56 protein-coding genes and 1 tRNA gene (2 of these 57 cut by a window edge) are annotated in these 56122 nt (G+C 64.8%); 41 read left to right on the forward strand and 16 right to left on the reverse strand.

From position 1 onward, the window contains the following. Positions 1 to 222: the start of a zinc-dependent alcohol dehydrogenase gene (locus ABEA18_RS18145; protein WP_345451435.1), read on the reverse strand. The gene continues 801 nt to the left of window position 1, outside the view; 222 of the gene's 1023 nt are visible here — the first part of the coding sequence; the start codon lies at positions 220 to 222; its stop codon lies beyond the left edge, outside the window. A 116-nt stretch (positions 223 to 338) separates the two neighbouring features. Here ABEA18_RS18145 and ABEA18_RS18150 point away from each other — a divergent pair. The 5 genes from ABEA18_RS18150 (at position 339) to ABEA18_RS18170 (ending at position 4516) form a co-directional block, all read left to right on the forward strand. Beyond that, a tRNA-Ser gene (locus ABEA18_RS18150) sits at positions 339 to 428 on the forward strand. Positions 429 to 657: 229 nt separating this feature from the next. Beyond that, a complete protein-coding gene (locus ABEA18_RS18155; RefSeq protein WP_345451436.1) occupies positions 658 to 1215 on the forward strand; it encodes a dihydrofolate reductase family protein in 558 nt (185 codons plus the stop codon). Between the two features lie 332 nt (positions 1216 to 1547). Beyond that, positions 1548 to 2675 (forward strand): acyltransferase family protein, encoded by a 1128-nt coding sequence (locus ABEA18_RS18160; RefSeq protein WP_345451437.1) that lies wholly within the window; start codon positions 1548 to 1550, stop codon positions 2673 to 2675. A 144-nt stretch (positions 2676 to 2819) separates the two neighbouring features. Then, positions 2820 to 3836 carry a hypothetical protein gene (locus tag ABEA18_RS18165; RefSeq protein WP_345451438.1) on the forward strand — a complete coding sequence of 339 codons (1017 nt, stop codon included), beginning with the start codon at positions 2820 to 2822 and terminating at the stop codon, positions 3834 to 3836. Between the two features lie 137 nt (positions 3837 to 3973). Further along, on the forward strand, positions 3974 to 4516 hold the full coding sequence (locus ABEA18_RS18170) for a DUF2087 domain-containing protein (RefSeq protein WP_345451439.1): 543 nt from the start codon (positions 3974 to 3976) through the stop codon (positions 4514 to 4516). A gap of 11 nt (positions 4517 to 4527) precedes the next feature. On the opposite strand, the gene ABEA18_RS18175 is transcribed toward ABEA18_RS18170, so the two are convergent. Then, positions 4528 to 5322, reverse strand: coding sequence for a carbon-nitrogen hydrolase family protein (locus ABEA18_RS18175; RefSeq protein ID WP_345451440.1), 795 nt, complete (start codon positions 5320 to 5322; stop codon positions 4528 to 4530). 32 nt (positions 5323 to 5354) lie between these two features. On the opposite strand from ABEA18_RS18175, the gene ABEA18_RS18180 reads away from it, so the two are divergent. Continuing rightward, positions 5355 to 6011 carry a GntR family transcriptional regulator gene (locus ABEA18_RS18180; RefSeq protein ID WP_345451441.1) on the forward strand — a complete coding sequence of 219 codons (657 nt, stop codon included), beginning with the start codon at positions 5355 to 5357 and terminating at the stop codon, positions 6009 to 6011. A 63-nt stretch (positions 6012 to 6074) separates the two neighbouring features. Here ABEA18_RS18180 and ABEA18_RS18185 read toward each other — a convergent pair whose 3' ends face one another. After that, positions 6075 to 7466, reverse strand: a complete 1392-nt coding sequence (locus ABEA18_RS18185; protein ID WP_345451442.1) for an MFS transporter — start codon at positions 7464 to 7466, stop codon at positions 6075 to 6077. A 147-nt stretch (positions 7467 to 7613) separates the two neighbouring features. Here ABEA18_RS18185 and ABEA18_RS18190 point away from each other — a divergent pair, with 147 nt between their 5' ends. The 10 genes from ABEA18_RS18190 (at position 7614) to ABEA18_RS18235 (ending at position 17802) form a co-directional block, all read left to right on the forward strand. Further along, positions 7614 to 8300, forward strand: a complete 687-nt coding sequence (locus tag ABEA18_RS18190) for a DUF2848 domain-containing protein (protein ID WP_345451444.1) — start codon at positions 7614 to 7616, stop codon at positions 8298 to 8300. A 109-nt stretch (positions 8301 to 8409) separates the two neighbouring features. Then, the gene (gene moaA, locus ABEA18_RS18195; protein WP_345451446.1) at positions 8410 to 9450 is read left to right on the forward strand and encodes a GTP 3',8-cyclase MoaA; all 1041 of its coding nucleotides are present in this window, start codon (positions 8410 to 8412) and stop codon (positions 9448 to 9450) included. A gap of 42 nt (positions 9451 to 9492) precedes the next feature. Further along, entirely contained in the window at positions 9493 to 10389 is an 897-nt protein-coding gene (locus tag ABEA18_RS18200; protein WP_345451448.1) for an AAA family ATPase, read from the forward strand. Between the two features lie 4 nt (positions 10390 to 10393). Beyond that, entirely contained in the window at positions 10394 to 11539 is a 1146-nt protein-coding gene (locus ABEA18_RS18205) for a vWA domain-containing protein (RefSeq protein ID WP_345451450.1), read from the forward strand. Further along, positions 11532 to 12698 carry an XdhC family protein gene (locus ABEA18_RS18210; protein ID WP_345451452.1) on the forward strand — a complete coding sequence of 389 codons (1167 nt, stop codon included), beginning with the start codon at positions 11532 to 11534 and terminating at the stop codon, positions 12696 to 12698. The genes ABEA18_RS18205 and ABEA18_RS18210 overlap by 8 nt, the downstream gene beginning before the upstream one ends. 90 nt (positions 12699 to 12788) lie before the next feature. Continuing rightward, positions 12789 to 13319, forward strand: a complete 531-nt coding sequence (locus ABEA18_RS18215) for a (2Fe-2S)-binding protein (protein ID WP_345451454.1) — start codon at positions 12789 to 12791, stop codon at positions 13317 to 13319. Next, positions 13316 to 15685 carry a xanthine dehydrogenase family protein molybdopterin-binding subunit gene (locus ABEA18_RS18220; RefSeq protein ID WP_345451456.1) on the forward strand — a complete coding sequence of 790 codons (2370 nt, stop codon included), beginning with the start codon at positions 13316 to 13318 and terminating at the stop codon, positions 15683 to 15685. The genes ABEA18_RS18215 and ABEA18_RS18220 overlap by 4 nt, the downstream gene beginning before the upstream one ends. Then, positions 15682 to 16536: an FAD binding domain-containing protein gene (locus ABEA18_RS18225; protein WP_345451458.1), complete on the forward strand. Its 855-nt coding sequence runs from the start codon at positions 15682 to 15684 to the stop codon at positions 16534 to 16536. Before ABEA18_RS18220 ends, ABEA18_RS18225 begins: the two co-directional genes overlap by 4 nt. 22 nt (positions 16537 to 16558) lie before the next feature. Next, on the forward strand, positions 16559 to 17350 hold the full coding sequence (locus ABEA18_RS18230; RefSeq protein WP_345451460.1) for an SRPBCC family protein: 792 nt from the start codon (positions 16559 to 16561) through the stop codon (positions 17348 to 17350). A gap of 197 nt (positions 17351 to 17547) precedes the next feature. Then, positions 17548 to 17802: a hypothetical protein gene (locus tag ABEA18_RS18235; protein ID WP_345451462.1), complete on the forward strand. Its 255-nt coding sequence runs from the start codon at positions 17548 to 17550 to the stop codon at positions 17800 to 17802. On the opposite strand, the gene ABEA18_RS18240 is transcribed toward ABEA18_RS18235, so the two are convergent. Further along, entirely contained in the window at positions 17799 to 18272 is a 474-nt protein-coding gene (locus tag ABEA18_RS18240; protein ID WP_345451464.1) for a MarR family winged helix-turn-helix transcriptional regulator, read from the reverse strand. The genes ABEA18_RS18235 and ABEA18_RS18240 overlap by 4 nt on opposite strands. A gap of 209 nt (positions 18273 to 18481) precedes the next feature. On the opposite strand from ABEA18_RS18240, the gene ABEA18_RS18245 reads away from it, so the two are divergent. Then, positions 18482 to 19369, forward strand: coding sequence for a methyltransferase family protein (locus ABEA18_RS18245; RefSeq protein ID WP_345451618.1), 888 nt, complete (start codon positions 18482 to 18484; stop codon positions 19367 to 19369). Between the two features lie 88 nt (positions 19370 to 19457). Then, a complete protein-coding gene (locus ABEA18_RS18250) occupies positions 19458 to 20099 on the forward strand; it encodes a dihydrofolate reductase family protein (RefSeq protein WP_345451466.1) in 642 nt (213 codons plus the stop codon). 239 nt (positions 20100 to 20338) lie between these two features. Here the strand turns inward: ABEA18_RS18250 and ABEA18_RS18255 are convergent, their stop codons facing one another. The 4 genes from ABEA18_RS18255 to ABEA18_RS18270 form a co-directional block, all read right to left on the reverse strand. Next, positions 20339 to 20992 carry a DUF1254 domain-containing protein gene (locus tag ABEA18_RS18255; protein WP_345451468.1) on the reverse strand — a complete coding sequence of 218 codons (654 nt, stop codon included), beginning with the start codon at positions 20990 to 20992 and terminating at the stop codon, positions 20339 to 20341. Between the two features lies 1 nt (position 20993). Beyond that, entirely contained in the window at positions 20994 to 21596 is a 603-nt protein-coding gene (locus ABEA18_RS18260; protein ID WP_345451470.1) for a DUF1214 domain-containing protein, read from the reverse strand. A 216-nt stretch (positions 21597 to 21812) separates the two neighbouring features. Continuing rightward, positions 21813 to 23744 carry a glycoside hydrolase family 15 protein gene (locus ABEA18_RS18265; protein ID WP_345451472.1) on the reverse strand — a complete coding sequence of 644 codons (1932 nt, stop codon included), beginning with the start codon at positions 23742 to 23744 and terminating at the stop codon, positions 21813 to 21815. 210 nt (positions 23745 to 23954) lie between these two features. After that, positions 23955 to 24521 (reverse strand): TetR/AcrR family transcriptional regulator, encoded by a 567-nt coding sequence (locus tag ABEA18_RS18270; protein WP_345451474.1) that lies wholly within the window; start codon positions 24519 to 24521, stop codon positions 23955 to 23957. A 97-nt stretch (positions 24522 to 24618) separates the two neighbouring features. On the opposite strand from ABEA18_RS18270, the gene ABEA18_RS18275 reads away from it, so the two are divergent. From ABEA18_RS18275 to ABEA18_RS18335, 13 genes are all read left to right on the forward strand, one after another. After that, on the forward strand, positions 24619 to 25236 hold the full coding sequence (locus ABEA18_RS18275) for an NAD(P)-dependent oxidoreductase (RefSeq protein ID WP_345451475.1): 618 nt from the start codon (positions 24619 to 24621) through the stop codon (positions 25234 to 25236). Then, positions 25233 to 26168 (forward strand): SDR family NAD(P)-dependent oxidoreductase, encoded by a 936-nt coding sequence (locus tag ABEA18_RS18280; RefSeq protein ID WP_345451477.1) that lies wholly within the window; start codon positions 25233 to 25235, stop codon positions 26166 to 26168. Before ABEA18_RS18275 ends, ABEA18_RS18280 begins: the two co-directional genes overlap by 4 nt. A 599-nt stretch (positions 26169 to 26767) precedes the next feature. Further along, entirely contained in the window at positions 26768 to 27919 is a 1152-nt protein-coding gene (locus ABEA18_RS18285; RefSeq protein WP_345451479.1) for a sulfite oxidase, read from the forward strand. A gap of 93 nt (positions 27920 to 28012) precedes the next feature. Continuing rightward, entirely contained in the window at positions 28013 to 28585 is a 573-nt protein-coding gene (locus tag ABEA18_RS18290) for an SRPBCC family protein (protein WP_345451620.1), read from the forward strand. After that, a complete protein-coding gene (locus ABEA18_RS18295; RefSeq protein ID WP_345451481.1) occupies positions 28578 to 28973 on the forward strand; it encodes a hypothetical protein in 396 nt (131 codons plus the stop codon). Before ABEA18_RS18290 ends, ABEA18_RS18295 begins: the two co-directional genes overlap by 8 nt. A 39-nt stretch (positions 28974 to 29012) precedes the next feature. Next, positions 29013 to 30254: a cation:proton antiporter gene (locus ABEA18_RS18300; protein WP_345451483.1), complete on the forward strand. Its 1242-nt coding sequence runs from the start codon at positions 29013 to 29015 to the stop codon at positions 30252 to 30254. Between the two features lie 99 nt (positions 30255 to 30353). After that, positions 30354 to 30779, forward strand: coding sequence for a DUF3800 domain-containing protein (locus ABEA18_RS18305; protein WP_345451485.1), 426 nt, complete (start codon positions 30354 to 30356; stop codon positions 30777 to 30779). A 298-nt stretch (positions 30780 to 31077) separates the two neighbouring features. Beyond that, positions 31078 to 32349, forward strand: coding sequence for a hypothetical protein (locus tag ABEA18_RS18310; protein WP_345451487.1), 1272 nt, complete (start codon positions 31078 to 31080; stop codon positions 32347 to 32349). 69 nt (positions 32350 to 32418) lie between these two features. Next, entirely contained in the window at positions 32419 to 33042 is a 624-nt protein-coding gene (locus ABEA18_RS18315; RefSeq protein ID WP_345451489.1) for a hypothetical protein, read from the forward strand. A gap of 85 nt (positions 33043 to 33127) precedes the next feature. Next, positions 33128 to 33856: a YcnI family copper-binding membrane protein gene (locus ABEA18_RS18320; protein ID WP_345451490.1), complete on the forward strand. Its 729-nt coding sequence runs from the start codon at positions 33128 to 33130 to the stop codon at positions 33854 to 33856. 105 nt (positions 33857 to 33961) lie between these two features. Continuing rightward, positions 33962 to 34600 carry a DUF4232 domain-containing protein gene (locus ABEA18_RS18325; protein WP_345451492.1) on the forward strand — a complete coding sequence of 213 codons (639 nt, stop codon included), beginning with the start codon at positions 33962 to 33964 and terminating at the stop codon, positions 34598 to 34600. 86 nt (positions 34601 to 34686) lie between these two features. Continuing rightward, positions 34687 to 39729 carry an ATP-dependent helicase gene (locus ABEA18_RS18330; RefSeq protein WP_345451494.1) on the forward strand — a complete coding sequence of 1681 codons (5043 nt, stop codon included), beginning with the start codon at positions 34687 to 34689 and terminating at the stop codon, positions 39727 to 39729. 11 nt (positions 39730 to 39740) lie between these two features. Then, positions 39741 to 40685: an Fpg/Nei family DNA glycosylase gene (locus ABEA18_RS18335; RefSeq protein WP_345451496.1), complete on the forward strand. Its 945-nt coding sequence runs from the start codon at positions 39741 to 39743 to the stop codon at positions 40683 to 40685. 99 nt (positions 40686 to 40784) lie between these two features. Here ABEA18_RS18335 and yczE read toward each other — a convergent pair whose 3' ends face one another. After that, complete coding sequence (gene yczE / locus ABEA18_RS18340; RefSeq protein WP_345451498.1) at positions 40785 to 41405, reverse strand: membrane protein YczE; 621 nt, start codon at positions 41403 to 41405, stop codon at positions 40785 to 40787. A 60-nt stretch (positions 41406 to 41465) separates the two neighbouring features. On the opposite strand from yczE, the gene yczR reads away from it, so the two are divergent. After that, positions 41466 to 42926: a MocR-like transcription factor YczR gene (yczR, locus tag ABEA18_RS18345; RefSeq protein WP_345451499.1), complete on the forward strand. Its 1461-nt coding sequence runs from the start codon at positions 41466 to 41468 to the stop codon at positions 42924 to 42926. A gap of 73 nt (positions 42927 to 42999) precedes the next feature. Here yczR and ABEA18_RS18350 read toward each other — a convergent pair whose 3' ends face one another. Further along, positions 43000 to 43488: a DUF4188 domain-containing protein gene (locus ABEA18_RS18350; RefSeq protein ID WP_345451501.1), complete on the reverse strand. Its 489-nt coding sequence runs from the start codon at positions 43486 to 43488 to the stop codon at positions 43000 to 43002. 92 nt (positions 43489 to 43580) lie between these two features. Between ABEA18_RS18350 and ABEA18_RS18355 the strand changes: the two genes are divergently transcribed. Then, complete coding sequence (locus ABEA18_RS18355; RefSeq protein WP_345451503.1) at positions 43581 to 44153, forward strand: TetR-like C-terminal domain-containing protein; 573 nt, start codon at positions 43581 to 43583, stop codon at positions 44151 to 44153. Between the two features lie 100 nt (positions 44154 to 44253). Here the strand turns inward: ABEA18_RS18355 and ABEA18_RS18360 are convergent, their stop codons facing one another. Together ABEA18_RS18360 and ABEA18_RS18365 are read right to left on the reverse strand one after the other, a co-directional pair. Next, a complete protein-coding gene (locus ABEA18_RS18360; RefSeq protein ID WP_345451504.1) occupies positions 44254 to 44946 on the reverse strand; it encodes an SRPBCC family protein in 693 nt (230 codons plus the stop codon). Then, positions 44939 to 45580 carry an ArsR/SmtB family transcription factor gene (locus tag ABEA18_RS18365; protein ID WP_345451506.1) on the reverse strand — a complete coding sequence of 214 codons (642 nt, stop codon included), beginning with the start codon at positions 45578 to 45580 and terminating at the stop codon, positions 44939 to 44941. The genes ABEA18_RS18360 and ABEA18_RS18365 overlap by 8 nt, the downstream gene beginning before the upstream one ends. Before the next feature lie 172 nt (positions 45581 to 45752). Between ABEA18_RS18365 and ABEA18_RS18370 the strand changes: the two genes are divergently transcribed. The 3 genes from ABEA18_RS18370 (at position 45753) to ABEA18_RS18380 (ending at position 49230) form a co-directional block, all read left to right on the forward strand. Beyond that, positions 45753 to 47489, forward strand: coding sequence for an alkaline phosphatase family protein (locus tag ABEA18_RS18370; protein ID WP_345451508.1), 1737 nt, complete (start codon positions 45753 to 45755; stop codon positions 47487 to 47489). A 31-nt stretch (positions 47490 to 47520) separates the two neighbouring features. Then, positions 47521 to 48468 carry an RluA family pseudouridine synthase gene (locus ABEA18_RS18375; RefSeq protein WP_345451622.1) on the forward strand — a complete coding sequence of 316 codons (948 nt, stop codon included), beginning with the start codon at positions 47521 to 47523 and terminating at the stop codon, positions 48466 to 48468. 321 nt (positions 48469 to 48789) lie between these two features. Beyond that, positions 48790 to 49230 (forward strand): SRPBCC family protein, encoded by a 441-nt coding sequence (locus ABEA18_RS18380; protein ID WP_345451510.1) that lies wholly within the window; start codon positions 48790 to 48792, stop codon positions 49228 to 49230. Positions 49231 to 49268: 38 nt separating this feature from the next. On the opposite strand, the gene ABEA18_RS18385 is transcribed toward ABEA18_RS18380, so the two are convergent. Both ABEA18_RS18385 and ABEA18_RS18390 read right to left on the reverse strand, forming a co-directional pair. Then, entirely contained in the window at positions 49269 to 49700 is a 432-nt protein-coding gene (locus ABEA18_RS18385; protein WP_345451512.1) for an ester cyclase, read from the reverse strand. Between the two features lie 116 nt (positions 49701 to 49816). After that, positions 49817 to 50338 carry an O-acetyl-ADP-ribose deacetylase gene (locus tag ABEA18_RS18390; RefSeq protein ID WP_345451514.1) on the reverse strand — a complete coding sequence of 174 codons (522 nt, stop codon included), beginning with the start codon at positions 50336 to 50338 and terminating at the stop codon, positions 49817 to 49819. 57 nt (positions 50339 to 50395) lie between these two features. On the opposite strand from ABEA18_RS18390, the gene ABEA18_RS18395 reads away from it, so the two are divergent. Then, positions 50396 to 51019, forward strand: coding sequence for a DedA family protein (locus ABEA18_RS18395; protein ID WP_345451516.1), 624 nt, complete (start codon positions 50396 to 50398; stop codon positions 51017 to 51019). Positions 51020 to 51038: 19 nt separating this feature from the next. On the opposite strand, the gene ABEA18_RS18400 is transcribed toward ABEA18_RS18395, so the two are convergent. Continuing rightward, entirely contained in the window at positions 51039 to 51344 is a 306-nt protein-coding gene (locus ABEA18_RS18400) for a hypothetical protein (protein WP_059388561.1), read from the reverse strand. Between the two features lie 175 nt (positions 51345 to 51519). After that, a complete protein-coding gene (gene nicT, locus ABEA18_RS18405; RefSeq protein WP_345451518.1) occupies positions 51520 to 52629 on the reverse strand; it encodes a Nickel transporter NicT in 1110 nt (369 codons plus the stop codon). Positions 52630 to 52766: 137 nt separating this feature from the next. Between nicT and ABEA18_RS18410 the strand changes: the two genes are divergently transcribed. The 4 genes in view from ABEA18_RS18410 to ABEA18_RS18425 are tightly spaced (at most 47 nt apart) and all read left to right on the forward strand, a layout consistent with a single transcriptional unit that may run on beyond the window. Then, entirely contained in the window at positions 52767 to 53096 is a 330-nt protein-coding gene (locus ABEA18_RS18410) for a hydrogenase maturation nickel metallochaperone HypA/HybF (protein ID WP_345451520.1), read from the forward strand. 3 nt (positions 53097 to 53099) lie between these two features. Then, the gene (gene hypB / locus ABEA18_RS18415; protein ID WP_345451522.1) at positions 53100 to 53936 is read left to right on the forward strand and encodes a hydrogenase nickel incorporation protein HypB; all 837 of its coding nucleotides are present in this window, start codon (positions 53100 to 53102) and stop codon (positions 53934 to 53936) included. Positions 53937 to 53966: 30 nt separating this feature from the next. Further along, positions 53967 to 55025, forward strand: a complete 1059-nt coding sequence (locus tag ABEA18_RS18420) for an NADH-quinone oxidoreductase subunit B family protein (RefSeq protein WP_345451524.1) — start codon at positions 53967 to 53969, stop codon at positions 55023 to 55025. A 47-nt stretch (positions 55026 to 55072) separates the two neighbouring features. Continuing rightward, a protein-coding gene (locus ABEA18_RS18425; protein WP_345451526.1) for a nickel-dependent hydrogenase large subunit crosses the window boundary here: on the forward strand, positions 55073 to 56122 show its 5' portion. Its footprint extends 726 nt past the window's final position; only the first 1050 of its 1776 coding nucleotides appear in the window; the start codon lies at positions 55073 to 55075; its stop codon lies off the right edge, out of view.

Consider the following 56122-nt stretch of genomic DNA (forward strand, 5'->3'; position numbering starts at 1 on the left):
TGCGCGCATCGCGTTCGCGATTCGTGGAGGGACATTGGCTTCGTGGACCACGAGTTCGGTTCCCCGACTGATTCCCGAGTACAAGGCCCGGACCAGAGCCTCCCCCTGGCCCGGGGCCGGAAGTTCCTCGCTGCGGAGCTCACCTTGGCAGGGGCCCACCGTCCAGTAGGCCAGGGCCGATTGGGGGTGCGTGTTCTGCGGTGCGTTTTGTGGAAGAGTCATCGTGCTTGCGAATCTAGTCCTGCGGCCGCGATTGGGGAAGCGAAGGCTACTTACTAAGTGGGCGCCGACCGGCCGTTTTGGGGAACAGGCCTACACTCCGGTACCCTATTTCAGTTGGTGACGTGTCCGAGCGGCCGAAGGTGCAACACTCGAAATGTTGTTTGGTGTCAAAGCCAACGTGGGTTCAAATCCCACCGTCACCGCCAAAGAAAACCCCTGGTCAGCCAGGGGTTTTCTGCTTTCTCGGGGCGTGAGGACCAGCGCCGATCCCGCTCCCACAGCTCGTCGAGCAGGGAGCTGATCTCCTTCGTACATCTCAGGGCGTCAGGGAGACGATGACTACCCCCAGCGAACACTGGCGATTCCGGCGGAATAGCCTCCGCGGCAAGGCGGTGATAGTTGAGGCGTCGGTAAGTGGCGGCCTAGCATCGTCGTATGGGTCTCCTAACGTTCAGCATCAACGTCACCCTGGATGGTTGCGTCGACCACCAGGAAGGCATCGCCGACGACGAGACGCACGCCTACTTCACCCGCCTCATGGACGAGGGGGGCGCAATGCTCTGGGGCCGTACCACCTACGAGATGATGGAGAGCTACTGGCCGGCGGTCGCCCGCAGCGACGAGGACGCACCGCCTGCGATGCGCGAGTGGGCGCTAAAGCTGGAGGCCAAGCCGAAGTACGTTGTGTCGTCGACGCGAAGCGACTTCCCGTGGACCAACAGCCACCACGTCGTCGGCGACCTGCTCACGGCCGTGCAGGATCTCAAGGATGCGACTCCCGGCGGGGTACTCGTCGGCAGCGGCAAACTTGCGACAGAGCTGGATCAACTGGATCTAATCGACGAGTACAAGTTCCTTGTCCATCCCAGGATTGCCGGCCACGGTCCCACCCTTTACCAGGGCGGACTGCGTAGCACCCGACGCCTCGATCTGATCTCGGCAGAGCCGCTCAGCAACGGCGCGGTCGCCTTGCACTATCGACGGGCTGATTGAGTCTGACTGTCCGTCGCGGGTGAGCTTCGTCCGAATCGAGTCTGGTTCGGGCTATTTCGTCTCGTTCGGCTGCCAGCGCTCGGAAATCGCGCCACCTTGCTCGATGACAGGACTGCACAAACCACGCCCAGGCCAAACCTCCGGGCACCCCTCAAGCGAAAGCCTTGATAGTTCCCCCATTTACTCATTGTTTCGCACGAGACCCGGGACGAAGCTAAAGCCGCTTGACCAGATCAAATCTACTCGTGTAGATTCGATCAGAGTGTTATCCGGGTCACACCCAAAGAAGGTCACCCAAACAGCCTTTGAGCCCAAAAAGAGATGACTAGCCCATGAAGACCCCCACGACAGCGGTGGACCGTCCAGGCCTGGCCATACTCGGCGCCCGCACCCTGGGTGACGCCCTGGGCTCTGGACGAAACTCACTGAACGCCCTGCGCCTGGTCTTCGCCGCAGCCGTGATCGTCTCCCACTCCTGGTGGCTGGGCGGCTACGGCCCGGAACCCTCGCTTTACGGGATCAAGCTCGGCACCGCAGGCGTCATGGGCTTCTTCGCCATCTCCGGCTATCTCATCACCGTCAGTGCCGAACGCTCGGACACGGTGCTGGCTTACGCCGCGGCCCGGCTCGCCCGCATCTATCCGGCCCTCGTGGTCGCTGCGCTTGCTATTGCCTTCGTGGCTGCACCGCTTGGCGCTCTCCTGACCCACGGGACGTACGACCTGCGCGGAGCCCTGGCCTTCCTCGGCGCGGCCCTGGCGCTCAGCGTCGGAGTTATGGACACGCCCGCCATAGGGACGTCCCTCTGGGGCAACAACGACCGCTTCGACTGGAACGGCCCCCTTTGGACTCTCACCTGGGAGGGGCTGTGCTACGTCATCATCGCCGTGGTCGTGTTCCTGCTCCGCAGGCTTCCAGAGAACAGGCGAGGCACGGCCACCGCAATCTTCCTGCTCTTTGCCGCATCCACGGGAGCGGTCTTCGGAAAGCTCCTCGCCGGCAGCTTCGGGCCGAACCGCACCGAATTCGTCCTCCCGCTGCTCGCAATCTTCATGGCAGGGTCTCTCCTTGCTACCCAGAGGCACCGGATGCTCATCGGTGCGGTGCCAAGCCTTCTCGCCGCACTGGCCGTCTGGGGCGCCCTCGCCACGGGCTACGGCACAGCCCTCGCCCCACTACCGTTTGCCTACCTCATCCTGTCGATCGGTTCCATCGGCAGCGCGTCCGCCATCGGGTCCCGCTACGACATCTCCTATGGGATCTACATCTACGGATGGCCAATCCAGCAGCTCCTCGCCGGCGCCCACACGCCGGCACACGTTCCCGTGCTCGGCTTTGCTGCGCTCGCTCTCGTTGCGGCTTGGCCCCTTGGTTTCCTGAGCTGCGTGGCCGTCGAGCAGCCAGCCCAGCGGGTCCGGCGCGCCCTCATGAGCCGCTTCGCCGCCCGCGTAGCCACCTAAAACAATCCGCTTAAACGCTTGATCAACGATTCATCACCAGTTATTCTTGCCGTGATTAAGCGTTTAATCAAAAAGTCCTTGATTCCCTACAAGCTCCCCCCACAAGCTCCCCGCCTGCTCAACAACGCCGTGTGCAGAGGCTCGATGCAGAGCTATCGGCGGTCGAGTAGTCCTGACCGAGACCCGGAGATTTTATGGCCCACTCAGCAAGGAGGCTGCCGAAGAGGGCGAGCATGCTCGCCCTCTTCGCCGCGCTCACGATGTTTTTCACGACCACCATGGTGGACGACGGCGGGCGCGGCCTTCGGTTCCGGGCCCGCCAGCGGGGCTCTCCCCAACCAACAGCCCGTCACGGGCTACCTCGGGAACAATCTCGTCAACAGTTTCAACGGCGGCGACTCATCGACCGGAACACTGACCTCGCCGTCGTTCACCATCGGCCACTCGTACGTCAACTTCCTCGCAGGAGGCGGGAACAACCCACGGCCCTCGGACGTCTTCGCCGACTTCGAGGGCTCAACGTGGGGTGCCGGCTGGGCGGCGTCGGGCAGTTACGTCGGCCAAGGCCCGACGGCGGAATCCCTCCCCCACCAGCTCGGCTCCAAGGTCCTCGACACGTACGTCGGAGGAGGTGACGCGGCCACGGGCGCGATCACATCGCCGACGTTCACGATCACGCGGGACTACATCGACTTCCTCATCGCGGGAGGAAACCACCCCTGGGGCCAGTCCGGTGCCGCTGCGGTGAACCTCCTCGTCAACGGGCAGGTAGTCCGCACGGCAACGGGCCAGAACTCATCGACGATGTCGAACGTGAACTGGGACGCCCACACGCTCGTCGGGCAGAAGGCCCAAATCCAGGTCATCGACCACGCAAGCGGATCCTGGGGCCACATCATGGTGGACCAGATCGTGTTCAGCAGCGTGCCGAACTCTGTTGGAGGTGAACCGGACAATCAGACCACGGTGAATCTCGTCGTCAACGGGCAAGTGGTCCGCACCGCAACGGGCCAGAACAGCGAACGCCTCGCCTGGACATCGTGGAACGTCTCCGACCTCATTGGCCAGAGCGCACAGCTCCAAGTGATCGATAACGGCACGGGAAGCTGGGGCCATGTCCTGCTGGACCAAGTCACCTTCGAAGACATCCCGGCCGCCTAGGTCGAACGTGGCCTGTTCGTCCTGACCTTCTTTGCCGGGCGAAAGCCCTGAAATGGCACGACTCGCCGTGTCGCAAGCGCTTTCCGAAACGAAAGAAGGTCAGGACGGCACGCCTAATTTGTGCCTAAGCTAGGCTCATGGTGAGCGACTCATCGACGACGTCGGATGCGCGGCGCGTCCTCGCGGCACTGGCAAACGCCCAAGCCCGGAGGGTCTTCGCTGAGATCAGCGTTGGCGGAACCCCGGCCAGTTCGCTCTCGCCGGCGAAACTCGAACGGGCGCTCACGCTTCTGCACCAGGCGGGGCTGGTCGAGGCGGTCGAGACCGAAGGCAGTGCCCGCTACCGTATCCGCGAGCATGCCTTCCGGGACGCGCTGGCGAGCCTCTCGCCGGCGCCCAGCCCGTCCGGCGTCGAGCGCTTCTTGACCCCGGATGGCCGCATTGATCGTTATCCGGCGAGGGAGGCAGACCGACTCAAGGTTCTCGCCTGGGTGGCGACGCGCGTCCTCGAGACCAGCGAACGGGTGGCGGAACGGGAGCTTAACGAACGCCTCGCCGGGTTCACTGGAGATGTGCCCATGCTCCGGCGTTACCTTGTTGACTCTGGCATCGTGAGCCGCACGCCTGACGGCTCGGCCTACTGGCTGGTCATCAAAGAAGACGCCGACGGCGGCCCCTAGTCTCCGCGCCCCTAAAGGTCCCTGGCATTCGCCAGAACGGGAAGCTTGCCCCGGACTTCTTCCACAACAGACGGATCGATGTCGACGACGGCGAGTTCCGGCATTTCCCCAAGGGCGGCCACGACGGCACCCAGCGGCGAGATCACGGCACTGTGCCCAATACCGGTGGGCGCCGTGCCGGTGGCAGGCAAGCCGACACTGGCGGGATTGCCTTGGCCGCACGCCACGACGAAGGTGGTGCTGTCCACTGCGCGGGCACGCACCAGCAGCTCCCACTGCTCGGCTTTGCCTTCGCCGGCTCCCCATGAGGCGCAGACGATGTTGACCTGCGCTCCTGCCCGGGCGTTGGCAGCGAAGAGGGCGGGGAAGCGCACGTCGTAACACGTGGCAAGGCCAAACACGGTGCCGTTGAGTTCGAAGGTTACGGGTGACGTCCCGGCGTCGACCGAATCGGATTCCGCGAAGCCGAAGGCATCGAAGAGGTGGATCTTGTCGTACGACGTCTCCACCCCGGGGCCGGTGACCAATAGGGTGTTCCGGACCCGACCACCCTCGCCAGGAGTGAACATTCCCACCACGACGGCGATGTCCAACTCCCGCGCAAGGCTGCGGACCGCTGCGGCCCATGGTCCGTCCAACGGTTCGGCGATGTCCGCCAGGCTGTAGCCGAAAGCGCGCATCGCTGCTTCGGGAAAGACCACGAGTTCGGCTCCGACGGCTTTGGCGCGGGTGGCGTATCCTCGGATCAGTTCCAGGTTGGCGGCCAGATCGGCGCCCGTGATGATTTGGGCCACTGCTAAACGCATGAATTTACTCCAGATTGTTGTATACATGATGTATGCGAAAAAGTTCGGGGACTGCGGCGTCCGGCCGCGAGAAGGCGTACGCGTACCTGCGTGAAAATATCCTGATCGACCCCGAAGTCCAGGGGAAGTTCCTGAACGAGCAGGAACTGGCCGCGGAAATCGGCGTATCGCGTACGCCGGTGCGTGAGGCGCTCCTGCTGCTCGTCTCGGACGGTCTGGTGGAACTGATTCCCCAGCGCGGGGCTTACGTTCCCCCGGTGACCGGACGGGAGATGTCCGAACTGATGGAACTGCGAGGAATCCTCGAAAGCCACGCCGCCCGCTTGGTCATCGAGCAGGGCCGGATCCCCGCCGGGACGATGCAGGAAACCCTTGACCAACAGGCAAAGCTTCCCCAGGAACTGAGCCCGGAAGCGGCCCGTGAGTTTATCCGCTTGGACACCCTGTTCCACCAGCAGCTCATCGACGCGGCGGGCAACGAGCTCATTTCCCGGACGTACAGCAAGCTCCACGTCCGGCAAATTTTGGTGGGAGTCTCCGCGCTGTTCCGTACCGGAGGCCGGCGCGAGCAGGTGTGCGCCGAACACCAGGACATTCTCGACGCCCTGATGTCCGGCGACGCGGCGACGGCCCAGAAAGCCATCGACCATCACCTGGCGGTGACGCGGGACATCCTGCTCCGGACCTGACGCGGTTTTCGTCCGCCCTGCGCAGCTCGCCGACATCCTAACGACTCCTCCGGATGGCCAGCGTCAGCGCGTTTCCGCGACGGCGGACCGCTGGCTTGCCGCCGCAGATCCTTCGAGCAGCAGGCGGTAGTCCTCGTCTTCCACGGTGTTGGAGTCCCGGCCGAGCGCCAATCCCACTACGGTGACGACGGCGGCTACGGCCACATAGATGGCAACCGGAATCCAGGTGCCGAACTGGGACAGCAGCAGCGTGAACATCAAGGGTGCGATGGCTCCGCCGATCACGCCGGCGAAGGTGTAGGCCAGCGAGCTTCCGGTGGACCGCAACCTCGGGGAGAACTGTTCAACGATGAAGGCGGCCTGCGGTCCGTACATGAAGGAGTGCGCCATGAGGCCCAGGACGATTCCCGCGATGAGCAGCGGCTCGCTGTGCCCGCCGAGGATTCCGAAGAAGACGAAAGTCCAGACGGCCCCGACCACGGCCGCGATCCCGTAGACGAGGCGCCGGTTGAAGCGGTCGGAGACGGCTCCGGCCAGCGGGATCATGAAAAGCTGGAACGCCGAGCCGATCAATACGGCAGTGAGGACCTGGCTGCGGTCATAGCCAAGCGTCTGGATCCCGTAGCTCAGGGTGAAGACGGTGAACAGCGCGTAGAGCACGTCCGGGCCAACCCTGCACAGGGTGGCGGCGACGAGCGGCCGCAGTTCCTTGGTGAAGACTTCACGGACCGGAGCGTTGGGCTGCTCGCCGTGCGCCTCGATGGCCTTGAAAATCGGGGTATCTTCGAGCTTCAACCGGATCCAGAGACCGAAGCCCACCAGCACGGCCGAGACCAGGAATGCGATGCGCCAGCCAAAGCTGATGAACTGCGCTTCACTGAGGGTAACGGTCAGGACGGCCAGCGTGCCGTTGGCCAGGAGGTTGCCGGCTGGCGGTCCGACTTGGGCCGCGGAAGCCCAGAACCCGCGCCTATGGGGATCGCCGTACTCGCTGGAGAGCAGCACTGCGCCGCCCCATTCGCCACCGACGCCGACGCCCTGGGCGAAGCGCAGCAATACCAAGATGATCGGGGCCGAGATGCCGATGCTGCCGTAACCAGGCAGCACCCCGATCAGTACGGTGGCGACGCCGATGATCATCAGCGTTGTCACCAGCACCTTCTTGCGGCCGATGCGGTCACCGAGCCGTCCGAAAATGATGCCGCCCACAGGCCGGGACACGTAGCCCACAGCATAGGTGGAGAACGCCAGGATGGTCCCGGTCAAGGGATCCGATGACGGGAAAAAGACGATGGGGAATACGACGGCGGCCGCGGCGGAGTAGACAGCAAAGTCGTACCACTCGAGCGCGGTGCCGGTGAGGCTTGCGGCAAAGGCCTTGTACAGGCCCTTGGGATGCAGCGGCTTTCCCGGACGCGGCGCTGGGCCGGAAGCCGGAACTGGAACGTTGGCCATGGGTTTCCTCCACGAGAAGTTTACGGTGACGCCTGCCACACTGGCGTTAAATGTATACATTACGCATACTGGATGTACATTGGCGACTGTTTCCGGTTTCCGATCTGAAAAATTTCTCCAGCAGGACACGCAAAGGATGGACAGAAAATGACGACTCTGAGCTTTGAACTTCCCGATGGCACCACGAGGAACGTCCAGGTCAAGCACCTCCTGAACGCCGGCTACGCGGGGCGCGAGCAGGAAGAAGTGCAGGCCCACATCGCCGAACTGGCCGAACTTGGCGTTCCCGGCCCCGCGAGCACGCCGGCGCTGTACCCCGTGTCGCCATATCTCGCACAGCAGGTCTCGGAAGTCCGCGTCCAGCACGGCAGGACCTCGGGTGAAGCCGAATGGGCCCTGGTGATCACTAATGAGGACGTGCTCCTGACCGTGGCGTGCGACCACACGGATCGCGAGCTCGAGGTCCACGGCGTGGCTTGGAGCAAGAACGCCAGCCCGGACGTGCTGGGCCGCAAAGCCTGGCGCCTGGATGATGTTCGCGACCATTTGGACAACATCACCCTCAAGGGCTGGGTGGGCGACGGCGAAACTCCGGACACCCTCATCCAGGACAGCTCACTGGAGGCGCTCCTCAGCCCTGACTACTGGCTCGAAGTCCTGGCGGAGCGCGGCCTGAACCAGCCGGGCACCGTCCTCATCTCGGGCACGGTAGCAATGAAGCAGGGGGTTGACCAGTTTGCCCGCAGCTGGAAAGTGGAAATGAGCGACCCTGTGACGGGCACGTCGGTGGATGCCCAGTATGTTGTCGAGAAGATGGCAGAGCCCATCGGCTGAGTCCGGCTCCGCCGTCGTTCAGCCGCCTCCATTGTGGGCGCCCGGGCCCGGGCATACGCTGGGAGAGGCACAAGCGGTTGGGACTACTACCGCGTTGAGAGGGCGCTGCATGGACGCCAATTCCATCACCGACACCTTCCACCGGCCCCTGAGGGACCTGCGGATTTCCGTCACGGACCGATGCAATTTCCGTTGCGTCTACTGCATGCCAAAGGAGATCTTCGGGCGGGATTTCGTTTTCATGCCCCGGGATCAGCTGCTGACGTTTGAGGAAATCACCCGGCTGGCGTCGATTGCGGTGGGGCACGGGGTGCGGAAGATCCGGCTGACCGGCGGGGAACCCCTGCTGCGGAAGGATATCGAGGAATTGGTCCGGATGCTGGCCCGTTTGCGCACTCCCGACGGGCTGGCACCGGACCTGGCCATGACCACGAACGGCTCGGTCCTGGCGCAGAAGGCACAGGCCCTCAAGGATGCCGGGCTGAACCGGGTGACGGTCTCGCTCGACTCCCTCCGGGAGGAGACCTTCCAGGCCATGAACGACGTCGGCTATCCCGTGGCGAAGGTCCTTCACGCCGCAGATGTTGCCCAGGCCGCCGGACTGGGGCCGGTGAAAATCAACATGGTGGTCAAGCGCGGCACGAACGACCAGGACATTCTTCCCATGGCGAGCCATTTCAAGGGATCCGGGTTCATTCTGCGGTTCATCGAGTACATGGACGTGGGTGCGTCCAACGGCTGGAAGATGGATGAAGTGGTGCCCTCCGCCGAGATCCTGGCCCGCATCGGCGCGGTGTTCCCGCTGGAGCCCGTGGCGCCCAACTACCCCGGCGAAACCTCGGATCGCTGGCGGTACGCGGACGGCAGCGGCGAAATCGGAGTCATTTCGAGCGTGACCCAGGCCTTTTGCCGCGGCTGCACGCGGGCCCGGCTCTCGGCCGATGGGAAGTTGTTCACGTGCCTCTTCGCCACAACCGGCACTGACCTAAGGGCGCTCCTGAGGGGCGGCGCGTCCGACGTCGAGCTTTCGACGGCGTTGTCCGCCCTGTGGGGCGGCCGTACGGACCGCTACTCGGAACTGCGCAGTTCGCACACGCCTAAAGACCCCGCAGCGGCACACAAGATCGAGATGTCGTACATCGGCGGGTAGCCCACCAGACCGGAGCCCTGCCGGTGACCCTATGCTGGTGCCATGACGCAGACGTCGATCAGCTCCGCCTCAGCGCTGGCCGAAATGCTGGCCGCCACCGGCTACCTCGCCGATGATGGCCTGGCCACCATTGGCTACCTCGCCCTGAGCATGGAACGGCCGCTGCTTCTGGAGGGCGAACCGGGAACCGGCAAGACCTCCCTGGCCGAGGCCCTGGCGGAAGGGTTCGGGCTGCCGCTGATCCGATTGCAGTGCTATGAGGGAATCGACGCGTCGCAGGCACTGTATGACTGGGACTTCACCGCCCAGATCCTGCATCTGCGCAGTGTGGAGGCCAGCAGCGGCGCGGGAATGAGCGCGCGGCTGAGCGTGGCCGAACTGGAAAGTTCGCTTTACGACAAACGGTTCCTGCTGGCCCGGCCCATCCTCAAGGCATTGCAGCAGAGCCCGGCCGTGCTGCTGATCGACGAAATCGACCGGGCCGACGACGAGTTCGAGGCGTTCCTGCTGGAAGTGCTCTCCACTTATCAGGTCTCCATCCCCGAGTTCGGCACCGTCAAGGCCGACACCCCGCCGATTGTGGTGCTCACCTCCAACCGGACGCGCGACCTGCACGATGCGCTCAAACGCCGGTGCCTCTACCACTGGATCGACCACCCCGGGCTGGCCCGCGAAGTGGAGATTGTGCGCACCCGGCTCCCCCAGGTGCCCGCGCTCCTGGCCGAGCAGGTAGTGCGCGCGGTCCAGCAGATCCGGGTCACCGACGACGTACTCAAGCCTCCCGGCGTCGCCGAGACCCTGGACTGGGCTCGTGCCTTGCACCAGCTCGGCCGGGCCGAGCTGGACCTGGCATCGGCTGCGGCCAGCATCGGCGCGCTGTGCAAGTACCGCGAGGACACCGAGCGCGTCTCGGCGGCCCTGGCCCGGATGCTCGGCTGAGCCCATGCCAACGGCAGAACAGAGCGGGCCGGCACGCCAGAGCACAGGCCAGAACACCGGGCACAGCGCCGAAGAAATCCTGCTGGCCTTTGCTGCCGCCGTGCGTGCGGCCGGCGTGAAAGTGACCGCGGACCGCTCGCTCAGCTTCGTCGACGCCGTCGGCAGGCTCGCCCTGGACCGCCGTTCCGACGTGTTCTGGGCTGGACGTGCCACGCTGTGCGCCTCGCCGGAGGACTTGCCCGCCTACCAGCGGACGTTTGAGGCCTGGTTCGCCGTGGAACATTCAACCGCCCAACGCCTGGAAAACTCCGCGACGTCAGTCAGTGCTGCCGCTTTGGACAACGACGACGGCGGCACGGAAGCCGGGCGGGAACAGTTGCGGGCACTCGCCAGCCGCCGGGAGCTGCTGCGGCACCGCGACGTAGCCGTGCTGGACGACGCGGAACGGGCCTTGCTGCACCGGATGTTCGAGGAGCTGCCGGTGCGCTTGCCCACCCGGCAGACCCGGCGCAAGCATTTCGACCGGCATGGCGACGTCGACCGCGTACGGACCCTGCGCGACCAACTTCGCCGCGGCGGGGAACCGGGGCCGCTGCGCCGCGCCCGGGCTCCGCGCAAAACCCGCCGGATGGTCTGGTTGATCGACGTTTCGGGTTCTATGGCTCCTTATGCGGACAGCATGCTGCGTTTGGCCCACCGGGTAGTGGAAGCCGCTCCGCGCCAAGTGGAGGTGTTCACATTGGGCACCCGGCTGACCCGTGTGACGGGCGCGCTCCGGGTTCCCGACCCGGACAATGCCTTGGCCCTCGCCGGCCGCACCGTCCCCGATTGGTCCGGCGGAACCCGGCTTGGAGAGGTGCTGCGAGCGTTCAACGACCGCTGGGGCCAGCGCGTGATGGTGCGCGGCGCCGTCGTCGTGATTGCCAGCGATGGCTGGGAGCGAGGCGACCCCGCACTGCTGGGACGCCAGGCCGAACGTCTGCATCATCTGGCGAGGCGGATCATTTGGTCCAACCCGCACCGCGGTAAAGCGGGGTACGAGCCCCTGCAGCGGGGAATCAGGGCGGTGCTGCCGCACGTTGACTTCTTTATAGGGGGGCACTCAATGCAAAGTTTCGAGGAGTTGTTGGACGTGGTTGCCAATGCGTGAGGTCTTGGACGATCTGGTCGCCGCCATGGCGGCCGGACACACAGTAGGACTCGGAACGGTGGTGCGGACCTTCCGCTCCGCACCGCGCCCGGCAGGGGCCGCCATGATGGTCGACGCCGACGGCAGTGCGGTGGGCTCGGTGTCCGGCGGGTGCGTCGAAGGAGCGCTCTACGAACTGGCCACCAAGGTGGTCGAGTCCGGCCAGCCGGTACTCCAGCGCTACGGCATCAGTGACGACGCCGCGTTCGAGGTCGGCCTGACCTGCGGCGGGATCCTGGACATTTTCGTGGAGCCGGTTTCCACCGCGATCTTCCCGGAATTGGCCCAAGTGGCGGACGACGTCGGCGCAGGCCGCCCGGTTGCCATCGTCACCGTAATCGAACACCCCGATCCGGCCTGGCTGGGCCGCCACCTGGTGGTCCGCCCTGAAGGGTTTGTGGGTTCCCTGGGCAGCGAACGCGCCGACCATGCGGTATCCGACGATGTCCAAGGCCTGCTGGCCGCGGGCCGAAATGCCACCCTCATGTACGGACCGGACGGGCAGCGGCGCGGCGAAGGCATGCGCGTTTTCGCCCTCAGTTTCGCCCCGCAGCCGCGCATGCTGGTGTTCGGCGCGATCGACTTCGCCGCTGCCGTCGCGAAACAAGGCAGCTTCCTGGGCTACCGGGTCACTGTCTGCGACGCACGCGCGGTTTTCGCAACGGCCGCCCGGTTCCCGCAAGCGGACGAGGTGGTGGTGGAGTGGCCGCACCGCTACCTGCAGGCGCAGATCGCAGCCGGCCAAGTGGATGAGCGCACCGTGATCTGCGTGCTCACGCATGATCCGAAATTCGACGTGCCGCTGCTGGAGTTGGCGCTGCGCCACAACGTGGCCTATGTGGGGGCGATGGGATCCCGGCGCACGCACCACGACCGGCTGGAACGGCTGCGCGAAGCGGGCCTGAGCGAGGCCGAATTGGCCAAGCTGTCCAGCCCGATCGGCCTGGATCTCGGATCCCGCACGCCCGAGGAAACAGCCGTTTCCATCGCCGCCGAAATCATTGCCTTGCACTGGGGTGGCGGGGGCGGAAGATTGAGCACCATGGAGGCCCGGATCCACCACGAACCCACTGTTGAAGCAGACCACGAGGATACAGGGTACGAACTCAAGCCAAGCTAAGGCGCTCGCCGCCTCCGTGGAGTAACCTGTGTCACATCAGGACTGGATGACGGCAGTCGTGCCCGTCGTCCAACGCGACAGGAGATCCCAATGGCGAGTTCCAAGACGATCACCGTCGAAGTCGATGATGTGAGCTACACAGACAATGTCGAACCACGATTGCTGCTGGTCCAATACCTGCGCGAACGGCTCGGCAAGACCGGCACATTGATCGGCTGCGACACCACCAACTGCGGCGCCTGCACCGTCCATCTGGACGGAGTCAGCGTCAAATCCTGCACCATGTTCGCGGTTCAGGCAGACGGCCATAACGTCACCACCATCGAAGGCCTGGCCCGGGACGGTAAGCTCGCCCCTCTGCAGCAAGCCTTCCACGAATGCCATGCCCTGCAATGCGGCTTCTGCACGCCGGGCATGATCATGCAATCGGCGTCTCTTCTCGCCGAAAACCCGCACCCCACCGAGCAGGAAATCCGGGACGGCCTTGAGGGAAACCTTTGCCGCTGCACCGGATACCAGAACATTGTTGCCGCGGTGCAGGCCGCCGCTGACGGCACTGTTGCGGCGGCCGGCACGGTGTCCGCGGACAGCGATGAAACGGAAACGGCAGGCGTGGCATGACCATCACCGAAATCGGCAAGGCCCGCCTCCGCAAGGAAGATGCCCACCTCATCACCGGACGCTCCAGGTACACGGACAACATCACCTTGCCCGGCATGCTTCATTTGGCCATGGTCCGCAGTCCGTTCGCCCACGCGAAGATCACTTCGATCGACGCCTCCGCCGCGAAGTCCTCACCCGGCGTCGTCGCCGTGCTCACCGGAGCGGATGTGGCCGCACAGCAGGGAAGCCTGCCCAACGCCTGGCCGATAACGCCTGAACAAAAGGCTCCAGCCCACCCGGCGATCGCCGTCGACACCGTGGCTTTTGCCGGCGAAGTCGTTGCGTGCATCGTTGCCCGCAGCGCCGCCGCAGCCCGCGACGCCGTCGAACTGGTCGATGTCAGCTATGAGGAGTTGCCCGTCGTCCTGGACCTGGAAGAGGCGTTGAAGGACGAGGTGCTGGCCCACCCGGACTTGGGCACCAACAAATCGGCAACCTGGATCTTTGACTCGGGCGAGGCCGGCACAGGCAAAGGGATCAGCGAGGCGCTCGAGGGCGCGGAAGTCCTCATTGAGCGTACGTTCTACCAGCAGAGGCTCATCCCGGCCTTCATGGAACCCCGATCGACACTGGTGGATCCCACAGGTGAGCAGATCACAGTGTGGTCGGCCACGCAGATACCGCACATTCTCCGGCTCATGCTGGCGCTGACCCTGGGCATCCCGGAAAGCAAAGTGCGAGTGATCGCCCCCGACGTCGGCGGCGGCTTCGGCGGAAAACTGCAGGTGACCCCGGAGGAAGCCATCACGGTGCTTGCGGCCCGGCACACCGGCAAACCGTGCAAGTACACCGAGACCCGCAGCGAATCCCTCATGGCCGCCCACCACGGCCGCGCCCAAGTGCAGAAGGTGAAGCTCGCGGCCACCAAGGAAGGGATCGTCACGGGGTTGGACGTGCAGCTGCTGGCGGACATGGGTGCCTATCTGGGCCTCGTCACCTCCGGTGTCCCGATCCTGGGCGCGTTCATGTACAACTCGATCTACAAGTTCCCGGCTTACCGGTTCGAATGCACCAATCTCTTCACCAACAAGGCGTGGACCGATGCCTATCGCGGCGCAGGCCGACCGGAAGCGACGTTTGCGATCGAACGCTTGATGGACGAACTCGCCGTCGAACTGGGCATGGATCCCCTGGAACTGCGGAAGAAGAACTGGATCAAGCACGAGGAATTCCCCTTCACCACTGTCGCCGGGCTCGAATACGACAGCGGCAACTACGAAGCCGCCACTGCGAAGGCCGTTGAGCTCTTTGGCTACGATGAGCTTCGCGCCGAGCAAGCGCGGCGCCGCGAAGCCAACGATCCCGTCCAGCTCGGGATCGGCATCTCCACGTTCACCGAAATGTGCGGTTTGGCTCCGTCCCGGGTGCTTGGCGCGCTGAGTTACGCCGCCGGCGGCTGGGAACACGCCCAGGTACGGGTGCTGCCTACCGGCAACATCGAAGTGGTTACCGGCTCGTCCGCCCACGGCCAGGGCCACGAAACCGCGTGGAGCCAGCTCGTGGCCGACAGGCTGGGCGTACCGTTCGAAAATGTCGAGGTGCTTCATGGGGACACCCAGACCTCCCAGCGGGGCCTGGACACCTACGGCTCCCGGTCACTGACTGTCGGCGGAATGGCTGTCTTGGCCGCTGCGGACAAGGTGATCGAGAAGGCCAAAGTTGTGGCCGCGCACATGATGGAGGCCAGCGAAGAGGACATCGAGTTCACGGACGGCAAGTTCAGTGTCAAGGGCACCGACCAGTCCACGGCGCTCGGTGAAATCGCCTTTGCCGCCTTCTCCGCGCACAACCTGCCGGACGGGTTCGAGCCCAATCTGGACTCCGATGCCACCTTCGACCCGCAGAATTTCTCCTTCCCACACGGTACCCATCTGGCCGCCATGGAAGTGGATACCGAGACCGGGCAGGTCACCATCCGCAAGTATGTTTGCGTGGACGACGTCGGGGTGGTGGTCAATCCGCTGATAGTGGAGGGCCAGGTCCACGGCGGCCTGGCCCAGGGAATCGCGCAGGCCCTCTATGAGGAGGCCGTGCACGACGACGCCGGGACACTGGTCACGGGCTCGTTCGTGGACTACCTCGTGCCGAGCGCGCCGGATTTGCCGCACTTCACGACAGCACGCACCGAGACGCCGTCAACCACCAACCAGTTGGGAGCCAAGGGAGTCGGCGAGGCAGGAACCATCGCCTCGACGCCCGCCATTGTCAACGGCGTACTGGACGCGGTGCGGCATCTGGGCGTGAAGGACATCAAGATGCCCTGTTCGCCGTCGCGCGTGTGGGCCGCCCTTGAAGAAGCCAAGACCACCGGAGGTGTGCAATGATTCCGAGCGCATTCGATTACGCCGCTCCGGCCACGGTCGCGGAGGCGCTGGGCGTGCTGGCCGACGCCGGCGACGACGTGAAGCTGCTGGCCGGGGGTCAAAGCCTGATCCCCGTGATGAAACTGCGCTTGGCCGACCCGGCCATGGTGGTGGACTTGGGCCGGATCGGCGAGTTGTCCGGGGTCCGCGACGACGGCGATGCGCTGCTGATCGGGGCCATGACAACGCACCACCAGATCGCCACCGACGCGCTCATTGCCGAGCACGTGCCGTTGCTGGCCAAGGCCGCGGCCACGGTCGCGGATCCCCAGGTCCGCCACCGCGGCACGTTCGGCGGCGCTCTGGTGCACGCCGACCCGGCGGGGGACATGCCCGCGCCGGTGCTGGCGGCGGACGCGACGTTCATCCTGGCAGGTCCGGACGGGGAACGCCGGCTGGCAGCGGCGGACTTCTTCCAGGGGTACTTCACCACCGCCCTCGACGACGGCGAGATCCTCACCCATATCCGGGTGCCGAAGTACACCGGTTGGGGTTCGCACTATGAGAAGTTCACCCGGGTGGCCCAGCAATGGTCCATCGTGGCGGTGGCCGCGATGGTCCGGGTGGAAGGCGGCACCATCTCCGAGGCCAGGATCGGCCTGACCAACATGGCCAGCACGCCCTTGCGGGCGACCGCCGTCGAACAGGCACTAGTGGGTGGCCCAGCGACCAGGGAAGCGATCGCCGCCGCGAGCGCACACGCCGCCGAGGGGACCGACCCCGCGAGCGACCTCAACGGGGACGCGGCCTACCGCCGCCACCTGGCCGAGGTCCTGACCAAGCGGGCCGTCATCGCGGCCGCCGGGCTTTAGCGGAAAACGGACGGAGGGAGACGTGGAACTCAAACATCACTTCGTGGTTCCCAGTTCGCTGGAGGACACCTGGCATTCCTTCAACCAACTGGAAGACATCGCGCCCTGTTTCCCCGGGGCGACCCTCACATCGGTGAGCGGCGAGCAGTTCACCGGAACGGTCAAGGTCAAGCTCGGCCCCATCGCCATGATCTACACCGGCACCGGCGAATTCCTCGAGCGCGACCAAGAGACGCACACGGTGGTCATTTCGGCCACGGGCAAGGATAAACGCGGCAACGGCACAGCGGGCGCCACCGTGACTGCAGTGCTGACGCCCGAGGGCGACGGCACCTCCGTGGACGTGACCACCGACATGAACGTCACCGGAAAACCGGCCCAATTCGGCCGGGGTGTCATCCAGGACATCTCGGACAAGTTGCTGGAACAGTTTGTCCAGTGCGTGATCGGGAAGGCGGGCGGCGGGGCTCCGAGCGATACCGAGCCCGACGCCGGAGGCTCGGCTGCGTCGGCAGAGTCCGGGATGGCTACCGGCGAGGTAGCGGAGCCCGGGGAGCCCGCGGCTGGAGCAGCCGCCGGGCCCGCCGCCGTCGGGCCCGCTGCGGGTTCTGCAGCGCAGGTGGTTGAACCGCCGGCGACGCGTGTGCCTGCGGCTGCGGCTGCACCTCGGTCCGCGCCGCTCGCGTCGTCGTCGGAATTGGATCTGGGCTCGGCCGTGTGGCCGGTGCTGGTTCGTCGTTTCGGCCCCGTGCTTTGCGCCGCCGCTGCCGTGATTCTGGTGGCTTGGCTTGTCCGGCGACGCGGGCGGGATTGAACGCGCCAATTAGGCGCCGTTGATGCTGGTTTCTGGCCGCGCGGCGCGCTTGCCGCGCGCCTCGGCGTGTCGATATCATCAGGGTGGGTTATGCAGCGGCCCTAGGAACTCTTTCCATGGAGCGACCCCATGACCCGCCGGACACCCCTCCGTTTCAACGCTTCTTGCGTGTCTGCCCACACGCCTGGAGCCGCGCTGTGAACGCGCTACTCACCTCATGCCTGGAAGGCGAACTGGACCCCGTGCGAGGGCTTGCGAAGCTGTCCGTTGCCGAGCTCAACTTTTTGGCCGACGCCCTTTTCAGGCTGCTCGACGTGGGGAAGCCCGAGTTTGGGGTCAAGTCTTGGTACGACGCGGTACTGGATGAGTTGGCTGCGCGCGGCGAGCGGTCCGCGCGCAGTGGGGGTCCTACGCCCGATGAGCGGACCGCCGTCGACGTTTCCTCGGACTAGTCTTCCAGTGCCGCGGAGGCAAGAGGGGCGCCGTCGCTGTCTCCCGCGGGTGCTTGCCGGTCCGCCAGCTCGCGCACGACTGTTTTCAATTCCTGCCTGAACATCGACGTATCGATCGACACCTGGGCAAGAACCTGTTGTTCCGATTCGACCGCCCGCTCAAGCGCTTCCCTGCCTGCGTCGGTGAGCGAAACGACGTGCACCCGGCGGTCCTCGGAACTTCGACGGCGACTTATGTGCCCGTGTGCCTCGAGCCTGCTGAGTGTCTGCCCCATGGTCTGGGCCTGCACGCGCACGATCTGCGCGAGCGCGGTCTGGGTGATGGGGCCTGTGGCTGCAAGAACCTCGAGCGCGATGACGCCGGCGTGGGTGAGGCCGATCGCCCTGAGATTCTCGTCCCAAGCGTGTTCCACCAGCCGGGCCGCTGTAGACAGCAACCTTCCGGTGGGCCAACGCTCGATGTCCGGCATATGTCTCATTGTAGCCGTGAGGGCATTTTGCGGGGGTTTGGGGGATAACTGGTCCTGCGCGAGTCTCCGGTGAACACGGACGCAGCGTTCGATTTCGGTAGGCTGGGCCAAAATTGTCGTCGATTGGGGCTACTGATGTTTGGGCTGAGCGGGTGTCGCCCTTGATTCGGCGGGGCGGAGCCGTTTCGTGGGGCAGGGCATATTTCGCCATGCAGGCGCTTGCCGGCTTCTTGTGGTGGGCCGCGGTTTTCTTGTCTCCAGTGGTGCGCGAGGCGACCCTCGGTAACCTCGACCCGGTTGCGGTTGCTGTCTTCGACATTCCTTTGTTCGTCGTGGCGTCTGCCGTGGCGGCGTTTGGTGTAAAGGCTGCCGCGCTGGTGAGTGCCGGCTGGACGGGCGCCGTCGCCGTCGCACTGGCGATATACGCGACCGTCACAACCGAAGCAGGCTGGGGCGTACTCGGCATGGGCGCTGCGACTGCGGGCTCGCTGATCGCGCTCTGCCTTGTCTTGCTGGGGCGTGTACCTACCGCGTGGATCATCCGCGGTCCGTTCGCATTCCGTCCCGCAATCCCCCGCCCGACCGCCGCAAGCCACGTGGCCTCAACATTCGGGCAAATTGTCCTCTTCTGGGGCTTCTTCCTTGCGGCGATTCCGTTCGCCGTCGCTTTTCTCGAAGGGCGCTGGGCGGTGGTGCTCCTGTTTCCGTCGTTTGCAGCTCCTGTGGGTGTCGCGGTTCTGATACTCGCCAGCGCCCTTGGCATCTCGGCGGCCGTGGCGATGTCGACGTTGGGAAATGGCACCCCGCTGCCGTCGGCAATGCCGAACCATTTGGTCATCGCAGGTCCGTATCGCTGGATCCGTAATCCAATGGCGGCCGCGGGCATTCTCCAGGGCGCGGCAGTTGGCGTCATCCTGCAATCATGGCTGGTGGTGGCCTACGCCGTCGTGGGCTCGCTAGTGTGGAATTACGTTGTCAGGCCGCTCGAGGAAGCTGACCTGGAGGAACGGTTCGGCGAAGAATTCAGACAATACCGCGATGCCGTGCGCTGTTGGGTACCGCGGGGGTCGAAGACTCTGCGCTCCCAGAAACCATGAATTCTTCGGCGAATTCCTCCGTGACGATGATCTCACCACCAGTATGGTGGTTGCATAACGCAACCACTGATCTGAGGGGACCTTCACCATGGCTGTTCGAGTTGACCTGAATATCTCGCTGGATGGTTTCGCCACGACGACGGACGCAACTCCGGAGAATCCGTTCGGTTCGGACTGGGGCCGTCTCGTTGACGCATATACGTCCACCCGCACATTCCGTGAGCGGGTCTTGCATGACACCAGTGGAGAAGGCACGTCCGGTGTCGACGACAAATACGCAGCGGCCTACTTCGAGGGGGTCGGAGCTGAGATTATGGGTGCCGGTATGTTCGGGTTCCATAACTTCCCCGATGACCCCGAGTGGAAGGGCTGGTGGGGTGACGAACCGCCATTCCGCGTCCCGGTGTTCGTCCTCACTCACACGCCTCGCCCTGACATGACGATGGCCGGCGGTACGACCTTCCACTTCGTAAACACCAGCCCCAAAGAAGTGCTTGAACGAGCGCTCAGTGCGGCGGGGGAAAAGGATGTGCGTATCGGAGGCGGCCCTACCGTTGTGCGCGACTACCTCAGGGCCGGACTTGTCGATCAGCTGCACGTCGCGATCACACCCATCCTGCTCGGTAGCGGAATACGGCTTTGGGACGATCTCCGGGGGCTGGAAAGCGACTACACGGTCAAGTCAGAGACCGCCGAAAGCGGCATCATCCACCTCACCTTCCGCCGCTAAGCCCACACGGGATCGGTGGTTGGCGTCTAGTCGCGTTTGAGCGTGAGGGCCAGGCTGGGAACCGCGAAGGACAAGAGGAAGATCGGCAGGGTGCTCTTCCCGCTGCACCGGAATCTGGCGATTTCGCCGTCGGCGACGTCGAAAGACTTGGTCCGGCTTCTCCTGTGCGAAAGGGCCTTTCGGCAGGTCACCGGCGGCGAGCCGTTCGCCGTCGTACATCTGGGCCGGTCACGTCGCCGTTACTGCTTCAGCGGCGCGAGCTGTATTTGCTTCGCAAGCGCATAAGCGGTCGGAAGATCGCTGTCGCTTTCGACGAAGACCCGGCCAATGACGAGCGCGGAGTGGGTTGGCGAGGAAATCTGCGTCATTCCGTTCGGTACGGTGCCCCTCCAGCCAGGCCCGCTGAGAAGATAGAGGCCAGCTTTGGTTCCTGTGGTGCGTTTGCCGACGTAGGCAAAATTTGTGCTCTTCGAAGGGTCGGTGAACTGCACGCTGAAGTAACGGCCGGCCGTGTCCGGTACGTGCAGGATCTGCGGTCCTCTGCTCAAGTCGAGCCAGCCGCCGACGTAGAGCAAATCGTCAGCTCCGGTCGCCATAAGGCTCCCGCGCGACGTCGACGGGGACGAAGTGCCGGGCACGGCGTACAGCGTGTTGACGGGGATGGGGCCGTCACCGAATCCATGCTTGAGGATCGCCCTCTTGTATCCATTGACCGTGAGTCGCGGCCAGAGGTAGATGAACGCGGGCGCGCCGAGCCCCCACACGATGACTGCCGCTATGGCGAGTGGAATGATCCCGTCCCCGTTGGCGATCCGTCGGTAGATGACCCACGCGAAGACCGCCAGTATGACGGCCGTAAGGGGACGTCCGTATTTCAAGATGAGGCGGTTCATCTCAATGCGCCCTGGCAATGGGCGGCAATTGATACGTGCCGTCTAGAATCGCCGCGCCGGGCAGATACACCCGGAACATCAGCTTGAACTTCCCGGAAGGAATGGGCAGCCAGTTCTGCTCGTTCCCGACCGGAGCCTCATGCTGGAGATGGATATCGACAGAACCGTCGGCGTTCTGCGCGAGAGGCGAACGGTCACCAACGCTATAGCGATTAGTTGGATTGTCCACCATATACCCGACGGTATCGGTAGGAGTGAGCGACCAGAAGGCGTCATTAGGCGGGAGTTGCCCGGGAGGAAAATGCAGGACGTATCCATGCCCGCCGCTCAGCGTTTGCCCTGAGCCATCCACAGTGGCGGTCCAGTAGGCGGCCTCGTCAAACACATTGACGACGGGCAGGGCCTTGGCACATGCAGCCCGCACGAGGACACCGTTGCCAGGCTGGCCGCATTTCCGGATGGCGCTCCAACCGTTGACAGTCGTTGTGACCGCCCTGCCCACGGCATTCATCATGAGGATCGCCGTCAAGAACGCCAGCACGGCACCGAGAATGATTCCTTGCACGACGCCGGACTGTGAGAACCACGCGAGGGCATTCGCCATAGCTGCAAACTACCACTGGACTAACTGGCTGAGTACTTTTACGCGTCAACCCGGTGAGCCGAGTCGCAGGGATCTTTCAAGGATCAAAACGAGTGCACGATGTCCCGATTCAGGAACTGTCATCTTGGTGTTCACGTAATCCAGAGAGCAAGGAAGACGCAAGTAATTCACTGTCCTGTCTCAGTTCTGTTGGAGTAAGTCTCACTGAAGCTGCTGTCAGGTGTTGCGGTGTGCCGGGGCGAACTGCGCCGCGCGGTTGGTTTCTTCGGCGCGGATGAGGTGCACGAGCGCGTTGATGAGGGCCAGGTGCGTGAACGCCTGCGGGAAGTTGCCGAGATGACGGCCGCTGACCGGATCCAGCTCCTCAGCGTAGAGGCCCAAGGGACTGGCAAGGGACAGCAGACGTTCGCCCAGTGCCTTGGCGCGTACCACCTCTCCGATCTCAACGAGGGCTGAGACGAGCCAGAACGAACAGGTCGTGAAGGTCCCCTCGACGCCGGTGAGTCCGTCGTCGGTCTGCTCGGGGCGGTAGCGCAGGACGAGCCCGTCCCTAGTGAGTTCATCGGCGATGGCCAGGACGGTGGCGCGCACGCGTGGGTCGTTGGCGGGCAGGAACCGGACGAGGGGGACAAGGAGCAGCGAGGCATCGAGGTTCGTCGTGCCGTAGGACTGGACGAACACACCGCGGTCGTCGACACCATTGCGGCAGATGTCCTCATGGATCTCCTCGGCGATGGTCTCCCACTTCCGGGCGTAATCAGCCTGACCGCGCAGGCGCGCCAGCCGGGAACCACGATCCAGGGCGACCCAGCACATGAGCTTTGAGGAGGTGAAGTGCTTCGGTTCGCCACGGACCTCCCAGATGCCGTGGTCGGGCTCCCCCCAGTGGGCGGCGGCTTGCTCGACCTGGCGGAGCAAGACGGGCCAGAGTGGCTCGGGGAGCTGGTCACGGGACTTGGCGTGCAGGTAGACGGAGTCCAGCATGGTGCCCCAGACGTCGAGCTGGCGCTGGTGGACGGCAGCGTTGCCTATCCGGACGGGGCGGGCGCCGTCGTAGCCGCCGAGCCCCTCGAGAGTGGTCTCGGGAAGGTCCCTTTCGCCGTCGATGCCGTACATGATCTGCAGGTCGTCCTCGGCGGCGACGTCGCGGATGAAGGCGAAGAAGTCGTCGGCTTCCCGGTCCAGGCCGAGGGTGTACAGGGCCCACAGCGCGAACGTGGAATCGCGCACCCACGTATACCGGTAGTCCCAGTTCCGCTCCCCCCCGGGCGTCTCGGGCAGCGACGTGGTGGGCGCCGCGACCAGAGCTCCGGACGGCGCGTAGGTGAGGCCCTTCAACGTCAGCGCGCTGCGCTGCAGCTCCTCCCGCCACGGGTGGTCGGGGAACTCGCCCCCGGTGATCCATTGCCGCCAGAACTCTGTAGTCTGCCATTGCTTGCGGGTGGCTTCCTCCCACGTCCGCGGCGGGGGCAGCGACCCCCAGGAGAGTGCGATAAAAGCCTGCTCGCCCTCGGTCATCCGGCTGCGGATGACCGCGATGGAGTCCTCGATGCCGAGGCGGCGGTCAGTGGTCAGATGCAGCATCGGATCCCCCTCGTCGCCGCCGACGGTCACGACCTCCCCGTATCCGGGACCGGAGAACTCCCACCGTGCCCGGCGTCGGCCGTAGCCGAAGACCGGCTCGCACAGCACGGACAGCTCAACTGCCCCGCTGACGCATCGGACGGTACGCAGCAGGCAATGCTCAGCCTCGTAGTTCGTCGGCGGGCGGCGGTATCGGCCGGCCCTCTCTTCGGTGTGGTGCCACGGTCCCATCACCATGGCATCCCTCACGATTAGCCAGCCCGTCCTGGTCTGCCAGGTGGTCTCCAGGATCAGGCTGCCGGGGAGGTAGCGGCGCGCAGTCGGCTCCCGGACGCCGTACGGCGCCACCTTGAAGCCGCCCGCGGCGCGGTCGAGCATGGTGGAGAACACACTCGGTGAGTCGTGACGCGGCACGCACATCCACTCCACCTGCCCGCTCGGTGCGATCAGGCAGTTGGCCTCACAGTCGGACAAGAACCCATAGTCGGCGATCGGCGGGAACGGGCTCGTGCCCGCCCCGGGCAGCCGCCTGCCCTGAGGCCCCGATCCGGCGTCGATCCTCACTACCCCAGTATGCTCCCCCAGGCTGGAAGCGGGAATCCCGACTCCCGATCCCACCGCAAACTGCGAACCTGATCTCCAGGGCGGCGCGGCCAGAGCCCGGGGACCGGGCGCTTCAGCGAAGGGTGGCCTGGGTGATGCAGCGGCTGCTTACAGGGTTTTGCAATCCAGCAGCGCCTCGGTCACGAATCACCAGCACAGCACGCCTGGTCGTCATGTCCGCCAGGTGCCGACCCTGTCGATCAACCGGTCAATCAGGTCGTCGTCTACGCGGCCGGACTGCATGGCTGTGCGATACAGGACCGGACCTACGAGCAGCGCCGCCGCATCGGTCGCTGACGCCCCGAGCTCGACCTCCCCGGCACGTTCAGCCAGCACGAGGGCGACCCCAATCCGCTCATCGATCGCGGCGATCATGCCGTCCCTGCTCCGTGCGATCCCCGGATCCCACAGGCTCCCCTGAATCACGGTCAGCGCCACGGCCGCGACCGTCGGCAGACGCAGCTCGTCGGCGAGCTGACGCAGCTGCCGGTGCAGCCACGGCCGGACCGGGGACTGCGGCGCCCGGAAGAACGGCAGGTCGGTGCCGGTCATCACGTCGAGCAAGAGCTGCTCGGCCCGAGGCCAGTGCCTGTACACCGTGGCCCGCCCGGTACCGGACACCTGGGCGACGCGCTGATGAGTGACCGCGGCGGGACCTTCGGCGAGAAGGAGCTGACGCGCGGCGGTCAGGATCGCCTCCCGACTCCGGGCGGCGCGAGGGTCGAGGGGGGCTTTCATCATCACAGTCTATGAGACTACTTGACTCACAGAGCGGCGGACGTTACCGTTAATTATGAGACAAAATGTCTCATAATTAGGTGAAGGAAAACCGCCCATGCGTATCATCGTCTTCGGGGCCAGCGGTGGCACCGGGATTCAAGCAGTCCAACAGGCCGCATCAGCCGGTCATCTGGTCACCGCCGTGACTCGCCGGCCGCACGCGTTCGCCGGCGGCGCGCTCGTGCGCAACGTTGTTGTGCCGGACCTGACCCTGCCCGGCGCGATCGATCATCTCGTCCAGGACCAGGACGCTGTGATCAGCGCCCTCGGCACCGACGCCAAGGGTCCGGTGAGCGTCTGCACCGACGGGATCCGCTCCATCCTCGCCGCGATGGAGCACACGGGCACCCGGCGTCTGATCGCGGTGAGCGCGCACGGGGCCGCCGAGACCCACGACCGGTCCCTGTACTCCCTGGCGCTGTGGGCCACGCTCGCCGATAAGATGCGGGACAAAGAGGCCATGGAACGCCTGATCCAGGACTCCGGCGTCGACTGGACGATCGTGCGTCCCCCTGCCCTCAACGACAAGCCCGGGCAGGGCCGCTATCGCACCGGGACCGACCTGAGGATCCGCCTGACCTCGGCGATCTCCCGCGCCGACCTGGGCGACTTCCTGGTCCGTGAAGCCCAGACACACGCCTACCTGCACCAGTTCCCCCGGATCGCGGCATGACCGCCGCCGCGCCGGTCGACCTGACCGGCAAAGTCGCCCTGGTCACCGGCGCTACCGGCGGGATGGGACAGGTCATCGTCACCAGGCTGGCGGGCCTGGGGGCCACAGTCGTCATCGTGGTCCGCAACCAGGCTGGCGGCGACCGCCTGCGGCGCCAGGTTTCCCTACAGGTCGGTTCCGACCGAGTCGAGGTGTTTGCCGCCGACCTTGCCTCGCGCTCCGACCTGCATCGTCTGGCCGCCGACGTCACCGTCCGGCACCCCACGCTTGATCTGCTGGTCAACAACGCCGGAGCCCACTTCCGCGACCGCACCGTGGACGCCGACGGGGTGGAGATGCACATCGCCGTCAACCACCTGGCAGCGTTCACCCTGACCAACTTGCTGCTCGATCCCTTGCGCGCGGCAGCGCCGGCGCGGATCGTCAACGTCGTGTCCGACGCGTTCTCCGACACCCGGCTGGTAAAAATCCTTCCACGCCCACGCCCCGTACAGTTGGATGTCGGCCACCTCGACGACCTGGCCCACCTTAACGCGGCGGACGGGTTCGACGCGTTCCCCGCATATGCCCGCGCCAAGCTGCTGACATTAATGTGCGGCTACCTGCTCGCCGAACGGCTGCGCGACACCGGCGTAACCCTCAACGCCGTCCACCCCGGACTGGTCGCCACAGGCATCGCCAACGACATCGCCCCTGCCTTCACCCGCCCGTTCCTCGCACCCATCCGCAGGCTGCTGCTCACACCGGCCGAGGGCGCCCAATCCATCTTGCGCCTGGCCACGGCACCCGAGCTGGCCGAGGTCACCGGCCGTTACTTCATACGCCACCGAGAAGGCCGCTCGCCCCGGATCTCCTACGACCTCCAGCTGCAACAGCGAATCTGGGACCTCAGCGAGGCCTACGCCACCCCGCGGCGAATCGACGGCGCCTGACATGCTCGCACCGACACGTCTAATTACCCCCGCTCCCCCAGCCGCGCTTCTCCTACTGGAGCCGCACGCCCTGGCCGATGGCCCAATACAGCTCAATCAACTGAGTATTAACCATCCGCAAGACCTTGATTCGCGCGGTCCGGACAGCCGTCCTTAAGCTATCAAGCAGTTCGGGGTCGTCCGCAGTGTCCAGGAGGGTGCAATCCAAACCGTTCGAGTGCGCTAACGCCCCCGCGTAGAACGGCGCCGGTACCACCCAACAAAACCCCACAGCGCGACGATCAAACACACGGCAGCCACAATCCCCCGCCACCAAATAAAAGGTTGCCAAAGCCCGAAGATCAGGGCCCAAACAAGGAGAACGCCACTCACGTCAAGTCGTGGGGCCCGGATCTTCACGGAGACTCTCTTTCTTCCATCTGTCTTTGTCCAGGAGCGCAAGCGCCAAAGACCAAGAATACTTTCCCAGCAGCCCGACGTCGGACGCCTCCGTCGCCGCGGCCCCCAGCGCACCGTCGCCAAACGCGCCGCGGGACAAGCGCCTCGCTTCCCAGAGCAAATCCAGTGACACCGCAGTCCCGGACGACCATACTGGGAGCATGAGCGTCAACACCCGCCGCACAGCGGAAGGCGCCGCTGTTGCCACCCAGGCCCCCACCGCCCCCGCTGCTCCGACAGAACCAACCACACCGGCCACTCCAACCACCGGACCCATCACCCGCGAAGAACTGCAACTGGCTTCGCGCAACCACGCCATGCCGCTGGAAATGCTCCGATGGCCTGTCACACCGCTGGGCATGCACTATCTCCTGGTCCATTTCGACGTTCCCCAGATCGATCCTGTTTCGTGGCGGCTGAATATTGGCGGGCTCGTCAACCTTCCGCACGAGTACACCCTGCCTGACCTCCAGCACCGCGAGCGCCGCACCTGCGCCGTCACGATGGAGTGCGCCGGCAACGGCCGCTCGCGGCTGGAACCGCGGCCGGTGAGCCAGCCATGGGACCAGGGTGGAGTGGGCACCGCCGAGTGGACCGGTACCCCGCTCGCTCCGTTGCTGCTCGACGCCGGTGTGTCGCCGGACGCCGTCGAGCTCGTCTTCACGGGCACGGACCGCGGGATCCAGGGCGGCGTGGAGCATCAGTACGCGCGCAGCCTGACCCTCGCGGAAGCAATGTCCGACGACGTCCTGCTCGCCTATGAGGTCAACGGCCAAGTCCTGCCACCGCAGCATGGCTACCCCGTCCGCTTGCTCGTCCCGGGCTGGTACGGGATGACGAGCGTCAAATGGTTGCAATCCATCGAGGCAATTGACCACAGCTTCGACGGTTACCAACAGCTCGACTCTTACCGCTATACCCAAGACGCAGACGATCCCGGCGAGCCCGTCCAGTGGATCAAGGTCCGCTCCCTCATGGCTCCGCCCGGCGTTCCCGACTTCTTCACGCGGCAACGCACCGTGGAGGCGGGACCGGTCCAGCTGAGCGGCCGGGCCTGGTCCGGGAAAGGAACCGTGGACAGCGTGGAAGTCTGCGTGGACGGGGTCTGGGAGCAGGCCCAACTTCAAGCTCCCGCCGGGCGGCATGCGTGGCGCGGATGGACATTCACGTGGATCGCAACTCCCGGTTCCCACGAGTTGGCATGCCGTGCGACGGATTCCACCGGGCAGATCCAGCCCGAGACGCCGGAATGGAACTATCAAGGCATGGGCAACAACGACATCCAACGGCTGACGGTGACCGTCCGGGAGTAACCGGCCCGCGGGCACGCCGAAGCCGGGCCGTTGACCGTGTGCAACGGCATGAGTACTGTGAGTCCACTATCCATCCGCGCCCTGGAGGCAGCAATGGGCGGCACTTCCAAGAGCAACGCCGACTACGAGTTCCTCACCGTCTGGCGCGTCGCGGGGACCCCGCGCGAGGTCATGGATATCTTGGGCGACGCCGGAACTCTGCCCCGCTGGTGGCCTTCGGTGTATCTGAGGGTTGTTCCGCTGGATCCTGGGAATGCCGACGGTACGGGAAAAGCCTTCTCGCTGCACTCCAAAGGTTGGCTGCCGTATACGCTGCGCTGGAGGTCCACGGTCACCGAACCCATCACGGAGCGAGGTTTCGCGATCGCGGCGAGCGGCGACCTGCGCGGTACCGGGCGCTGGACTTTCGAACAGGACGGCCCGGAAACGGTGATCACTTATGACTGGCGCGTCAGCACATCGAAACCGCTGCTCCGGCGGCTAGGCTGGCTGCTCAAACCCGCTTTTGCCGCGAATCACCATTGGGCGATGGCACGCGGCCAAGAAAGCCTCGCCCTTGAATTACGACGACGGCGTCCCGGCACGGACCTCTCCAAAATCCCCCGTCCGGCACCGCCGACGTTTGCAAGCCGATACCGCTGGCCAAGGAGTACAACGCATGCCTGACGATAACAAAGGCGAAGTCCGCTGGTTGCTGGAGCCCGAGGACCAGGACTACCCGAGCGCCGCAGACTACCTTTCCTTGCTGGAATCCAACCACGTGGTGGCCTCGGTTGTCGCCGCCCTCAAGGAGGCACCCATCCAGCACCGCAAGGCCAAGGACATTCTCAGGGCCGCCCGCCTTGCGCTGCTCCCGGAAGATAATGCCCACGTGGCCTCGGACCTGAAGAAGATCAAGGAGGGCAAGAAGCTCTCGCCCATCCTGATGGTCCGGGGAGATCTGGCCACGGGCATGCCCGCGCAGGTAGCCGACGGCTATCACCGGGTGTGCGCAAGCTACTACACGGACGAGAACACCGACATTCCCCTGAAACTGGCTGATGCGCCCCGGTAACCACCGCAGACTAACGGCCATGCCCGGAGAAGGAGGAACGTGTCGTTCTTTCAGCTTGCGCTGATTGCCGCAGTCGCGCTCCTCGGGCCGCTCCTGGCGCTGCCGCGGAAATGGCACCTTCCCGTTGTATTAGGGCAGTTGCTGGCGGGCATCGTCATCGGACGCACGGGTCTGGGCCTGGTGGATTCCACTGATCCGACCTTCACGTTCGTGGCCGACGTCGGGTTCGCCCTCATCATGTTCGTCGCCGGTACGCATGTCCCCGTGCGGGACAAAGCCATCCGTCCTGCCCTGGGTAGCGGCGCCCTGCGCGCCGGCGTCGCCGCGGTGCTCGCCGCCGTCGTCGGAGTCGTCATCGCTTTCGCCTTCGGCACCGGACATGCTCCGCTCTACATCGTCCTGCTCGCGTCCTCCTCCGCAGCGCTGGTCTTGCCGATCGTCGACTCGCTCCGGCTGACAGGGCCGAAGGTCCTGACGACGACGGCGCAAGTGGCCATCGCTGACATCGCCTGCATTGTGGCGCTTCCGTTAGCCGTTGACCCGCCTAACGCCGGCCGGGCCGCCGTGGGGGCGGCCGTCGTCGCGGCTTGCGCGCTGGTTTTGTTCTTTGTGCTTCGTTGGCTGGAGAACAGCGGCAACCGCGGACGGTTGCACGACATCTCCGAAGACCGGAAGTTCGCCCTGGAACTGCGGATCCAGCTGGCCCTGCTCTTCGCGCTTTCCGGACTCGCCGTCCTCGGCCACGTCTCCATCATGCTGGCCGGGTTCTCCTTCGGCCTGGTGGTCTCCGCAGTGGGCGAACCCCGTCGCTTGGCGCATCAGCTTTTCGCCGTGAGCGACGGTTTCCTGGGTCCGGTGTTCTTCGTCTGGCTGGGTGCATCGCTCGACCTGCGGACTCTCGCAGGCAGCCCGAGAATGATCCTCCTCGGGATCTGCCTTGGCTTCGGAACGCTGCTGGTACACGGAAGCATCCGGGCCCTCGGGCAGCCCCTGCCGCTCGCAGTACTGGCCTCCTCCCAATTGGGGGTACCGGTTGCAGCAGCCACCATCGGCTCCCAATTGCACTTGCTGGAACCGGGAGAAGCCGCCGCCATGATCCTCGGCGCCCTCATCAGCATCGGGGCAAGCACCATCGCCGGCTCGAGGGCGGCACGCAGCTTTTCGCAGGCCCCCCCGGATCCGGCAGGCGAGCCGAAGAGCGAGGGGCCGGTCGGCAAAGGACAAGCCGGCAAAGGCCCGGCAGGCAAGCCCTCCGAAGGTGGTCCGGCAATAACTGCCTGATTCCCAAACCCCGCAGCATGACAGCCGGTATTCTCAGGTCCATGCTGTGCCAGGGGGAAAAGCAAACTAGATGTGTTGGAGCCACGGAAGTGGGCTCCAATGGCTGATGTGTTCATGTACGTAGATGAGACTGGCAACTTGGACTTCAACGGGGCCTCCAAAGGCTCCGCGGCCAGCATCTACTTCACTACTTTTCTCTGTAAAGCGAATGCTTATGATGCAGTCCGCACCCGGGGGCAGATGGAGTTGTACAAGCTGGCCTGGCGGCTGCACTTCAGCGAAATCGCGAAGCAAGTGTCCACCCGTGAAGATACCCTTTATGTCATTGCCGGCACTTTTGGCACCAACAAACGAAGCGAACTCGCACGGGAATCACTCCGTGAAGTCTGCAATGCCCAGGACCGGAACATCATCCTGTGCGTTTGGGAATCTTCATCGTCATGGGGGCTCCAAGTAGCCGACTACGCGCTTGGGCTGTCCAGCGACGTCTGGAAGAGCGTGAATGCTCGTGGTTCGAGCCCGTAGTCCAGCCGCAGTTGAAGTCTTACTTTTTCCCCTGGGGCCGGGCAAGATAAAGGCCAGCTATCCAAGGAACCTTGGAAGACATCCCATGGACGTCTTGTCACTGACCACAATTAGTCTATCTGAGATCAACAAGAAGAAACGCTTACGGGCGGGAGACTCGACCGAAATCCGAGGACTAGAGGACATTCTGTGAACCGCGATATGGGCCGGTACTGCCAGCAAAGCAGCGGAACTCGCCTACGCGGCGTCGGGTAACGTCGATTCAGTAGTTATGCGCCCGGGAAGCGAAGGAGTGGCCATGAGCCGGAAGACGAAAAAGCCAAAGGCCCGCGGCGGGCACCTCAAGGCAGTGCCTTCCGCCCCCAAAATGCCCTTGCAGTTGGTCCTCAACCATCGCGTAGTCGACTCCTTCACCCCGGATTTCGTTCACTGGTACGAAAGATTCAGTGACGCCGAAGACGCCATGCAGTGCTTGCACATAGTCAAACTCTTCATCTCGGCAAGCCACGCGATCAGCGAAGAAAGCTCCGCAACCTGGTTCGACCCCGACAGCTTGGACGACGCAGCCCTTGCGCTTGCCGGCACGCTTGACGAGTCCGATAGCGATGAGGCGCTTATAGCGATCTTCGATTACTTGCACCTTTACGCTGAATTCCTCTTTGAAACGGGCCGCTGGTCGGGGACCGAGGAGGACTACTTCGTCCTCCACATGCTCCTCACCGAAGAAGCTTCCGGGGAATTGGATCTTCCTGACGACATTCCGGAACTCTCCGACGAAGAGCAGGACCGGGCGTTCCAAGAACTCCCCGTTCTCCAGTTGACCGGACGTTTACTGGAGTGGCTTGGAGCCGGAAAGGACGTCACCAGCACTGGCGTGCTCCGGCTGAAGGACATTGAAGGTGCAGCCGGAGCGTTAGGAGTGAAAGCCAGGGGGAAAAGGACCGGGAAACGGCCTCTCCCGGAGGGCGAAGTTGAGGGCGAAGTCGAGGGCGAAGTCGAGGGCGAAGTCGACACTGAGTCATTTGAAGTCGGCTCCATGCACGAAGTTCCCGTGCTGCGTGAAATCTGGGCCGCGCTGCTGGACATCGATGTCCTGTCGATCGGGTCGACGCGTGCCACGCCCGGCGCGGGAGCCGAATCGTGGGACTCCCAGGACCTCGATTCGAGGCTTCAGATCCAGCGTGAGTTCCTCACGGTATTCCTTGCCAGTGCAGTGATGGATTCCGGCAGCATGTCGGAGGAAGGTCCCCGGGACAATGCAACCCTGGCCAGGGTCCTGCTGAGAGGGGCCACCGGGGAGCCCGTCGGCGTGGACGAACTCAAGAGTGCGGCAGCAAACGAATCGATGGGCAGCGCCTTGCCCACTTTCGAGGCGATGCTGGCGCTCCGCGAGCTGGCCACCCTCGCCGATCTTGGCCTCGTCCACGTGGACACCCACTACACCGTTCCCCCCGTGGTCATCCAGTGTGTGATCCCGGCGCTCGCCCTGGTTCTTGCCATGGAAGACAATTTCGAACCGGGCCCGTCACACGACCCATCCGACAGCGGCGCGGCCACGAACCACCGGTAGAATTGCGGGGTTGACCAGACCGAACTGGACGGTCAACCACCCGCTTGAACGCTACCGAGGGAGGAAGCCGTGCGCGCATCACATGCCCGGCCGCCCTTCCATGCCGTGCGTTCGGGTGCACTGGCGGTCGCCATCGTTGCCCTCGCGGCAGGGGCCCACGTCCTCTCCGGCGGTGCGCTTCCCGTCGCGCCCGTCCTGCTGGCCGTCCTCGCATTGACCGGGCTCGTCACCACGCTTGCCACCCGGTTCAAGCTCGGACTCCCGGTCATTGCCGTGCTTCTGGGAACCGGCCAGCTGGTCCTGCACGAAGCCTTCACGGCCTTCGGTGCGCTCACCGTTCCGGCTCCGGGGTCACAAGCACACCACTTGATGGCCGAGCACCTCGCCCCGCCGCCGGGCGCTGAAACAGTCCATTTTCACGAGGTCGACACACCGCTCAGCTGGTTGATGTTGACGGGGCACGCGCTCGCCACCGCCGCTTCGGCATTGCTCCTTGCCAAGGGCGAGCAGGCACTGTGGCAGCTCGAGGCCTGGCTCCGGCCCCTCCTGCAGCTCATCCGCCTGATCTTCAGGCCCGACGCCGGCAGCGCAGCTGTTGCGTTCAGCGCACCTGCCGTATTCATCCCCCGCCCGTGGCGGAACCTCAGGCAAGACAGCAGACGCGGCCCGCCCGCCGTCGTCGTAGCCTCCTGACTCCGCCCGGCACCCCCTTCAACTGGTGACGGGCACATCCCCGCACTTTGGCGCGCTTTCGCGCGCCCGTTGAAAGGCAACAACCATGAACAAGTCCTCACTCCGCCGTGCCCTCTCCGCCACCGGAATCGCGGGCGGCACCGCCGCACTGATGATGGCCGGCCTCGCAGGCGCATCTGCGCACGTCTCCATCAACCCGGACAAAACCACCGCCAACTCATACGCGCTGCTGACCTTCGGCGTCCCGCACGGTTGCGACACCTCGGGCACCACCAAGCTCACGATCAACCTCCCCGAGGAACTGACGGATGCCACACCCACGGTGAACCCCAACTGGACGGTCGAGAAAGTGACGCAGACGCTGCCCGAACCCAAGAAGCTGGCCGACGGCACCTCGATCACCAAGCGCACCAGCCAGATCGTCTACACGGCCAAGGCCCCGCTCGACCCGCACTTGCGCGACGCGCTGGTCCTGTCCGTGAAGCTGCCCGACGCCGCCGGCAAGACGCTCTACTTCCCCACGCTCCAGAACTGCGAGCAAGGGCAAACAAACTGGGCTGAAATCCCGAAGGACGGCCAGGACCCGCACTCACTGAAGGCTCCGGCTCCGTCGGTGGCCGTCACAGCCGCGGGCGCGGCCGCGGGTGATAGTCACATGGCTGCTTCAATCTCCACAGAACAGGCAGCTTCCGTGACCGACGACGGCTCACAGGCGCGCAGCTGGGCCGGCCTGATCGCCGGTGTGGCAGGGCTTGGGCTGGGTGGCGCGGCCTTCTTCCGCAGCCGCTCCGCCAAGGCTTCAGTGTCCAAGTAACGGCTCCGCTGGGTCGGCGTCCGGAACATCACGATCCGGACGCCAATCCGGCTCCGCTGCCGCGCCGCAGTTGACTCCGGCAAATGACGACGAAAAGCTGTGCGCATGACGAATATGCGAGTCAAGAACGGTCTCCTGCTCACGATGGCAGCAGCCTCGGTATTCCTGCTCTCCGGCTGTTTCCAAAGCCAGGCGCAACCCTCGGGCTCAGCCGTACCCAGCGACACGGCTTTGGCCTCGTCGTCACCGTCGGCCTCGGCCTCAAGTACTCCTACTTCAAGCGGCAGCGCCACGCCATCGAGCACCGGGACGACGGCATCCGGCGTCGCGCTCTGTAAGGCGGGCTCGCTGACAGCTTCTGTCGACTCCACAGGGGGCGGAGCGGCCGGCAGCGTCTACATGAAACTCATCCTGACCAACTCCGGCACGGAACCTTGCGTCCTGAATGGCTTCCCGGGCGTCTCACTCACGTCTGGAGCCACGGGCGATCCGATCGGCGCGGCCGCCGCGCGGGACGACTCCCAGCCTGTGACACAAGTGGTTCTTGCTCCCGGGAAGGCCGGTTTCGCCCAACTCCGCTACACGCAGGCCGGGAACTACCCCGAATGCACCCAGACCCCTGCCGCCGGTTTCCGGGTTTACCCACCCGAGGACACCGCTTCGCTGTTCATCCCGCAGCAGCGTACGGGCTGCAGCAACACCAATATCAACCTCCTGAGCGTCCAGGCGTTCCAGGCGGGGTAGGCGGGTTTAGCGCCTGAGCCTTATCTAGGCTGTTCCTCATCTGCGCTGTTCCTGATTGTGTCGGTGCCGTGAGGCATGATGGAGGAATGCAGGAGCAGGAGCTAGCGGGCGGTCCCGGCCATACGGCCATGGGCCGTTTCAGCCTTGCCACGCGCGAGTGGTTCCTCGGTGCTTTCTCCGCGCCCACACCTGCCCAGGACGGTGCATGGAAAGCCATTTCTTCCGGATCGCACGCCCTCGTGGTGGCACCTACTGGTTCCGGCAAGACGCTCGCAGCATTCTTGTGGGCGCTGGACCGGCTCTTGTCCGTGTCGCCGGCCGCTTCGCCGGATACCCTTCCGGGTCTTGAGGAAACAAGCGGCCGCGCCCGTGCCCGAGCCCCCAAGCGCAAGACCCGTGTCCTGTACATCTCGCCCCTCAAAGCACTCGGCGTCGACGTCGAACGGAACCTCCGCTCGCCGCTGATCGGCATCACCCAGACCGCCAAACGGCTCGGATTGCCGGCCCCGCTTGTGAGCGTCGGCGTGCGCTCAGGAGATACGACGACGGCGGACCGCCGCGCGCTGCTGAGCCACCCGCCGGACATCCTCATCACCACGCCCGAGTCCTTGTTCCTCATGCTGACGTCCAAAGCCCGGGAGACTCTCAGCGAGGTGGACACCGTCATCGTCGACGAGGTCCACGCAGTTGCAGGTACCAAGCGTGGGGCGCACCTCGCAGTTTCATTGGAACGGCTTGATGCTTTGCTGCCGAAACCCGCCCAACGGATCGGCCTCTCGGCAACCGTGGAGCCGCGCGAGCTGGTCGCGCAGTTCCTCGCTGGCTCGGCACGCGTGGAAATCGTCGCACCGCCATCGCACAAGAACTGGAACCTCAGCGTCAGCGTTCCTGTGGAGGACATGTCGGACCTCGCGGGAGCTGCCGGAGCCTTCGACTCCGGGCCGGCCTCGGGACTGCAACCGCAAGCATCCATCTGGCCGCATGTCGAGGAGAAGATCGTTGATCTTGTGCTGTCGAAGCAGTCCACCATTGTGTTTGCCAACTCCCGGCGTCTCGCGGAGCGACTCACAGCCCGGCTGAACGAGATCTATGCGGAGCGCCAACTCATGGCGGTGGATGTGTTTTCTGCCGCGTCGGATTCGGTGCTGGACTCGGGGCTGCCCGATTTCGGAGGGCCGTCCGCGGGGCCGGGTCCCTCGGGCCCGCCGTCCTCGACGGCGACACCCGCCCACATGATGGCCCAGGCCGGAAGTACGAGCGGCGCGGATCCGGTCCTGGCCCGCGCGCACCACGGTTCCGTGTCCAAGGACCAGCGGGCACTCATCGAGGACGACCTGAAGTCGGGACGGCTGCGGTGCGTTGTAGCCACGTCTTCCCTGGAACTCGGCATCGACATGGGCGCGGTGGATCTGGTGGTCCAGGTCGAGTCGCCCCCGTCGGTGGCCAGCGGACTCCAGCGGGTAGGCCGCGCCGGCCACCAAGTGGGTGAGATTTCCGAAGGCGTGCTCTTCCCCAAACACCGGGCAGACCTCGTCCACACCGCCATCACCGTGGAACGGATGCTGAGTGGGAAGATCGAACGCCTCCACGTTCCCGCCAACCCCTTGGACATCCTCGCCCAACAAACGGTCGCCGCCACCGCTCTGGGAAGCATCGATGTCGAGGAGTGGTTCGCCACCGTCCGCCGCTCCGCTCCGTTCGCCACGCTGCCCCGATCCGCGTTCGAAGCCACCTTGGACCTCCTGGCCGGACGGTACCCTTCCGACGAATTCGCCGAACTCCGGCCGCGTATCATCTGGGACCGGAACGCCGGCACCATCGAAGGCCGTCCGGGAGCACAGCGCCTAGCCGTGACCTCGGGCGGAACCATCCCCGACCGCGGACTCTTCGGCGTCTACATCATCGGCACCGAGACCGAAGGCTCCGGTTCTGGGTCCGGTTCCGGTGCTGCGTCCGCACAGGAGCCCAGTCCGGCGTCGCGCGCTGCCAAAGGCGGCCGACGCGTCGGTGAGCTCGACGAAGAAATGGTCTACGAATCACGCGTCGGGGACATCTTCGCTCTGGGTGCCACCAGCTGGAAAATCGAGGACATCACGCACGACCGCGTCCTTGTCTCGCCCGCCTTCGGCCAGCCTGGAAAACTCCCCTTCTGGAAAGGCGATTCCCTGGGCCGGCCGGTGGATCTCGGCCGCGCACTCGGAGCCTTCGTGCGTGAACTTTCCGCTTCGGACCAAGGTCCAGCGCTGGAACGCTGCAAGGCCAGCGGGCTGGACGACTTCGCCGCCGGCAACCTGCTCCAGTATCTGGGCGAACAGAAGCAGGCCACGGAAGTCGTCCCCAATGACCGGACACTGGTCGTCGAACGGTTTCACGACGAACTCGGCGACTGGCGGGTCGTCCTGCACAGCCCCTTCGGCATGCCGGTCCACGCACCGTGGGCCCTGGCCGTCGGGCAGCGGCTCCAGCAGCGCTACGGGCTGGACGGTTCCGCCATGGCCGCCGACGACGGCATCGTGCTGCGGGTGCCGATGATGGAGGACGAACCGCCCGGGGCTGAGCTGTTCCTGTTCGATCCGGAGGAACTTGAGCAGATCGTGACGGCGGAGGTTGGCGGCAGTGCCTTATTCGCCTCCCGCTTCCGCGAGTGTGCCGCGCGTGCGCTGTTGTTGCCGCGGCAGAATCCTGGGAAAAGGCAGCCCCTCTGGCAGCAACGGCAACGCTCGGCGCAATTGCTGGACGTCGCCAAGAAATACCCTTCATTCCCCATCGTGCTCGAAACCGTGAGGGAATGCTTGCAGGATGTCTACGACCTCCCTGCGTTGAAAGACATTGCCGCCTCGATCGAGCGCCGGGAGCTGCGTTTGGTTCAAACCACCACGCAGCAGCCCTCCCCCTTCGCCAAGTCGCTGCTCTTTGGGTATGTGGCCCAGTATCTTTACGAGGGCGATTCTCCGCTCGCCGAACGCAGGGCCGCGGCTTTGGCCCTCGACTCCACGCTCCTGAACGAACTCCTGGGCAGGGTGGAACTGCGCGAACTCCTCGACGCGAAGGTCATTGAGGCCACCGAGCTCGAGCTCCAGCGGCTGGCACCGGACCGGCGGGTCCGTGGCATGGAAGGGGTCGCCGACTTGCTGCGCCTTCTGGGCCCCCTGAGCGTCGAAGAAGTGGCTGCCCGCTTGCAGGCCGAAGGGGTGGAAGCCTCCCCGGATCCGGCGGCGATGCAGCTGGCGGCCGGATCGCATCCGGCGGCGTTGCATCTGGCGGCGTTGCGCAAGGCCAATCGCGCCCTCACCGTGACCCTCAGCGGCGTCGAACGATTCGCGGCAATCGAGGATGCGGCCCGGCTCCGGGATGCCATCGGCGTTCCGCTGCCCATGGGAGTGCCGCTCGCCTTCATCGAACCCGTCCACGATCCACTCGGGGATCTGGTCTCCCGCTATGCACGGACGCACGGACCGTTCACGGCCGAGGAAGCCGCTGCGAGGCTGGGACTGGGTGTCGCCGTCGTGGGCACCGCGCTGAAACGCTTGGCGGCGGACGGCCGTGTAGTTGAGGGCGAGTTCCGCCCGCACCCGAGTGCGCCGGACACGGTTCCCGATGAGGGGGCCGGGTTGTTGGAGGCGCCGGAACTCCCGGCTGTGCCGATCCGCGGAGTCCCCTTTGGTAGCGAGTGGTGCGATTCCGAAGTGCTGCGCAAGCTCCGGCGTCGTTCACTGGCCGCGCTGCGCGCCGAAGTGGAGCCGGTGGACGCTGCCGCCTACGGCCGGTTCCTCCCCGCCTGGCAAAACGTGTCCGTGCCCTCTGCCGGCCGCTCTGGTTCTTCTGGGGGCAGGGGCGCCCCGGCGCTGCGCGGGCTCGACGGCATCATGACCGCCATCGATCAGCTCTCCGGCGTCCCCGTTCCGGCGTCGGCCTGGGAGCCTTTGGTGCTCGCCAGCCGGATCTCCGACTATCAGCCGGCCATGTTGGACGAGCTCATGGCCGCAGGCGAAGTCTTGTGGTCCGGAGCCGGCTCGCTGCCCGGGAACGACGGCTGGATCAGCCTCCACGTGGCCGAAGCCGCGGAACTGACGCTCAACCCGGACCCTGATTTCGAGCCCGGCGATGCCCAACTCCGCCTGCTGGAATACCTGCAGACCGGTGGGGGCGCCTATTTCTTCCGGCAACTCACCGAGGTGGCGGGCGGCATGGATGCGGTCCTCAGCGACGACGCCGTGGTGGCTGCCCTGTGGGATCTCGTCTGGGCCGGCCGCATCACGGGCGACACCTTCGCCCCCGTCCGCGCCATGATTGCGGGCGGACGCACGGCACACAAGCAACCCGCCCGGCCGCCGCGGGCCAGGTCCCTGCGCATGAGCAGGCTCGGCCGCTCACACGGCACGGGATTGATGGGGTCGCCCGGACTCACGGGCGGACGCTACGGCTCCGTCACCGGCACGGCCCCCACTCCCCCGCTGGCCGTTGGGCGTTGGTCGGCACTGCCGGCTCCTGAGCTCGATCCCACGATCCATGCACGCGGCACCGCCGAACTCCTCCTCGACAGGTACGGAGTGGTGACCCGCGGCTCCGTCATGGTGGAGAACATCGTGGGCGGATTCGGCCTGATGTACAAGGTCCTCGCCCGCCTCGAAGAAGCAGGGCGGTGCCGTCGCGGCTACTTCATCGAGCACCTCGGAGCCGCCCAGTTTGCCGTGCCGGCAACTGTGGACCGTTTGCGCTCCTTCACCGAGGATGCCCAACTCGCCAAGGCCGAGCCTGTCGCCTTGGCCCTGGCCTCCACGGATCCCGCCAACCCGTATGGCGCGGCCCTCCCGTGGCCCGCGTTGGCAGTCGACGCCGGATCGGGTCACCGTCCGGGGCGGAAGGCAGGGGCCTTGGTGGTCATGGTCGACGGTGCTTTGGTCTTGTACGTCGAACGCGGAGGGAAGACCCTGCTCACTTTCAGCCATGACGACGCCGTCCTGGCGGCTGCCGCTGCGGCGCTCGTAGGCGTAGTGCGGCGGGGAGCAGTGGACAAATTGATCATGGAAAAGGTCAATGGCCATGACCTCCTGGACACCCCCGTGGCTTTTGCCCTTGCGGCTGCCGGAGCGTACTCCACGCCGAAGGGTTTGAGGATCCGTGCCTGAGGCGGGGATCCATGCCTGAGGGCGACTCGATCTGGCGTGCTGCCGCGGAGCTGCACAAGGCCCTTGCCGGGCAGACGCTGGTCTCCTCTGACTTCCGGGTACCCAGGTTCGCCACGCTAAACCTGGCCGGATGGACTGTGTCCGAAGTGGTGCCACGGGGAAAGCATTTACTCATGCGCTTGCTGGAGCCGACGGAGGCTTCGCCGGTCGCGACTGGGCCGGCGGGCGACGCCGGTTCGGCGTACGCCTCGCCGGCCGAGGCCGGATCGGCGGCGGCCTCGCCGGCCGAGGCCGGTTGGGAGGCGGCCGCACGGCCCCGGCGCGCCCTGACCATCCACTCGCACCTGAAAATGGAGGGAAGCTGGCAGGTCTATGCCCCCGGCGGCCGCTGGAGGAAACCCGGCCACACGGCCAGGTGCGTCCTCCGCACGGCGACGGCCGACGTCGTCGGCTTCTCCCTGGGAATCCTGGAAGTGATCCCGACCCCGGACGAGTCCCGCGTAGTGGGGCACCTTGGCCCGGACCTGCTGGGGCCAGGCTGGGACGCCGAAGAGGCCGTTCGTCGGCTGCGGGCCGCACCGGACACTCCGATCGGCGTCGCACTGTTGGACCAGCGGAACCTCGCCGGCATCGGAAATATCTACCGTTGCGAGGCGTGCTTCCTGGCTGGGGTGCATCCGGCCTCACCGGTGTCGGCTGTTAAGGATCTGGCGGCGATGCTGACGGAGGCCAAGGGTCTGCTCGAGGCCAACCTAGGACCGGGGCGAAGGATGACGCGTGGCACCGCGTTCCCCGGAGTCCGTGGGATTCCCCGCTCCGGATTTTGGGTGTACGGCCGCGAGCACCAGCCGTGCCTTCGCTGCGGTACACCCATTCGCCGCGGGCTACTGGGACCGGCGTCGGGGTTGGAAGACCGGACCATCTACTTCTGCCCGAAGTGCCAGCCCGGTCCTTGACATTGGAGGATTCACGCGGCTGACGCTGCGGAAATTCCCTGACGCCCCCGGAATTCCGGGGGCGTCAAGAAATCTGCGAGTCGCCAGGAAGAATCCGCGTCACGAAGTGGCCGGCACGGCTTCGGGGGCAGCCAAGGGAGCCTTCACCGGAACCGTAAACAGGGGTAGCAATAGTTGCACCACCGGTCCGATGGCCAAGGCGTAGACAACGGTTCCGACGCCGACGGACCCACCCAACAGCCAGCCCACACCGAGCACGACAACCTCGATCAAGGTCCGGGACAAGCGCACGGACCAGCCCGTGCGGCGGGCAAGTCCCGTCATGAGTCCGTCGCGGGCACCCGGGCCAAGGCGTGCGCCGATGTAGCAAGCGGAGGCGATTCCGTTGAGGACCACGGCACCGGCGAGCATGGCGATCTGGCCACCCAGATGCGAGAACGAGGGGATCACGGCCAGGCCGATGTCCGCGAAGACACCCACCAGCACGGCGTTGGCGAGGGTTCCGAAGCCGGGCATCTGCCGCAGCGGGATCCAGAGGAGGAGGACCAGGAAGCTGACAACCACCACGACGGTGCCGATGCTCCACCCGATCTTTCCCGCGACGCCCTGGTGGAAGACATCCCAGGGATCCAGGCCAAGGCCGGCCCGGATAAACATGGCCAGGGAAATCCCATACATCGCGAGGCCAATCAGGAGCTGGGTGATTCTGCGGGTCATCATGAAACCATGCTGCCCGAAAACTGGCATTGCTTTCCATAGCCAGTTTGCAATACTGGTTTTATGCCCGGATCCCTCAACCCCACAGCCATGGTGCGTCTCCTCGGTCCGTGGAACACTGGCGCCGCTCCCGCCTACCGCGAGCTTGCCGACGTCGTGCGCCTTTTGGTGATGGACGGGCGCATCCCGCTCGACGTGGCGCTACCGAGTGAACGCGCGCTTGCCGTCACTTTGGGCGTCAGCCGGACCACCGTCACCGCCGCGTATGCCAGCCTGCGCGAGCAAGGATTCCTGAGCGGCGGCCAGGGCAGCAGGGGCCGGACGGGCATTCCGCACCGGACGGTTCCCGTCAGCGGACCCGGCCTCGCCGTTCCGGAGGGGATCCTTGACCTCGCCTATGCTTCATTGCCGGCCACGGGCGAGGTGGTGCACCGCGCATTCGCCGATGCGTTGATTGACCTTCCGGCGTTGCTGCCCGGTTTTGGCTACGACGCGGTCGGCCTCCCGAGCCTCCGGGAAGCCATTGCGGACCGCTACACGGCAGCCGGCATCCCCACCACGGCCGCCCAGATACTGGTAACTTCGGGGGCCCAGCACGCACTGAACATTATCTTGAAGACCCTCGCCGGCCGGCAACAGAAGGTCCTGGTGGAGCACCCCAGCTACCCCAACGCGCTCGACGCAATCCGCGCTTCGGGCTCCCGCACGGTTCCGGTGCCGATGCCGCCCGCCGCGGAGCCGACGTCGGGCGGCTGGGATATCGACGGCATGGTGGCGGCCATGCGCCACCAACGTCCGGCCATGGCCTACCTCGTGCCGGACTTCCACAACCCCACTGGGCGGATCATGTCCAACCTTCAGCGGCGTCGCCTGGTCCGCGAGGCGGCAGGAACGGGCACTGTCCTGGTGGTGGACGAGACACTGCGGGAGTTGAACCTCGACGACGTCAGCACATCGCCGCTCGCGGCGTTCAGTCCGGCCGTGGTGACCATCGGTTCGCTCAGCAAATCCCATTGGGCCGGGCTCCGGACAGGGTGGATCCGCGCTGAAGTGGACCTGATCAGCCGCTTTGTGCAGACCCGGACGACGATGGATCTGGGCGGCCCTATCGTCGAGCAATTGGCTGCGGCTCGGCTGCTCCGGGCCTTCGCTGAACCGCTGGACGCCAGGCTTGCGGAGCTGCGGCGGAACCGCGAGGCCCTCCTCGGACTACTGGCCGAGCACCTGCCCGATTGGCACGTGGAACGTCCGCGCGGCGGGCTGACGGCATGGTGCAGGTTGCCCACGCCGTCGAGTACGGCACTCACGGTCGTCGCCCCGGACTTCGGCGTGCGGCTGGCGGCGGGGCCTCGCTTCGGCGTCGGCGGGGCTTTCGAGCACTTCATGCGTGTCCCGTACACGCTCGCGCCGGCCCAGCTTGAGACGGCTGTGCTGGCACTGCGCGATGCCCAAGCCAGGATCGACGCGTCGCCGCAGCTCCGGAGGACCCTGAAAGCACCCAAGGAAGCCGCCGCCGTCGCGTAGTGCGCGTTACTCGCCGCCCAACTGGCCCGCAGTTGTTGTCGTTTTGGAGGCTCAAAACGGCATTAACTGCGAGTCAGTTGGGCTGCCCGGCACCCATGCGTTGCTTGGCGGTGTTGGTGCCCGGACCGACCGCGACATGCGAGGTGGCTTTGGCCAGGCCAAACTGCGGCATGCCGTTGTAGACCACCTCGATTCCCGACGCCGGCACCTGATAGGTTTCGTGCCACACGCCAATGTCGCCGCTTCCCGCGACTTCCTTCACGAATCGTCGCCACGGCGCCAAGTGCGGCGATTCCTTGTCCGCCGCGAAGCGCCTGAGATGCTCGGGGCTCTCCCAATAGCTGAGCAGCATGGTGGTGCGCCCGAACCACTGTTCGCAGCCGAGCATTCCGGACTCGGGATGCGCCCCGAGATGACGGAGCATGGTGGGCATTGACGATGCCACTCGCGCCACTTTGCCGATCTTCCACCAACGGTTGGCCCGCATCCCGATAAGGAATACGGTCACCGACTCGCGCCCGGTGTCGGCTGTGAAGCGCCCCGGAAAGATTTCCTGTGCCATGTGAATCCTTCGGTCTGGGAACGGTAGCCAAAGTTCCGCTCTTTGAGTTTCATAACGTCGTTACGAAACAATGTTATGAAACACTTGGAGACATGGCAAGACCCATTGTTCATGACCAGCTCGTCCGGCAGCGGCTTCTTCAGGTAACGGCCGAACTCGTTGACCGGGATGGCCCCGCGCGAGTCACGCTCCGCGACGTTGCCGCGGCCGCCCAGACCTCAACCACAGCGGTCTACTCACTTTTCGGCGGCAAGGCGCAGTTGCTGACGGCCGCCGTCGACGACGGATTCCGCTCGTTCGGCGACTCGCAACGGCTCGCCGAAAGCGGTGGGCTCCGAGGCTTGGGCCTCGCCTACCGTTCCTGGGCACTGGAACATCCGGCCTTGTACCGGCTCATGTTTGGCGGCGCACTTGCCAGCTATGTGGACTGCAGCCCGACGCCGGCAGTCGCCTCGGAAGCGATGCTTCCCCTGATGGAAGCAGTGACCGCCGCGCAGAAAACGGGGACCGTTCGTGATGCCGAAACCGCAACGATCGCCATGTCCATCTGGGGACAGGTCCACGGACTCGTGAGCCTGGAACTTGCGAACATGGAGGACCCCGGAACCGATTGGGGAGGGATTTACGACGCCGCGTTGGATGCCGTGGCGCGCGGCTGGCAATGACGCCCGAATAGCCGTGCGACGCGCAGACGGCCTGACGACACCGGAATTCCGAAGTCGCCAGACCATCTGCGTGTCGGCCAGCGTTTTGCGAGTCGCAGTTCTAGGCGTACACCTTCTCCAGGAACCCGCCCCAGGCCTTGGCGGTCAGTTCGGAATCACCGTTGCCGCCGAAATCGTGCACCGTCATGCCAACGGGGGCTCCGAAAGAGTTTCGGCCGAAGAAGCGGTAGAGGGTGTCGGCCGTCCGCAGGCCGAGGAAGTGCTGGTTGGAGAAGTCGAGCTCCCCACTCAGCCGCCCGACGCCGTCGACGTCCACCTCAACCGTTGAACCCTGCGCAACACCGTCCACGCCGAGGGCCTTCTTCAGTTGCACAAAACCGTCGGGGGTCTGCGATGCCGCCGGGCCCTGGACGTCGGTGAAGACCACGGGCTTGCCGTCGAAGTACTGAAGATACTGGCCCAGGGTGTGCAGGTAGAACTCTGTGTGCTTGCTGGCGCCGTCGTACTGCTCTTCCCAGTTGTCCGCGAAGATGCCGCTGTGGACATAGTGCAGCTTGGCCCGGCCGCCGTCGAGCGGTTCGAGTACGTGCTCCAGCTGGTTGAACCAGCCGTCCGGCCCATCCATGCGGGTCACCAGGTGGCTGGGGTATTCGTCGACGGTTTTCACGGCCGGCCACTGATCGGTAGGGAACATCCAGGCCGAGGTGTCCTTGGTGACAGCCTGCCAGACCCGCTCAGGAGTGCCGGGCAGTTCGGTGTCGGCCACGATTTCGAATTCACGGTTGTCAGTCATTGTCCTGTTCCTTTTCTGGAGAGTGCTGCGTATTTGTCTTGAGTGCGGGATGAAGTACGACGACGAGCCGGTGCTTGCGTGCGCCGCTCACTGTTTCGGTCGAAGCGCCGGTTCCGCCGTCGTGGTATTTGTCCACGAGCCGCGTCACCGCGACGCCGAGTTCCTCGGCAAAAGCGGCACGGTCTGACGCCGATCGGAAGGTGATTTCACCGTCGATCGCGAAGCTCGCAAGCTTCTTCTTTGCTGCGGCCGCGCCCGCAATCAGCTTGCCCATCTCCTGGACCGTCCGGGCCGCGAGGGCCAGGAGCCAGAAGGCGGAAAAGCTATCCGAGAAGCGTCGGGGATCCGGCGCCACGGATGCCAGCGCCACCGGCGAGATCAGGTACGAGGCTGCCGTCGCGCGCAAAACGCGTTCGGTGACGTTGCCCTTCTTCCGTTCCTCCACAAGCTCGACGAGCCCATGCCGCTCAAGGGCCTTGAGGTGGTAGTTGACTTTCTGCCGGGGCAGGCCCACCTTCACCGCCAGCTGGGTAGCGGAACCGGGCTCGACAAGCTCCTGCAGAATGCGGGTGCGGATCGGGTCCAGCGACGCTTCCGCCGCGGCGGGATCCTCGATCACTTCGATGTCCAACATGCTTCTATTCTGCCTACCGACAACTTTTCTTGTCAAGAACTTTTTAATCGTCGGAGGTTGCGGGACGCCGTCGGGACGCCGTCGCTGGGGCCGTCGCTGGGGCCGTGCCGGCCCGTACCGCAGCAGTCAGGGAAGGAGTACCCTGCGGGTATCACTGTCCGTGAGGTGCAAGATGAGCTTCAACAGGCTGCCCGCTAAGCCCGGAGCCGCTCGGCCATCCAGACGTCGCCGGGGGCGGATCCGAGCCTGGGCGACGCGGCGTCCGGCCCTCGCTGGCTTGTCCATCGTCGCGGTCATCGCGCTTGTAGGCGCTGCCGTCTTTTTCGGGGCCACCTGGTCCCGGACGTTGGCGGCCGGCGCCCCGGCCGGCGGGGAGTCCGGCGCCTCTGCCGTGGATCCGGGGATCTCGAAGATCCAGCATGTCATCGTCATCATGCAAGAGAACCGCTCGTTCGACAGCTACTTCGGGACGTTCCCCGGAGCGGACGGGATTCCGATGCAGAACGGTTCCCCTGCGGTGTGCGTCCCGGATCCGGCCAATGGCTCGTGCGTGAAACCGTACTACGACCCCTCTGACCGGAACTCCGGTGGCCCGCACAGCCAGAGCAATGCCACTGCGGACATCGACGGCGGGAAAATGGACGGCTTCATTGCCCAGGCCGAGAAGGCCTCGAGCAACTGCGCACCGAATGCCCCCGCCTGCGCGGGCGGTAGCCAAAGCGACGTGATGGGCTACCACGACGCCCGTGACCTGCCCAACTACTGGGCGTATGCCAAGGACTTCACGCTGCAGGACCAGATGTTCGAACCCAATGCCTCCTGGAGCCTGCCCGAGCACCTGTACATGGTCTCGGAATGGTCGGCCAAATGCAGCCGGGCCGGCGACCCGCAATCGTGCGTGAACGCCCTCCAGAATCCGGGCAGTCCACCGGACTTCACCACCTCGATCCAATCCACCCTCATCGGCAAATGCCGGGCCGGCCTGCAGAACAAGGCCTGCCAGGACGCGCTCATTGCGGCCGGGATCACCCCGGACATTGCCGCCCAACTGCACACCCTCATCACCCAAAACTGTGCCGGCTCGGATTCCTATATGAGTTGCCAGGCCGCCATCGACAAAGCAACCCTCCCCGAAGCCCTCAAGCAAAAGCTGCTGGCCGCCGCCAAACTGCTTGCTCCCCCTGACTACGCTTGGACCGATCTGACCTACCTGTTGCACAAACAGAACGTGCCTTGGGCGTACTACGTCTTCAACGGTACCGAGCCCGACTGCCAGAACGATGCAGCAATGTCCTGTGCTCCCGTAGCCCAGAATGCGAAGACGCCTGGTATCTGGAATCCGCTACCCTACTTCGACACCGTCAAGCAGGACGGCCAGCTCGGTAACATCCAGTCCCTCACCAACTTCTACACCGCCGCCAAGAAGGGCACATTGCCCGCCGTGAGCTGGATCGACCCCACGGGAGCCGTCAGCGAACACCCCCCGGCGCTGGTCAGCACCGGGCAGGCCTACGTCACGGGCCTGATCAATGCCGTCATGTCCGGCCCTGACTGGAACAGCACCGCCATTTTCCTCTCGTGGGATGACTGGGGCGGCTTTTACGACCACGTCACCCCGCCCACCGTGGACCAAAACGGCTACGGCCTCCGGGTCCCGGGAATCGTCATCAGCCCCTACGCCAAACAAGGCAACATCGACCATCAAATCCTCAGCCACGACGCCTACGCCAAATTCATCGAAGACGACTTCCTGCACGGCCAACGCCTAGACCCGGCCACCGACGGACGGCCAGATCCCCGGCCCGGCGTCCGCGAGGACAACCCCCGGCTCGGCAATTTGGTGAACGACTTCAACTTCAACCAGCAGCCCATCAAGCCCGTCATCCTGCCGGGCGGGACGACGTACTAGGCGTTTGCGGCCCCGGTAGAATAGACCGGTGATGCAATCCCCCCTTCCAGTGCGCGACGGCGTCAACGCCACCCGTCTGCGCCTCCCGGACGAGGGGCCTTGGGACACCGCGATGGACTACATGATGCACCGCTGGGGCCATATCGACCCCCAAGGCATCGAGGACAGATTCGACGCCGGCGAAATCGTGGGCGAAGGCGGCGCGCCCCTTGACCGCGGTACGCCCCTCGAAGAACACACTTTCATTTGGTACTACCGCACGCTCCCACCAGAGACCCGGATGCCGGTGGAGATCAACATCCTGCACCAGGACGAGCACCTCCTGGTGGTCGACAAGCCCCACTTCCTGCCCACCACCCCGGGCGGGACCTACATCCAGGAATCCGCGCTCGTCCGGCTCCGGAACCAGTTGGACCTGCCGGACCTCATCCCGATGCACCGGCTCGACCGCATGACGGCCGGGGTGTTGCTCCTCTCCACCAACCCGGAGACCCGCGGCAAGTACCAGGTGCTCTTCGAGAAACGGCAGGTGCAGAAGGAGTACGAGTGCGTCTCGGCCGCGGCACCCGCCGCAGGCTTTCCCGCCGTCGACCTCCCCGCCGTCGTGCGCAATCGCATGACCAAATCCCGGAGCTACCTTCTCGCCGAAGTGATCGACGGCGAACCCAACGCGGAGACCCGCATTGAGTTGCTGAGAACGTTCGACGGCGGCACTCACGACGGCGGCGCCGCTCGCCGAGGGCTGTACCGGCTTGAGCCCCACACCGGCAAGACGCACCAGCTTCGCGTGCACATGGCGTCGCTCGGGCTGGGAATCGTGAACGACGCATTCTACCCCGAACTGCTCGACAAGGCCCCGGACGACTACTCCAAGCCGCTCCAGTTGCTGGCCCGCGGCATCCGATTCGTCGACCCCATCAGCAAGCAGGCCGTGGAATACCGGAGCCGCCTCGAGTTGAGCGAAGCCCACCCGGCCTGATGCCTCCTCTCAAACCCTCGCTCACATATGACGCCCTTTTCCGGGACGCCCGCTCACCAATAACGGCTTTTCCCGGGACCCTCGCTCACCAAAATCGAGGAACATGCCCACCTTGAGGTCATGCCGGAGGAGGGCTGGGCAACAGGCTGCATAAGTGAGCGAGCGTCCGCCCAAACACCCACATACATGAGCGAGCGTCGGGTACCAGCGCAGGCCGAAACAATGGCGCGGTCCCCCGCTGCGAACCGGACCCGGCGTATATGCTCAGTCTTGCCGGCCCGACGACCGCGGGCGGTGTTCGGTCTCGCGAAAAGGAACCTCATGGCCCACGCTGAAAACGAAGTCTCGATCAACCGCCCCGCAAACGAGGTCTACGCCTTCCTGGCAGACGGGCTGAACAATAAGCTGTGGCGTCCGGCCGTGAAGACGGTCTCCCTCGCAAGCGGAGAAGCAGGCAACAAAGGTGCCGTGTACTCCCAGACGATGGCTGGCCCCGGTGGCCGCACGATCGCCGGCGACTACGAGATCATCGCAGCCCAGCAGGGCAAACGACTCGATTTCCAGGTCATTGCCGGCCCCACCCGCCCAACAGGATCCTTCACGCTGGACGAGAACAACGGCAGCACGACCGTACGCTTTGCCTTGGATCTCCAGCCCAAGGGCTTCATGAAGCTCATGGGGTCGATGATCACCAAGACCATGGAGTCGGAGGTCGGGCAGCTCGGACAGCTGAAGACCGTGCTTGAAGAAGGCCCCGCCTGACGCACCCGCCAGACGGCGTCGGCGGAGCCCAGATTGAGTTAAGTGCCAGGCCTGACACCGAGCTGCATCATCATTCCGGCGACATCAGGATGCGCGCTGAACGAAATGATCTTGCCATCCCTTACTGAGACAAAATAGGTGCCGCTGCCTTTGACGGTCTTTCCGGTAGCGGGCATTTCCATGCCGCCAAACACGAGGGGCCCGGTGTTGGTGCCGGTAAATTCGACTTCGGCGGCCACCGCGTCCTCGCTCACCACTCTGTTGATGCTTCTGACATGCATGTCTGGGAATGCAGTGAACCATGTCTCCATGTATTGCCGCACCTGGTCCGTTGAGTGCAGAGCCTCTGGCAGCGTCACGTCCGACAGGGTGAACTCGTCGGCGAACATGTCAGCAAAGTCGTCCGCTTTGTGCTGGTCCCAGGCCGCCATGCCCCGTTCATCCAGCTCCCGGACTTCGTCAATCAACATCACGTACCTCCCTAAACTCGGCCCCGACAGAGAGAGCCGGGACCCTGTTTTTTGATACTAGGACGGCCACATGACCACGACAATGAGCTTCTGAAATTTTGGGATTACCCGGCCACTCAGGCTCCGAACACGCTCCGGAACACGTCCGTCGTCTCCGCACTGAACAGCACAAATTCGACGAGTTCCAGCCCACTTGAGCTTTCGACGTCGAACCGGCTGACGGCGTCGAGCGCTATCGCGGCGACCTCGCGCGCGTCCCAGCCGTAGATCCCAGCGCTGATTGCGGGGAATGCAACAGAACGCGCCCCGAGGGATCCTGCCACTTTCAAGCTTTCGCGGAAACACGAAGCGAGCAATTCCGGATCGTTCTGGCCTGCGTGCCGATTGGGGCCAACGGTGTGGATCACCCACCGGGCAGGCAACTTGAACCCGGGGGTGGCCGCTGCCTGGCCAACCGGCAAGCCATCGGGCAACGAGGTCCGGCGAAGCTCGCGGCAAGCGTCCAGAAGTTCCCGCCCCGCAGCCCTGTGAATCGCGCCGTCCACTCCCCCGCCACCCATCAACGACGAGTTGGCAGCGTTGACGATCGCGTCGACGTCGCGCGTGGTGATGTCACCTTGCAGGATTTCGAGCCGCATGGCGCCAGTCTTGCACGACACTGCGGCGGATGCACCAAAGTGGGGTAATTTGTGCCCATGGACATCACCACCGCCGATGGCTGGGGAGCCGCGATCTATGTCTGGATCATCCCCATGGTGGTGGGCGATGCGATCTTCCCGCCCATCCCGTCCGAGATGCTGGTAATCACCGGTGGCGCGCTGGCCGCTGAGGGCCGGGTCAATCTGTGGCTCGTGGGTTTGATGGCCGCCGTCGCCTCTTGGCTGGGCGACATGATCGTTTTCCAACTCTTCAAGCGCCGTCTGGGACACATCCTGGACCGTTGGGCGTGGGGCCGCAAAGTCCACCAGGGCATCCACCGGGCCATCGCAAGGGCCGGGCGATCCTCCACCTACGGCGCGATCATCGGAGCCCGGTTCATCCCTGGCGGGCGGCTTGCTGCGTCGGCCGCTTCCGGGATCGCAGAGGTTTCCTCCCGCGGCTTCAGTCTCTGCGCTGGCTTGGGCGGGCTGTTGTGGGCCACGTGGCAGACGGGGCTGGGTTACTTTACCGGCTCGACGACGAAGCTTCCGTTCTGGGCGAGCTCACTGATCGGCGTCGGCGTGGGGCTGCTGATCGGCGTCGTGGTGGGCGTGATCGTCACGCGCCGCCGGGGCGACCGCTCGCCGGTGGACGAGCCGGGCGAGCCGCCGCACTTTTAGGCGCGTCCCGACGTCGGCCTCAAACCGGCGACCATTTCCCCCGCTTGCGGCGCAGAACGTAAAGGTTCCCAGTGAGCGCTACGCGTTCGACGGCGTCGCGCATCATGGCTGCCGACGCGCGGGCCTCGCTGTTCTCGCCTGGATAGTCGCGTGGCTCCACGAGGAAGCGGAGGCTGATTTGGGCAACGCCACCAACAATGTCGAGCTGATTGGATTCGACATGGTGCCGCGTTTCCAAGGCCTCAAGCGCAGCGGCCATCACCGACTCCGGCGGATTGCCTGGCTTGAGCCCGGTGATCTTCAATTTGGTCTGGAACGACGGCATCCCTCAACCCTAAACGCTCGCCCACATATGGCGCTCGCGCCGGAAAGGTGAGCGAGGGTTTCCAAAAAGACCCATATAGGTGAGCGAGCGTCGGGGGTGGGAAACGCTCGCTCAGATGTGGGCCTTCTCTCGGAGACGCTCGCTCAGATATGGCGCTTCCGCCGCAAACGCTCGCTCACCTGTGCGCCTTCCCCGACCAACGCTCTTCGATGTGGGCCCACTTCCAGATACCCAACGCGAAAATCCACGTCACGATGAACAGCCCCACAATCAGGTATCCGACGGCGTTGAGGTCCAGCCTGCCGATCGCGGCCAGCGGGCCGGTGCTGATCCCGGTTCTCTGGACGAGGATCGAAAACAGCTCGACGGAGCCGATGCCCAGCGCCACTGCGACCGACAATCCCGTGATCACGATGTTGTAGTAAGCCCGGCGGACAGGCCTGGACAACGCCCACCCGTAAGCGAAGTTCATGAACACACCGTCAATGGAGTCGAGCAAGCTCATCCCAGCGGCAAACAACACAGGCAACGTCAGGATCGCGTACCAGGGCAGCGTGGAAGCCGCAGCGCCGCCCGCAAGGATCAGCAGGCTGACTTCCGTGGTGGTATCGAATCCGAGGCCGAACAGCAGTCCCACGCCGTAGACCTGCCACGGCCGGCTGATCAGGCGCGTGACCCGGCGGTACACCCTGTTCAACAATCCGCCCCTGGCGGACAGCGCCTCATCCAGCTCGACGGCGGTGTACTCGCCGTGGCGCATGCGTCGCACAGTCTTGACGATGCCGATGAGCACTCCGAGGTTCACAATGCCGATGACATAAAGGAAGATCCCGGAGACGGTTGTGCCGAACAACCCGAAGAACGAATGAAGTTCCGTGCCGGCCGTACTCGTGTTGTCCGCGAGGTTCCGGATGCCCGCGGCGAGCAAGGCGCACATGCCGAACACAATGCTGGAGTGGCCCAGGGAAAACCAGAACCCCACCGACATCCGGCGCCGGCCATCGTTGCAGAGTTTCCGGGTGATGTTGTCGATCGCGGCGATGTGATCGGCGTCGAAGGCGTGCCGGAGGCCGAGGGTGTACGCGGCTACGCCGAGGCCCACGCCGAAAGCTCCCGCGGGCACACCGTTGACACTTGCCGTCACCGCCGCGAGCGTGCCCCAGCCCGCGGCATGCAGCAACGCGATAAACACGGTCATGCCGGCGATCGACACCCGCTCCGGTCGGCTGAGGCCGCCGCGGAAGCCGTTCATTCTGGCTGGTCGCGTAGCCACCGTTTGCTTCATGGTTCGAGCCTCGGGTCCCACATGCGATGCAGAGCGATTGAATGGCCTGCCTATTTAGCGGAAGTATACGCCGGAGTCAAGTTGGGTGGTTGCGCTTTGTCCGGAGCAAGCCTATCTTGGCAACAAGGAGTGCCAGCATGCACGAACTCTCAATCACGCAGAGCCTTGTTGATGCCGTTCTGGAACGTACCGGAGAACGGACGGTCACCGGCGTGAATCTTCGAATTGGACCTCTTTCCGGTGTGCTGCCCGACGCCATGCGTTTTTGCTTCGACATAGTTTCTGCCGGTACCTCGCTCGCCGGAGCACAACTGAAGATCGATGAACCACAAGGACTGGCTCGATGCAGGAGCTGCGGCACGGAATTCGAACTAGCGGACCTGATCCTGCTCTGTCCATGCGGAAGCGCCGACGTCGAAGTTCTCAGCGGCCGCGAACTCATGGTGATGTCTGTGGAGGTGGCTTGAGGGATGTGTACAACATGCGGATGCGGCGACGAGACGAACACGAGGGTCTCCACCCTTGATGGGACTCAACCCATCGTGGAGCACCAGCACCCGCATGATCATGAGCAACCCCATGACCACGAACACACCCACGACCACCCCCACACCCACCAGCCCGTAACCATCACCCTGGAGCAAAACCTGCTCGCCAAGAACGACCTGCTCGCGGCAAGGAACCGCGGCTGGCTGGCGGGCCGCGGAATCCGGGCCCTGAACGTGATGAGTTCCCCCGGCGCAGGCAAGACCACCCTCTTGGTCCGGACGCTCACGGACCTCGGCGGGCAACTGCAAGCCGGTGTCATCGAAGGGGACCAGGAAACGTCCCTGGACGCGGACCGGATCCGGGCGATCGGCCGCCCGGTCATCCAGATCAACACAGGGGCCGGCTGCCATCTCGACGCCGACATGCTCCAGCGCGGCCTCGACGCCCTGGATCCACAGCCGGGCTCCACTGTATTCGTGGAGAACGTCGGCAACTTGGTGTGCCCCGCACTCTTTGACCTCGGCGAAACCGCCAAGGTCGTGGTCATTTCAGTGACGGAAGGTGATGATAAACCGCAGAAATACCCGCACATGTTCATGGCAGCTGATCTGGTGATCGTCAACAAAGCGGACCTGCTCCCCTATGTTGATTTCGACGTCGACGATTGCCTGCGGCAGATCCGGCAGATCAATCCGCACGCCGAATTCCTGGTCCTCTCCGCCACCACCGGTGACGGCCTCGCCGCTTGGTATGACTGGCTAGACGGCTCCACATCCCGGTCAGATTCCTTGACTGAATCTCTATCAGACGCACATTGAGCCCGATCCGGGCCGCTGAAAGAGGCAACGATGCCTACCGAAACTTCCCTCAAGGCCGAAGAAACCCTTATCCACGTGCTGTGGATCAACGCCGGACTCAGTTGCGACGGCGATTCGGTCGCCTTGACGGCGGCCACTCAACCAAGCGTCGAGGAGATCGCGCTTGGCGCGCTCCCCGGTCTGCCGCGTATCGCCATGCATTGGCCCCTGATCGACTTCGAATGTGGCCCCCAGGAGGGAGCCGACGACTTCCTGGAATGGTTCAGGAAGGCCGACCGCGGTGAATTGGAACCATTTGTCCTGGTAGTTGAGGGGTCCATCCCCAACGAAAAACTGCACGACGACGGCGGCTACTGGTGCGGGTTTGGAAACGACGTCAATACCGGCCAACCGATAACGACGAGCGAGTGGTTGGACCGCCTCGCCCCGAAGGCCACCGCGATCATTGCCGCAGGAACATGCGCGACGTACGGCGGCATCCATGCCATGGCGGGAAACCCGACGGGCGCCATGGGAGTCCCTGACTACCTGGGCTACAACTGGAAGTCCAAGGCCGGCATCCCGATCGTTTGTGTCCCGGGCTGCCCCATCCAGCCGGACAACCTCTCCGAAACCATGACCTACTTGCTGTACCAAGCCACGGGGCAAGCTCCGATGATTCCGTTGGACGACGCGCTGCGGCCCACCTGGCTGTTCGGCAAGACGGTCCACGAAGGCTGCGACCGCGCCGGGTACTACGAACAAGGAGACTTCGCCACCGAGTACGGCTCCCCCAAGTGCATCGTCAAGTTGGGGTGCTGGGGTCCGGTGGTCAAGTGCAACGTGCCCAAGCGCGGCTGGATGAACGGAATCGGCGGCTGCCCGAACGTCGGCGGCATCTGCATCGGCTGCACCATGCCGGGCTTCCCGGACAAGTTCATGCCGTTCATGGACGAGCCTCCCGGAGGCAAGCTGTCCACCACCTCGATCAAGCCCTATGGATCCGCGATCAGGGCACTGCGGAACATCACCACCCACACCCTGGACCAGGAGCCCAAGTGGCGCAGGCCCGGACGCGAACTCCTCACTGGCGCGAAGCGCACTTGGTAACCACCCCTCTTCCAGACAGGCGAAGCACAATGACCTCCACTCTTCCCATGAATTCCGGAAGCGAAACGGGCAACAACAACCTGGTGGAGATGAACTGGGACCCCATCACCAGGATCGTCGGCAGCCTCGGGATCTACACCAAGATCGATTTCGCGAACAACCAGGTTGTGGAATGCAAGAGCACATCCTCGATCTTCCGGGGCTACTCCATCTTCATGAAGGGCAAGGACCCCCGGGACGCCCACTTCATCACCAGCCGCATCTGCGGGATCTGCGGCGACAACCACGCCACATGTTCCTGTTATGCGCAAAACATGGCCTACGGCGTGAAACCACCGAACCTGGGTGAGTGGATCGTGAACCTCGGCGAGGCGGCCGAGTACATGTTCGACCACAACATCTTCCAGGAGAACCTGGTCGGCGTGGACTACTGCGAAAAGATGGTATCCGAAACCAACCCCGGCGTCCTGGCCAAGGCCGAGAACACCCGCGCACCGCACGAAGCCGAACACGGCTACCGCACCATCGCGGACATCATGCGCTCCCTGAATCCGTTCACCGGCGAGTTCTATCGCGAAGCGCTCCAGGTCAGCCGCGCCACGCGCGAGATGTTCTGCCTCATGGAAGGCCGCCACGTCCACCCCTCAACGCTCTACCCGGGCGGCGTGGGAACGGTCGCCACGATCCAGCTGATGACGGACTACATCACGCGGCTCATGCGCTACGTCGAGTTCATGAAGAAGGTCGTCCCCATGCACGACGACCTGTTTGACTTCTTCTACGAAGCGCTCCCCGGCTACGAACAGGTCGGCCTGCGCCGCACCCTCCTTGGTTGCTGGGGTTCCCTCCAGGATCCGGACTATTGCAACTTCGAGTACAAGGACATGACGCAGTGGGGCCGGAAGATGTTCGTCACCCCCGGAGTCGTTGTGGACGGGAAACTGGTCACCACTGACCTTGTGCGGATCAACCTGGGCATCCGAATCATGCTTGGCTCCTCGTATTACGAGGACTGGGAAGACCAGGAAATGTTCGTCACGCACGATCCCCTGGGCAACCCCGTGGACCGCCGGCACCCGTGGAACCAGCACACCAAC

Origin of the sequence: Arthrobacter gyeryongensis (assembly GCF_039543785.1) — a bacterium.
GTDB classification, from domain to species: domain Bacteria; phylum Actinomycetota; class Actinomycetes; order Actinomycetales; family Micrococcaceae; genus Arthrobacter; species Arthrobacter gyeryongensis.

Coding starts and splice junctions, on each gene's coding strand:
- ABEA18_RS18165 (WP_345451438.1), top strand. CDS start 2,820: ATGCAGAGCTATCGGCGGTCGAGTAGTCCTGACCGAGACCCGGAGATT.
- ABEA18_RS18380 (WP_345451510.1), top strand. CDS start 48,790: ATGGCCCACGCTGAAAACGAAGTCTCGATCAACCGCCCCGCAAACGAG.
- ABEA18_RS18365 (WP_345451506.1), bottom strand. CDS start 45,580: ATGTTGGACATCGAAGTGATCGAGGATCCCGCCGCGGCGGAAGCGTCG.
- ABEA18_RS18310 (WP_345451487.1), top strand. CDS start 31,078: ATGAGCCGGAAGACGAAAAAGCCAAAGGCCCGCGGCGGGCACCTCAAG.
- ABEA18_RS18175 (WP_345451440.1), bottom strand. CDS start 5,322: ATGCGTTTAGCAGTGGCCCAAATCATCACGGGCGCCGATCTGGCCGCC.
- ABEA18_RS18330 (WP_345451494.1), top strand. CDS start 34,687: ATGCAGGAGCAGGAGCTAGCGGGCGGTCCCGGCCATACGGCCATGGGC.
- ABEA18_RS18260 (WP_345451470.1), bottom strand. CDS start 21,596: ATGGCGAATGCCCTCGCGTGGTTCTCACAGTCCGGCGTCGTGCAAGGA.
- ABEA18_RS18280 (WP_345451477.1), top strand. CDS start 25,233: ATGACCGCCGCCGCGCCGGTCGACCTGACCGGCAAAGTCGCCCTGGTC.
- ABEA18_RS18400 (WP_059388561.1), bottom strand. CDS start 51,344: ATGCCGTCGTTCCAGACCAAATTGAAGATCACCGGGCTCAAGCCAGGC.
- ABEA18_RS18220 (WP_345451456.1), top strand. CDS start 13,316: ATGACCATCACCGAAATCGGCAAGGCCCGCCTCCGCAAGGAAGATGCC.
- ABEA18_RS18410 (WP_345451520.1), top strand. CDS start 52,767: ATGCACGAACTCTCAATCACGCAGAGCCTTGTTGATGCCGTTCTGGAA.
- yczE (WP_345451498.1), bottom strand. CDS start 41,405: ATGATGACCCGCAGAATCACCCAGCTCCTGATTGGCCTCGCGATGTAT.
- ABEA18_RS18305 (WP_345451485.1), top strand. CDS start 30,354: ATGGCTGATGTGTTCATGTACGTAGATGAGACTGGCAACTTGGACTTC.
- moaA (WP_345451446.1), top strand. CDS start 8,410: ATGGACGCCAATTCCATCACCGACACCTTCCACCGGCCCCTGAGGGAC.
- ABEA18_RS18420 (WP_345451524.1), top strand. CDS start 53,967: ATGCCTACCGAAACTTCCCTCAAGGCCGAAGAAACCCTTATCCACGTG.
- ABEA18_RS18355 (WP_345451503.1), top strand. CDS start 43,581: ATGGCAAGACCCATTGTTCATGACCAGCTCGTCCGGCAGCGGCTTCTT.
- ABEA18_RS18155 (WP_345451436.1), top strand. CDS start 658: ATGGGTCTCCTAACGTTCAGCATCAACGTCACCCTGGATGGTTGCGTC.
- ABEA18_RS18370 (WP_345451508.1), top strand. CDS start 45,753: ATGAGCTTCAACAGGCTGCCCGCTAAGCCCGGAGCCGCTCGGCCATCC.
- hypB (WP_345451522.1), top strand. CDS start 53,100: ATGTGTACAACATGCGGATGCGGCGACGAGACGAACACGAGGGTCTCC.
- ABEA18_RS18180 (WP_345451441.1), top strand. CDS start 5,355: ATGCGAAAAAGTTCGGGGACTGCGGCGTCCGGCCGCGAGAAGGCGTAC.
- ABEA18_RS18395 (WP_345451516.1), top strand. CDS start 50,396: ATGGACATCACCACCGCCGATGGCTGGGGAGCCGCGATCTATGTCTGG.
- ABEA18_RS18240 (WP_345451464.1), bottom strand. CDS start 18,272: ATGCCGGACATCGAGCGTTGGCCCACCGGAAGGTTGCTGTCTACAGCG.
- ABEA18_RS18170 (WP_345451439.1), top strand. CDS start 3,974: ATGGTGAGCGACTCATCGACGACGTCGGATGCGCGGCGCGTCCTCGCG.
- ABEA18_RS18320 (WP_345451490.1), top strand. CDS start 33,128: ATGAACAAGTCCTCACTCCGCCGTGCCCTCTCCGCCACCGGAATCGCG.
- ABEA18_RS18200 (WP_345451448.1), top strand. CDS start 9,493: ATGACGCAGACGTCGATCAGCTCCGCCTCAGCGCTGGCCGAAATGCTG.
- ABEA18_RS18375 (WP_345451622.1), top strand. CDS start 47,521: ATGCAATCCCCCCTTCCAGTGCGCGACGGCGTCAACGCCACCCGTCTG.
- ABEA18_RS18190 (WP_345451444.1), top strand. CDS start 7,614: ATGACGACTCTGAGCTTTGAACTTCCCGATGGCACCACGAGGAACGTC.
- ABEA18_RS18210 (WP_345451452.1), top strand. CDS start 11,532: ATGCGTGAGGTCTTGGACGATCTGGTCGCCGCCATGGCGGCCGGACAC.
- ABEA18_RS18205 (WP_345451450.1), top strand. CDS start 10,394: ATGCCAACGGCAGAACAGAGCGGGCCGGCACGCCAGAGCACAGGCCAG.
- ABEA18_RS18335 (WP_345451496.1), top strand. CDS start 39,741: ATGCCTGAGGGCGACTCGATCTGGCGTGCTGCCGCGGAGCTGCACAAG.
- ABEA18_RS18385 (WP_345451512.1), bottom strand. CDS start 49,700: ATGTTGATTGACGAAGTCCGGGAGCTGGATGAACGGGGCATGGCGGCC.
- ABEA18_RS18255 (WP_345451468.1), bottom strand. CDS start 20,992: ATGAACCGCCTCATCTTGAAATACGGACGTCCCCTTACGGCCGTCATA.
- ABEA18_RS18270 (WP_345451474.1), bottom strand. CDS start 24,521: ATGAAAGCCCCCCTCGACCCTCGCGCCGCCCGGAGTCGGGAGGCGATC.
- ABEA18_RS18185 (WP_345451442.1), bottom strand. CDS start 7,466: ATGGCCAACGTTCCAGTTCCGGCTTCCGGCCCAGCGCCGCGTCCGGGA.
- ABEA18_RS18350 (WP_345451501.1), bottom strand. CDS start 43,488: ATGGCACAGGAAATCTTTCCGGGGCGCTTCACAGCCGACACCGGGCGC.
- nicT (WP_345451518.1), bottom strand. CDS start 52,629: ATGAAGCAAACGGTGGCTACGCGACCAGCCAGAATGAACGGCTTCCGC.
- ABEA18_RS18215 (WP_345451454.1), top strand. CDS start 12,789: ATGGCGAGTTCCAAGACGATCACCGTCGAAGTCGATGATGTGAGCTAC.
- ABEA18_RS18390 (WP_345451514.1), bottom strand. CDS start 50,338: ATGCGGCTCGAAATCCTGCAAGGTGACATCACCACGCGCGACGTCGAC.
- ABEA18_RS18325 (WP_345451492.1), top strand. CDS start 33,962: ATGACGAATATGCGAGTCAAGAACGGTCTCCTGCTCACGATGGCAGCA.
- ABEA18_RS18250 (WP_345451466.1), top strand. CDS start 19,458: ATGGCTGTTCGAGTTGACCTGAATATCTCGCTGGATGGTTTCGCCACG.
- ABEA18_RS18290 (WP_345451620.1), top strand. CDS start 28,013: ATGGGCGGCACTTCCAAGAGCAACGCCGACTACGAGTTCCTCACCGTC.
- ABEA18_RS18160 (WP_345451437.1), top strand. CDS start 1,548: ATGAAGACCCCCACGACAGCGGTGGACCGTCCAGGCCTGGCCATACTC.
- ABEA18_RS18295 (WP_345451481.1), top strand. CDS start 28,578: ATGCCTGACGATAACAAAGGCGAAGTCCGCTGGTTGCTGGAGCCCGAG.
- ABEA18_RS18275 (WP_345451475.1), top strand. CDS start 24,619: ATGCGTATCATCGTCTTCGGGGCCAGCGGTGGCACCGGGATTCAAGCA.
- yczR (WP_345451499.1), top strand. CDS start 41,466: ATGCCCGGATCCCTCAACCCCACAGCCATGGTGCGTCTCCTCGGTCCG.
- ABEA18_RS18225 (WP_345451458.1), top strand. CDS start 15,682: ATGATTCCGAGCGCATTCGATTACGCCGCTCCGGCCACGGTCGCGGAG.
- ABEA18_RS18285 (WP_345451479.1), top strand. CDS start 26,768: ATGAGCGTCAACACCCGCCGCACAGCGGAAGGCGCCGCTGTTGCCACC.
- ABEA18_RS18245 (WP_345451618.1), top strand. CDS start 18,482: ATGCAGGCGCTTGCCGGCTTCTTGTGGTGGGCCGCGGTTTTCTTGTCT.
- ABEA18_RS18360 (WP_345451504.1), bottom strand. CDS start 44,946: ATGACTGACAACCGTGAATTCGAAATCGTGGCCGACACCGAACTGCCC.